Origin of the sequence: Paludibacter propionicigenes WB4 (assembly GCF_000183135.1) — a bacterium.
GTDB lineage: Bacteria > Bacteroidota > Bacteroidia > Bacteroidales > Paludibacteraceae > Paludibacter > Paludibacter propionicigenes.
This window is the reverse complement of sequence record NC_014734.1, coordinates 3,575,317-3,632,987: the sequence shown is the minus strand read 5'-3', so window position 1 is coordinate 3,632,987 and position 57,671 is coordinate 3,575,317. Positions and strand designations below refer to the sequence as shown.

Below are 57,671 nucleotides of genomic sequence, written 5' to 3'. Positions count from 1 at the left end.
CGAACGGTGTAATTATTATTACAACCAAAAAAGGAGAAAAAGGAGCCAAGCCCCGTGTTTCGTATGATGGAAATGTTTCAATGAGCGTTGTTGGCAAGACGTTGGATGTTATGAACGGAAATCAGTTTCGTGATTACGCCAACAAACTTTATGCTGGACAAACAGGAACTCTTTCTAAACTAGGCACTGAAAGTACAGACTGGCAACGTCAGATTTACCAAACAGCCATCAACCACGATCACAATATCAGTATCATGGGTGGTTTGAAAAACATGCCCTATCGTGCTTCGTTCGGATATACCAATCAGGATGGTATTATAAAAACATCAAATTTTGAACGTTACACAGGTTCTGTAAACCTTAACCCATCATTCTTCGACGATCATTTGAAAGTTTCGTTGAATGCTAAAGGTATGTATGTAAACAACAGATATGCAGATACCGGTGTAATTGGTGCAGCTGCTTCTATGGATCCTACTCAACCCGTAACTTCAACTCAGGAACCCTACAAAACAACATTTGCGGGATACTGGCAATGGATAACAACCGGAACAACATGGAATTCTTTATCAGTGGCAAACCCACTTGCTACACTTAACCTGAAGAAAGATATTGCACACTCGAAAGACTTTATTGGAAATGCCGAATTTGATTACAAAGTACATTTCCTACCCGAACTACGTGCACATCTATCGTTAGGAACAGAAATATCTGATGGTAAACAAAACTTGTTTATCCCTACCACCAATGCCAGCGATGGACAAGTTGGACGGACAGGATACGAAAAGATCTACAAATACAACAGATCATTATCATACTATATGAACTATGCCAAAGAAATTGGTGTACAAAAGTTTGATGTAATGGCAGGATATGAATGGCAACATTTTTACAGAAGTCTAAATAGCCACTATTCAGCATTGGATCTTACTACCAATACAACTAACAATGTATTTAAGACAGAAAGTTACTTAGTTTCTTTCTTTGGTAGAGCTAATTACACACTATTAGAGAGATATTTGTTAACCGCAACGATTCGTAATGATCGCTCTTCACGCTTTGCAAAAGAAAACCGAAGCAGTTTATTCCCTTCACTAGCCTTTGCATGGAAAATAAATGAAGAAGGTTTTATGAAAAATAACACTATCTTCTCTGATTTAAAGCTTCGTTTAGGCTACGGAGAAACCGGCCAACAAAATTTAGGTTCTGATATTGGTGATTATCCTTATATTCCAGTATATGTAACCAATATTGAAGGAGCAACATATCCGATTGATGGTAATTATATTCAGACTTACAGACCAAACCCTTACAATAAAAAATTGAAATGGGAAACAACTACAACCTACAACGCAGGTATAGATTGGGGGTTACTAAACAATCGGATTACAGGATCTATTGATGGATATTATCGTGCAACAGACAATCTGATTAGTAGAGTGAATGTTGCTGCAGGTACCAACTTTAGTAATATTGTTACCCAAAATATCGGATCTCTCGAAAATAAAGGTATTGAATTTACTCTAACCGGTAAAGCCATATCCACAAAAGATTTGACCTGGGACATTAGCTATAATGCGACCTACAATTATAATAAAATTACAAAGCTGACCGGTACGGGTGCCAGCACTCCTGTAGCCGACAGAAATATTTCTTCCGGAACCGGAAATTATGTTGAAGTTCATCAAGTTGGATTCCCTGCTTACTCATTCTTTGTCTACGAACAGGTTTACGACAGAAATCACAACCCAATTGAAGGGTTATATGTAGACAGAAACGGTGATGGAAAAATAAATGATGCAGACCGTTATTATTATCATAATCCGGCACCCGATGTTACCATGGGGCTATCGTCAAAATTGGTTTATAAAGAATTTGATTTTGGAGTTACATTAAGAGCCAGTTTAGGTAACTACGTGTACAACGATGTTGCAGCCAACAAAGCTAATGTTGGAGCCAGCGGAGTTTGGTCAACTTCAGGTTTCTTTGTAAACAAACCAATTTCGGCTATGGAAACAAATTTCGTAGGAAGAACAAACTGGTACTTCTCTGATTTTTATGTACAGAATGCATCGTTTGTTCGTGTTGACAATATAACTGTTGGATACACATTTAAGAACCTGTTCCATGCTATCTCAAGCGGACGTTTATCTGCCACTGTACAAAATCCATTTGTATTTACAAAATACAAAGGATTAGACCCTGAAGTCTTCACCGGAGTAGACAACAACATCTACCCACGCCCTATTATGGCAGTGATTGGATTAAGCCTTAATTTTTAATTAACCTGTAAAAAATTGTAAATCATGAATGTAAAACATAATAAAATAACAAACACGATTTTGTCCGTTATAATTGCAATCGGTCTGTCATCGTGTGTGAATGACTTGAATGTTACACCTATTGATCCAAGTACCATTCGAACTTTTGATCAGGATGCCGTATTTGCTAAGGTATATGCATCGTTGGCACTTACGGGACAACAGGGTCCTGCCGGTAAAGGCGACTTAGCAGGAGTAGATGAAGGAACATCTTCTTTTATCAGGTTAATATGGAACTTAAATGAACTTTCAACCGATGAGGCTATTTGTTCGTGGGGTGACCCGGGTATTCCCGAACTAAATTTCAATAAATGGACAGCATCGCACGACCAGGTAAACGGTATCTATGCCCGTTTTTACTTTGGAGTATCACTTTGCAACCTGTTCTTAGAACAAACTGCAAGTGCAACCGATACTAAAACAGTAAAACAACGTGCTGAAGTACGTTTCTTACGCGCATTGAATTATTATTATTTGATGGATTTGTTTGGAAACGTGCCATTTACTGAAGTTGTTTCTCTTGATCCTCCAAAACAAATGAGACGTGCCGACTTATTTGCATGGTTAGAAAAGGAACTGAAAGCAATTGAACCTGATTTAGCAGCACCGCGCACCAATACATACTATCGTGTAGATCAAGCTGCCGAGTGGTTGTTATTAGCCCGCATGTATTTGAATGCCGAAGTTTATACCGGTACTGCTAACTGGAGCGCAGCAAAGACTTATGCAAAGAAAGTGATGGATTCGGGCTACAAGCTGAATCCAAGCTACGCACAACTTTTTATGGCCGACAATGCAGGTGCTTTTGATGCTTCAACAAACACAGCTCCTCAGGAAATTATCTTGCCGATAGCATGTGATGGCGTAAAAACTCAAAGTTATGGAAATTCGCTTTTCATGATTGCCTCTTTCCATACGTCGGGAATGCCCGCATGGGGAACCTCAGAAGGTTGGGGTGGTAATCGTGCACGTGCCGCATTGGCTCGCAAGTTCTTTCCTAATGGAATTCCTGTAGGAACTGATCTAACTAAACTGACAGCCTTTGCCGGAGATAAAAGAGCAATGTTTTGGGGCTGGGATATAGCCGACAGCAAATCGACTGATCCGATGACGATATTGAACTATTCGGTCTTCAAACAAGGATTATCGGTTACCAAGTTTTCAAACGTTCGGTCAGATGGTAAAGTGTCGAATGATTTAAAATTCACTGATACCGATGTACCTCTCTTCCGTTTGGCAGAAGCTTATCTTACTTATGCAGAAGCATCATTTCGTTTAGGAGATGCTCCAACAGCTCTTACTACAATTAATCAGTTGCGCGACAGAACAAGCGGAAGTGCTCCTGCTTTATCGAGTATTACTTTAGATAAAATTTTAGATGAATGGTCTCGCGAATTCTACTTCGAAGGTCGTCGTCGTACAGACCTTATTCGCTTTGGATACTATGGTGGAAGCGACTACACATGGGATTGGAAAGGCGGTACAGCTGCCGGAACAAAATTCAGCAGTATTTATAATCTATACCCTATCCCTGCAACAGATTTAAATGTAAATCCGAACCTGAAACAAAATCCGGGTTTCTAATAGTTGTAAAATTCTAATTAATAAAAAAGTAATCATATGAAAAGATATAATATATTATTTATTGTTTTGCTCACCCTGATTGGGTTTACATCTTGCGAAGACAAAATAACCACTGTTATCAACAGTCAGGCGCTTGATGGAAGTCTTAGCTTCAAACTCAATCAACCTCGTTATGCAAATTATGTACTGGATGTTGCTAATTCATCTAAGGATTTGGATTCACTTACTTGCGTACAACCTGCTTACGGATTTACCGCTGCTGTTACTTACTCTACTCAAGTATGTGGTAATGCTAACTTTGCAGCAGGAACATATCAAACTTTGCCTACAACAGTTAATGGGGAAAAAGTTGGCGTAAGCACGAAAGAAATGAATAAAGCTCTTATTGCATTTAATGGTGGTGCCTTTTCAGAACCTTTGTCGTTCAAAACTGTTTATGTCAGACTTAAAGCTTATGTTAGTGACGCAAGTTACTCTGCTATAAAAGACAGTTTAATAGTAAAACCTTTGTATTCAAATGTAATTTCACTGAAAATCAAGCCTTATATTGAACCATTGGATTATTATTATAATGTAACTTTACGTCCTTGGTATATTGTTGGTTTAGGTGGAAAATGGGATAATTCAGTAGCCGGTTTGGGAAGTTCGTTAATTCCATTAAGCGTAATTAATGGTAAATCCTATGATCCAGGAACAGGTGATGGTACATTTGCGACTACTGTGTACATTAAATCTTCAGATTCCTTTAAATTAATTCGTGATGTTAGTGCATGGTCACCTTCATGGGCAATGACTGGCGGAGCGCTGAAATATAATGGAAATGATAACATAACAGTAGCTGCTGATGGTTGGTATACATTAACGTTGAACTCGATTGATAATAAACTCACTATTGCAGCAACTACAGCACCAACAAGCAACTATGCTAAAATTGGATTAGTAGGCGACTTTGATAACTGGGGTGGCAATAATGAGGAATTTTTCACAGCAAATACAAATGCCGGTGGTCATTTATGGTACACTACTTACACATTCGCAGCTGACAATGCAAGTGATGGAGGCTGCAAATTTAGAGCCAATTCTGCGTGGACAGATGATTGGGGAGCACCCAGTCCAGATCATCGTGACGATAGATATAGACTAGCTGGTATTGGTGGATATAAAGGTAAAAATATCTCATTTAAGAAAGGTAGCTATACTATCATATTTAACGACATTGATGGAAGTTATTATTTTATTAAAAAATAACAAAAATTAATTCTGTTTTTCACCATTAAAACTAATTGAAAATGAAAAAAACAATCAACTATATATTAGCATTTATCATTGGATGTATGGCGTTTACCTCATGCGAAGATCCATATGCAAATCAAACTGTGGCTAAACCTGGAAGCTATGACCAAATATCACTTCAAGATACAACAGGTTTTGCAGCAGCGCTTAAAACAGGTGTAAGCCCACTAACTATTCAAGTTGATAAATTAGGCTCTCAATTATCTTTGCTGACTTGCTCATCAGTACTTAATCTTGTTGATACTGCAGCAAGAAGTCAGTATATGATTCAATTCTCAAAGGTTGCTGATTTTTCAAAATCTATTACTATTCCTATTACCTTCAATGGTAAAGCAGGTTCTGATGTGTCTGTAGGCTGCAAGCAATTTAATGATTCTATTAAAACTTTCAATAAGAATGCAATTCAACAAACGGTTTACATTCGTTTATTGTCTTTCATTGTAAAAGGAGGTTTAAAAAGCGGTTACACTTCAAAAACTGCGACATTGCTGGTTACCCCTTACAATTATGCTCCAACTGCGGTAAATGATGTAGCAAATTTGAATATGAACACTACAACAACCATTAGTGTGTTAGCCAATGACACTGACCCTGAAGGAGATGAATTAACAGTAACCGCAGTGACCGCAGGACAACACGGTACTACAACAATTTCGGCAGATGGAAAAAAAGTGCTGTATACACCGAATGCAGGATATTCCGGTACTGATTACTTTAGCTATACCATCAGTGATGGGAACGGTAATACAAGTACAGCTAATGTAGATTTGGTGAAACCGCTTTATCCTGACTATGTCTATATGATTGGACAAGAGTTTGGTGGTTGGGATTGGAGTAATTCTGGTGTTGCAGAAATGACTCCGGTTAATGGTAATCCTGGTAAATTTTGGGCAATACGATATTTTGCAAATGCGACCGATGGCTTTAAATGGAATACAGCCAAAGCATGGGGGGGAGACTTCAATTCATTAGGAACCAATGCCGGATTTACAACTCACGATGGCAATGCTTACGTTGCTGCTGCAGGCTTCTACATTGTTTTAGTAGACTATACAACCAACAAAATAACCATTGAACCTGCTCAGGTTTATGGTATTGGCGATTGTTTCGGAGGTTGGAATGCTGGACAATATCCATTTGTTGCTGATGGCAATGTTATGAAACTCACTACTACCAACAGCGGTGAATTAAGAATTTATGCAAATTCGTCTGCCGCAGGCGTAGGTGGTGATTGGTGGCGCATGGAGTTTGTTATTTTGGATGGCAAAATTGCCTATCGTGGCAATGGTGGCGACCAAACCAGAGCAACAGTCGCAGCCGGAAAAGTTGTATCACTAAACTTTAACAACGGAACCGGTACAATTCAGTAGCTATCTAACCCTGTAAAGAAGTAATTCACGTCATTATCTTTAATGATATTGATGGCAGCTATTATTCTATAAAACAGTAATAATGATAAACTAGAATAAAATAGAAAAGTCTGGACTAACTTAAGTTCAGACTTTTCTTTCAAACAAAGGTAAGTTGCTTTAGCTTAATATTCTAACTGGTATTTAATTATCAAAACAGGTATATGAAACGAGCATTTAAACAGGTATTCAAACCAAAGACCATGTTCATTGCGAGTTCCATGCGACAACTATCTAAAAATAAAAATGAACGCATGAAAAAAATTACTCTTATCGCGCTGTCTCTGTTCTTGTTTCTAACAGGTCAGGCTCAGATTATAACTACCACTCCTGCTTTTGTAACCCAGAATAACGGAGCCATAGATATCATTTACGATGCCACACTAGGCACAGCCGGCTTAAAAGATTATACCGGTTCGGACGGTGTGTATGCACATACAGGTGTCATTACATCGGCCAGTACGAGCAGTTCGGACTGGAAGCATGCACCTACCTGGGGAGATAATTCAGCCAAATACAAAATGACATCACTGGGTAATAATAAATGGAAACTATCTATTACCCCCGATATGGCTACCTATTATGGCTTGTCAGCCGGCGAAGTGGTTTCTAAAATGGCATTCGTATTCAGAAACGGTTTAGCAACGAAAGAAGGAAAAGACACCGGTGGAACTGATATTTTTGTAAATGTGTATCAGGCCGGACTGAACGTTGCATTTACCAATCCTACTAACAGCCAGAGCGTAACTGCCGGCTCGTCAATCAATATCCAGCTTGCCTCATCGGTAGCAGCCAACTTGAATCTGTTGATTAACGGTGTCAGTGTTCAGACTGCAACCGCAGCTACATCACTGAGCTATTCATACAACTTTGCAACTGCCAACGATTATAGAATAATTGCACAGGCAAGTCTCAACGGAACAACTGTTTCCGATACCATTCAGATTTGTGTCCCCGCTCCGGTGGTATCACAAGCACGCCCAGCCGGCATTAAAGATGGCATTACGTACACGGACAACTCCACAGCTACTTTGGTAATGTATGCTCCCGGTAAAACAAACGTATTCTTGTTGGGCGATTTCAATGACTGGACACAGCTGAATGCTTACCAGTTGAAACAAGATGGAAACTACTGGTGGATAACACTTACCAGACTCACCCCGGGTAAATTGTATGGTTTTCAGTATTTAGTTGATGGCACTTTGAAAGTAAGTGATCCCTATACCGAAATGGTATTAGACCCTTGGAATGACCAATATATAAATGCAAATTCGACAATCTATCCTAATTTACCAACCTACCCGACAGGAAAGACCACTGGATTGGTAGCTACTTTACAAACGACCAAAACTGCCTACAATTGGGAAGTTCCGACATTCACTATACCAGCGCGTGAAAATATGGTTATCTATGAACTGTTACTTCGCGACTTCACAAAAGAAAAATCCCTAGATGCAGCCATTACCAAACTGGATTATCTGAAAAACCTCGGAATCACAGCCGTTGAACTTATGCCGATTACAGAATTCGACGGAAATAACAGCTGGGGATATAATCCGAACCACTATTTTGCACCGGATAAAGCTTACGGAAATGCCAACACCTATAAAAAATTCATTGACGAATGTCATAAGCGCGGCATGGCTGTATTGTTGGATATGGTATTTAATCAGGCTTCCGGTTTATCTCCTTTTGCCTTGCTGTATTGGGATGGAACAAATAACAGACCGGCAGCAAATAATCCGTGGATGAATCCTGTGGCACCGCATCCTTACAGTGTGCTCAATGATTTCAATCATAGCTTTAGCGGAACTAAAGAGTACTTTAAACGTGTACTGCAATACTGGATTACGGAATATAAAGTAGATGGTTACCGAATGGATTTGACCAAAGGCTTCACTCAGAATTCTAGTACCGAAAGCACTGCCGGCAATTACGATCAATCGCGTATTGACAACCTAAGTGCTTATTATGATGCTGCTAAGGCGGTAAAAAGCGATGTTATGTTTATTCTTGAACATTTCTGCAATAATGATGAAGAAACCGCATTGGCTAACAAAGGCATGTACCTGTGGCGCAATGTAAACCCTCAATTTTCACAGTCGGCAGAAGGATACCAATCCGGCAGTGATTTCAGCAGCATGAATGCCACGCCGCGCAACTGGGTAGGCTATGCCGAGAGTCATGATGAAGAACGTAATTTCTACAATGCCAAAATATCAGGTATCGGCAACATTACCACCGATTCTATTGTAAGAATAAAACGTGTGCCATTGAATATTGCCTTCGCTACTCTTATTCCCGGACCTAAAATGATCTACGAATTCGGCGAAATGGGATTCGATTATTCTATTAATTCTAACGGTGGACGCACGAACCCTAAGCCTTCGGCCTGGGACTGGTTGAGCTTAGCTCACAGAAAAGCGGCATCGGATGCCTGTGCTAAAATAATATCGCTTCGAAAAACATATCCCGCAGCATTCACAACAGGAACATTCACTTTGAGTATCGGACTTAACGACTGGAATACCGGACGACGCATTGCTTTGACCAGTTCCGATCTGAATATGATTGTTCTGGGTAACTTCAATGCATCAGCCACCATAACTGCAACGCCCAATTTCCCTAAAACCGGAATTTGGTATAACGTATTGACAGGAGAACAATTGAATGTCACCAACACAGCTATGACAATGAGCATGCAAGCCGGCGATTTATTGATTTTTACGGACAAAGCCCCGAATGTGGTAAACGGAATTGATGATCATAAAGCTTTAAACTACAGCGTATCACCCACCATTACGGAAGACAAAGTATATATCACGTCTCCTGACGGAGTAAACAGTGTAAAGGTTTATAATGTAGAAGGTTCACTTATCAAAACTGCAACCAATGTGACCGAGGTGGATGTTCGGAATTTTGTCAAAGGGATTTACCTTATGGAAGTGAAAACTACCGAAGGAAAAAGCCTGCACAAGATTATTAAACAGTAAATATCCTTTACCCATAAAACAACAAGAGCTTGCCGCTGATAGTGACAAGCTCTTGTTGTTTTTATTCCGTCGATTACTTCTTTCTTAATTGCTCCAATGCAGTTTTCACTGTTTTATCGTCTTTGTAAAGCATCGGGTAGAAACCTTCATCGCCAATACTATTTCGGGAAATATAACTCTTCAACTGCATCAGCAAGAATCTTTTGGAGCTGTTTATCTGTCTGGCATCGGGGTTTACACCTTTGCTTTTGGCAAATGCCACAAACTGCGGCAATAAATTCTGAGTATCGAGGTATTTATCCATTTGCTGCCAGTTCTTTTGGCTTTTCAGTTTAGCGCGATTCTGGTCGGTGTACTGAAATGCAAATTGATACAAATAGCCGTAATTAATCACCTTGTTCAGATAAGGAGTGTATTCGGAGGTATCCCTCGGTACAAAAATATCGGGCATAATGCCACCACCGCCATAAACCGTTCTGCCTCCAAAAGTTTTATACTTCGGCGATTTGGCAGCATGAATGCTATCTTTACTGTCAATCTCACCGTGCATATAACGTTTCACAATGTCCATTTCGTAGTCTTGTGCTTTACCCTTTTCATAGGGTTTCTGAATACTGCGTCCGGATGGTGTGTAGTATCGGGCTACAGTGAGGCGAATGGCCGAACCGTCCGATAAATTCATTTGTTGCTGAACAAGTCCTTTTCCGAAAGAGCGTCGACCGATAATCAGTCCACGGTCATTATCCTGTATGGCTCCCGAAAAGATTTCACTGGCCGAAGCCGAGAATTCATCAATCAAAACCACCATCGGCAGGTTAATACAACTTCCTTTTCCATCCGATTTGGCCTCAGCACGCGGGTACGCTTTACCCTTCGAATAAACAATCATTCTTCCGGCCGGCAAAAACTCATTCACCATATTAACAGCCTGATCCATAAAACCACCACTGTTTTCGCGCAAATCGATAATATATTTACGGGCACCCTGGCTGCGCAGTTTAGCAATAGCATCCAGAAACTCGGAAAAAGTTGTCATTGCAAATTTGCTTACCTTGATAAATCCGACGCCGGGTTCAATCATATAAGCTATATCCACAGAGTTTACCGGAATTTCACCGCGGGTGATAGAATAATGCAATATTTCGCGTGTTCCATGACGGCGAATTCCGAGTTTTACTTTTGTTCCGGCCTTTCCCTTGAGTTTACGCATAACCTTTTCGTTGGTTATTTTCTTACCCACAAAAGCAGAATCATCTACCTGCACAATGCGGTCGCCGGCTAAAAGTCCCACTTTTTGAGAAGGACCTCCACTCACAATGGCCACTATCATCACCGTATCATTCTGTATATTAAACTGAACCCCAATACCACTGAAACTTCCTTCGAGCTCGCTGTTCACGTTTGCCAGATCGGCAGCAGGGATATAAACCGAGTGCGGATCAAGCTTTCCGGCTACGTCCGTCATCAACTCCTCGGTCATTTCTTTCATGTTCATTGTATCAACATACTGCGAATTTATGATTGATAGCAATTCATCCACTTTATTGTGTGATGACATTGAAAAGCCTGACCTATTAGCCCTGTTAGCAATGATGTTACCAAGCAAAAGCCCTCCAAAAACGGAAATAAATATAATCAAAACCAGAAATAAATTCTTCTTATTCATACGATAAATACTTGTTTTTGTCTTTTCTCCGAAATCTTTGTCAATCAACTTCTTCAACAGAATATCATTTCACAAAGACTTCACAAACTATTAATTTTCAACTATAATTTAAACTCTCAATCCTTGCACGGCTTACTTTTCTTCCTCCAGAAAAAGAACTTCTATATTGGCACGTTCAAGTAGTTCCACGCCATCCATTATGCGGTACTTCTCTCCATACACTACCCGCTTAATACCGGCCTGTATAATGAGTTTGGCACATTCAATGCAAGGCGACGCCGTCACATACAGGGTAGCATTATCGCTGCTGTTGTGCGATCGGGCTATTTTACTGATGGCATTGGCCTCGGCATGTAAAACATAAGGTTTGGATACATTGTTTTCGTCCTCGCACTTATTTTCAAATCCGGATGGCGTTCCGTTGTACCCATCGGATATAATCATTTGATTTTTCACCAGCAACGCTCCTACCTTTCGTCTTTCGCAGTAGGAATTTTCAGCCCATATCCGGGCCATGCGCATATATCGGTTATCCAGTAATCGTTGTTTCTCAGTCATTTTATTTACTTCGTGTTATTTGCTCATTGCATTCGCGATACTTGCTCACTACGTTCGCGATATTTGCTTCGCGACATTAATTGATAGTTGCTTCGCGTTATTTGTTGTTATTATTCGTTCTTCAATAATTGAATGTTTACTCGTTAACTCGTCAACTTGTATACTAAATAGTTAACCTACGGCCATATTAGCTGCGCGACATTAATTGATATTTGCTTCGCGTTATTTGTTGTTATTATTCGTTTTTGAATAGTTGTTGTTTACTTGTTTACTCGTTAACTTGTATACTAAATAGTTAGCCTGCGGCGTTATTAGCTGTGCGATACTTGCTCACTGCGTTCGCGATATTTGCTTCGCGTTATTTGTTGTTATTGTTCGTTCTTAAATATATTGAAAGTATACTCGTTAACTCGTCAACTTGTATACTAAATAGTTAGCCTGCGGCGATATTAGCTGCGCGACATTACTACCTACTATCAACTACTTACTACTTACTACTTACCGCTTAATAATTCCTTTGCCAATTCAGTTAGATTGATTCCTGAAAAATTTCCGGACGACATAAATAGCAGGGCGGTGTTATCGTATTGCTGTTCACGGAGTGCCGCTTGTAGCGCCTGCGCATCGGTAAACACCGTCAGTTTATCGCCTCCGAAGGCTTGTTTTACCTGTTCGGGAGTTATTTCAGCCAGTCGTTTCTGTTCCACCACTTCAGGATTGTAGTAAACAAAAGCCACATCGGCTTCGGCCATACTATCGGCATACTGCGGCAAAAATTCGTCGGTAAGACTGCTGAATGTATGCAATTCCATACAAGCTATCAGTTTCTTGTCGGGAAATTGTTGTCGCACAGCTTTTACCGTTGCCCGGAGCTTTGACGGGGAATGGGCAAAATCAACAAACGCCACCGAAGCAGCTGTTTCGGCCACTTTCTGTAAACGCCCTGCAGCCCCCGAGAACTCCGAAATGACAGAGTAAAAATGCTCGTCGGTAACACCTATTTGCTTGCAGGCCAAACGGGCAGCCTCTATATTTTGCAAATTATGCTGACCGAATATTTTAAGCGGCACATCGCCGTATTTTGTAATCAGATAGGTAACACCGTTTCTGACTTCGTGCTTAGGAGTTGTATAACCAAACGGCACTATATCCCGACGCAAATTGCCGGCTATCTCGTTCAGGTTTTTATCATCCTCAAAATAGACCAACCTACCCTGTACTTCCATCAGATCAACAAATTTCCGAAACTGCTCCACGTATTTTTCGAAGGTTGGAAAAACATTAATATGATCCCAGGCAATGCCCGTGAGCACCGCTATATGTGGTTTGTACAGGTGAAACTTCGGACGAGGGTCAATGGGTGAAGTGAGATATTCATCGCCTTCGAATACAGCTATTCTCGACTCGTATGACAGGCGCACCATATTATCAAAACCATCGATTTGCGCACCAACCATGTAGTCGGTATCTATGCGGAGCTGTTTCTGCACAAACAAAATGATGGCGGTGGTAGTCGTTTTTCCGTGGCTTCCGCCTACTACAATACGCGTTTTACTGCGGGTTTGCTGAAAAAGATATTCGGGCAACGAGTATATCTTAAGCCCCAGTTCTTTGGCCCGGATCAATTCAGGATTGTCCTCGGTGGCATGCATTCCCAGAATCACGGCATGCAGGCCCTTGTGAATCCGATCGGGAAACCAACCCATCTGCTCGGGCAGTAAGCCGTGCTCTTTCAATCGACTGTATGAAGGTTCAAAAATCTCATCGTCAGAGCCAGTTACCTGAAAATTATTTTTCTTGCAGATTGCAATAGCCAGATTGTGCATGGCAGCTCCACCAATGGCGATAAAATGAACTCGTTGCATACGATTGAAAGATAAATGAATTTGCTTATTTTTGTCAGAAATTCTATCGGAAGACAAATGTAGTAAAAAGTTCGTCAAGTTTAGAAGATCATAAAGTTTGTAAAGTAAAAACAGACGATGTTTACATTTTTTTACTTTATACCTTCGTATCTGACACAATTTATCACTGCTTAACTCGTAAAAAAATGAAATTATACAAAATTGAAGCCGGCAACTTTCATGTGGATGGTGGCGCTGTGTTTGGCGTAGTGCCTAAGAAAGTCTGGAAAAAACGTTACCCCTGCGATGACGAAAACTATTGCAGCCTGTCCATGCGCTGTTTGCTTATTGACACCGGACTGAAGCGCATATTGATTGACACAGGCACCGGTGACAAACAACTAAACTATCTGAAGTATTACGGGTTCAAAGAAGTGATCAGTTTCGACACGGAACTGGCCCGGTTGGGCTACACTTGCGCCGATATTACCGACGTGGTGTTTACGCATCTGCACTTCGACCACTGCGGCGGAACCACGCGCTACAATGCGGACAAATCGGCTGTGGAACTGGTTTTCCCCAATGCCACTCACTGGGTGGGCGCGACGCAATGGAACAACTTTCTGAACCCCAACGTCCGCGAAGGAGACTCCTACTTCCCCGAAAACATGCTACCCGTGCAGGAAGCCGGCAAACTGGAACTGGTAACCGAAAACCGGTTTATCTGCCCGGAAGTGGAAATCCGCATTTTCAACGGGCACACCGTGGGGCAACTGGTGAGCTACATCCACTACGGCAGCCAAACGCTTGTATACGTGGGCGATGTTATTCCTCTGGCAGCCAATGTGCCGCTGGCTTGGATTTCGGCTTACGACACCGACCCGCTTACCGCTATGGAAGAAAAGAAAACCCTGCTGGACGAAGCTGCTGCCCGCCACCAGATTCTGTTCTTTGAGCACGACACCTACACCGAGTGCTGCACCATCGAAGCTCAATACCACAAACATAAAGTAGGAAAAACACTGAGGCTGGAAGAAATATCCAACTAGAGAACAACCAATTGTTTTATTTAACAACAAATAATTGTTTTATATCAAAACAATTTGTACTTTTGTGGTGTTTAAGAAGTGAGTAAATACTGCGTACTACTCTATGTTTCTTCTAATTATATTAATTGAATAAGTCCTATGAATAATACCCTGTCGCAAAAACAAATCGGACAAAGAATAACCGAACTCCGCAAAACAAAAGGACTCTCGCAGGAAGAACTGGCCAAAAGTATAGGATTTTCCCGTCCATCGCTGGCACAGGTTGAACTTGGCAACAGAAATATAGGCATACTCGAAATGCAAAAGTTAGCCACCGTGTTAGGATTTTCGCTGGATGATATTATGTCCGAAAATTTCAACAGTAAACATGAACTGAAGCACGAAACGGCCATGCCGAAAGAAATATCCGAGCGTATTTCAGTACCAACCCTGCAATTGGATAAATTTAAAAATGTACTGCTCTACATTCTCGAAAAATGTGCCGGGAAGCCCAACGTGGGAGAAACAGTGCTTTATAAATTGCTTTATTTTTCCGACTTTAATTACTACGAGCTTTACGAAGAACATTTAACCGGAGCGAAGTACCGCAAACTTCCTTACGGTCCGGTGCCTCAAAAACTGGAATCTATTATTCACCAAATGATAGAACAGGATAAAATCAAACGGTTTAAGTCAGAATATCACGGATTTCCGCAGACACGCTATATCCCGTTGGTAAAGGCCGATCTTACAAATTTAAAGGCTAGCGAAAAAGAAATTATCGACCGGGTGATAGAACAAATGAGCGATTGGTCGGCATCAGCAATAAGCAATTATTCGCATAAAGATATGCCATGGCTTGCATCGAACGATGGTGAAGAGATTAATTACGAACTGGTTTTCTACAGAGATACCCCCTACTCGGTACGAAACTATAACGAAGACATACAGGAGCCATGATATTCGAGGAGTTAAGCGAATTTAAAAAGGATCTGAAAAGTCTGCTGAAAAAATACAGAACACTCAACGATGACTTAGCCATTGTGAAGCGTGTGCTTACTGTGACCCCCGACGAAAGACCTCCGTTTAGCTTCCGAATAGATAATCTTGGTACTTCAACCTGCATTATTAAAGTAAAGAAAATAGCCTGTAAATCGATGAAAGGACGCGGGGTGAATTCCGGACTCCGATTGATATACGCACATTACCCGCAGGAGAGCAAAATCGTATTGGTGGAACTGTATCACAAAAACGACAAAGAAAACGAAGACCGCGACAGAATTATGTTGCACTTCTCCTAAAAACCGGAATTGAAAATCAACAAAGTCAAATCCGCTCTATTTTCTCCGTGTATTAATAATCAGTGCAGCAATGGCTCCCGGCACCCAGCCCGCCAGCGTAAGCAGCAGCACCAGCAACACCGACCCGCAACCTTTATCCAATATCGATAAGGGTGGAAACAAAATGCATAAAAGTACTCGCCAAATTGACATAAGATTTCTTATAAATAGACAAACGATTGTGGTGCAAAATCTATATTATAGTCCACAAGACGTCTGGGTTCTTTGTATTTTTTTGTTTCTCTTATTTTAATTGCATGACCAACATCTTTCAATGCAAAATACTCATCAAAAAAAGCTTTAGTAATACCTGAAAACTCTCTGGTCATCGCCCATAAGTCTTCTGTCTTTTCTGAAATCACACTATCAATAGTAAATTCACCAATCACTCGTTGCACCGGTGATGAAGCATAAACAATTACAGTATTTACAGTTGAATCTTTGAAAATTGTTTTTCTGAATTCATATTTTTTCGTTCCATCGAATATCTTGTTTGCATATTCAGGCTTTATCGACAATAAGATTTTCATACACTCCCCCTAAATTAATTATTTGATTAAATTGTTCATCCGTGACTCTAAAGAATCCCCAGTAATTCGGATTTAATCCAACAGTATCAATAAGAGTTCCATTTGTAACTCGTCTCCTGAAAGCAGCATTATAGGTCATTTTAATAACAAATAAATTACCACTTCTTCTGTACCATTGCCTTAAATCAGCTTCTGCAAAGATACTATTTCTGCGGCAATATTCTACGTAGTGATCTTCGTTCTCAAAGCTTCTCCGCGTCAAAACTTCTTGTACCACACAGATAGATGTAATTACACTTCTGAACCTTGCGGATCCTTTACCATCAGTTGTCCGATAGATTAACACAATATCATTTGCATGAAGATTTATCACATCTCCCATATAACAGATATATGTTTTATGGATACTGTTAGTCGGAGAAATATCTGTAATAATATCGTAGTGTTCATTATTCAAAATTGAGTCGGGAAATAATCGGGTGTGAAACGCGGGATAAATTGATAACGCAAATTTATTGCGCCCCCGAACGTCAATCAATGGGTAATCCTTCAGAATATTATCTCTGATTAATCGCATATTTTTCACTAATACATGTTCTGCTCCATTGGCTGTAACCTTGATCCCATATTTTTCAAATCCATATCTACACAACAACTCAATTAACGCTTCATGTTCATCAAAGACAGTTACATATACAGAATCGGCATTGTTTACAACTGCAAAGTCAAATATCTTTTTCACCAGTCGTTCTCCAAGCCGTGTTCCATGAGCATTTACTTTCAATGTGCCAACTTTCACTTTTATTCCTTCTGGCAAATTTGGCTCGACATCTGTTACAACATCATTTTCAATTTTTAAATACAAGAAGGCATCCAAGCCACCACGACGGTTTGGCAAAATATAAGCCGATTCCCCTTCGGCAGCTTTGCGCGCAAACCAATCATTAAACTCAGCATAACTCTCACGCAGTGAATCGAAAAATGTGTCAAGCAGATTAATTTCTGCAAAAAGTGTGTATCTCATAATATATTGATAAGGTTCTGAATTGAGTATATAGCACTGAATATCTATCAAATAAACGTAACAGATATTCTCCTACATAGAATTGAATAATCTAAAATCAAGAGAGAATTTATATCTTCCCTAGTCTTCTCAATTCCCAAAAGCACCTTGCAGTGGCATGGATATCTGCTGCGGCATTATGTGCTTCTTCAAAATCTGTTTTGAAAAGTTTGTAATGCAATTCTGATAATTTAGGCCATTTGTATCCATACGGACCATTAATAGCACAAAAATTAGTCGTACTTTGCATTGTACATATTTTTCTTTTAGGAGCTATGCTATCAGGCATATTATTCCTCAAGAATTCAGCTCCAACAATTTTCTCGTCAAAGCTCATATTGTGCGCAACAAGATATTGAGCCTCATTAATCATAGATTGAAAGTCTCTCAAAACTGTTTGAATTGGTTTACCTTCTTGGTTAGCTCTTTCTGTTGTAATTCCGTGAATTCGGGATGCTTCAGTTGGTATAGTAAAGCCTTCCGGTTTAATAATAAAGTCACCTCCAGCAATTTTATTTCCATTGCTATCAAAGAATAAATAGGCTAACTGAACCAATCGTGGCCAATTATTCAAGTCACTAACCGGAGCTTTCCAGTCCCGAGGTAATCCCGTTGTCTCAGTATCAAAAAATAAATACATAGTGCTAAATTTTATTGGTTATTACTAATTTATTAATTCTGTTTCATTTAATTGTTGCCACTTCTTTCGTTTCTCTCCCTGCTTCCCTCCTATTCCCATTCGCTGTATTGTACCGTAAAACAATAACTATTAGCATCGATTACAAATCCGCACTAGCAGGCAGTTTATTTCCGGTCAATCAAAGCAACTTTTATTCCAAGTCCAATTAATGTTAGTCCGCAAATTTTGTTTATATAAGTCGACACCTTTCTGTTGCTTTTCAATTTCGCGAAAATGCTTGAGGCGAAAACCGCTAAAATCAAACACCAAATTGTTCCGGTTGTTATAAATGTTGTCCCAAGTAGCAGAAATGGAAAAACTGTATTTCTAAATGTCGGGTCGATAAATTGAGGAAGAAATGCAATGAAGAAAAGTGCAACTTTAGGGTTTAAAATGTTCGTAATGAAACCGTCTCTGTAAATCTTCAAATAGTTGACTGATTTAGTCTCTATTATTCCGTCAGTATTAAGTTGAGTTCTATTTGTCAGCATTTTATAGCCCATGTAGAAAAGATATGCAGCTCCAAGATATTTAATTAAGTTGAAGATCAATATTGACTTAGCAATAATTATGGAAAGTCCAAATGCTGCAAGAATAGTATGACCAACGCTTCCGGTCGCAATTCCTAAAGTAGAAATAATTCCGGCTTTTTTCCCTTGTCCAATACTTTTTGTCAAAATGAAAATGGTGTCATTGCCCGGTGTTAAGTTCAACAATATACCAGCCAATAAAAATGTCTCGAAATGTACTATTCCTGTCATATATTTTATTTTTTCCAAGTTATTTATTCTTTACTCGTATCCAGTAGATACCAACCCCTAAAAACTGAGTCTATGGGCATTGGCGGTTACTCCCCGCGCCAATTTAGCTTGCGCTGACCTGTGGTTCAATCGCTGTCTTGTTCGATATAACAATAATGATTTGCCTTTTCAAAGCAACGCTGAAGGTGCAAACTTGCGAGAGCGAGGCGTCTGTTATCAACCGTTTTTTCTCAAACCTAGGGATGAAACATCTTTGTTGATACAGCTATTCTATTCCAAAAATTCATTTGATTAATGGCTATTATTATTTGAGCAATTTGATTGTCAGTAAAATAATTTTGAATGTTTTGAAATGTTCTGTCACTCACTCCGTGCTCAAAAATCTTAGTTATTTCTTCAACCATAGCCAGAACTGCTTTTTCTTCGTCTGTAAAAAGCGGACTTTCTTCCCATGCAGATAAAGCATAAAGTCTTTGTTCTGTTTCACCCTCCTTTCTTGCGTCTTTCGTGTGCATTTCAATACAAAAAGCACATTTGTTTATTTGAGATACTCGGACTTTTATAAGTTCTCGAAGTTGTATGCTTAAATCTGTTGCAGATAAGTATTTTTCCATGGCATACAATACTTCATACGCTTTTGGTTCAAGTCGTTTTATATTGATCCGTTGTTTCATTGTCATAAAGTAAGTTTTTCGTAATTATAAAATTCGGTCCTTTTGAAACCTAATTTTTCATATAGCTGCTGTGCTTTTTCATTACCGTATGCCGTAGATAGGATTACTTTTTTTCTATTGGTTTCTTTACTGAATGTTAGAACATGGTCAATCAATGTTTGAGCAACGCCATGTTTACGGTATTTGTCATTCACAAACAAGTCATTTAAAATCCAAATCCCCTGCATTCCGATTGATGTGAACGAAGGATAAAGTTGGGTGAAACCTAAAAACTTGTCATTGTCGGTAGCAATAAAAATTACACTGTCTTTTTTGTCGAACCGTTGTTTCAAAAAGTGAATAGATTTTATATATTCAAAATCCTGTCCATAAAAAACTCTATAATCAGCAAAAAGTTTTGCTAATTCATTAATATCATCTATTGTAGCTCGTCTGATTATCATTCTTATTGTTTTTTAATAATTGCTAGCACCCATATATGCGTAATTGCACATACTTCTCTTATACATTGATAATTCAATTCCACCTCCCTCACCCCGATTTAGCTTGCGCTTACATCCTATTCATACTCGATGTGTTGTTCGGAAGAACAATAAATTTTAGCGCGAATTGCAAATACGCGCTAGCGGAGAGTTCAGCCATTTTGATAAACTTATATCTTCAAGAATCCCAACTTATACACCATAGGTTGCAGTTTTTCTGTTAACGCTTTATATACAGTTTCAAATGATTTAAAACTAATCGGTGGAAAATCTCCACTGGCATTACGAGCTTGTAATGCTTTTCGTATCTGATACCAACCAACATCCGGACGATCTAGTTTCAACTCATCCCGAACAGTACGTACATCGGTATGGGCAAAGTAAGCCTGCCAAAGTATTCTACCGGCATCAAATACAGCAATAGCTTCGGATGAAAATTCTTTATCCTCCATATACTGCACCATAAAGTCAGATTCAAACCTATCGGGCGCACCCACTTCTTCTTCGGTATACGGAATAAAATGATTGACAATACTCCACTTCTTGCCGTTCCATTCCAAGTCATTAGCTCCCGCAGTGAGGTTACTGCCATTAAACAGCATCCACACCAAACAGTCCGTTTTAAATTCTTCGGTTAGTTCTTTGGTGGGTTGCAAAAACTGGTCACGGTCATTAATCCATGTTGGTTTAATTATTCTGCGAACAGTAAATATAATAGCACCTTGCCAAAGATTGTCCGGATTTAAGTAAAATCCATCGCCTTGCCCATATGGAGATGAAAACAAAACCGTTTGTTGGCCAGAATGTTGTAAATCATTTTTTCCACAATACATATATGCAATAGCATTATTTGACCACGAATCTACACGAGGTTTTGATGTAGCTGTTGTTATTGCATTCTTTAATGGCACCATCGGCTGATTATTCCTTTTGGGGCGATTAAGCCATACATTTAAAAAGATACTATTGGGTAAATTAAAAAAAGTTTTTTCCCCAATCGGACAAACATATTTATCTAAAACTTCGGTAGTAACTTCAGAAAACTCAATTTGATTCTTTGAGTTTTGGTTTGTTTTCCAAACTAAAAAACCTATTGGAAAATTACCTGCTAATCCATCAAATGATTTACTATGAACAATAAAACCTCCAATGTATAGAGCATTCCAAACCGCTCTAAATTTCTCAAAATTGGGAGCATTAACGTATTTCAGTTTACTAAACATAGCTAAAGTTGCTGTTGGCATTTCTCGAGCAATTCGAGCAACAAATTGGGTAAAAAGCTCATTACTAGCTTTTCCATAATCAGTCATTGCTGTGGCCGCAAATTTTGTTTTGGAAACACCCGCTTTATTTCCACTATCTGCACCAGTGCCAACTTCAGCATACGGTGGATTAATCAGCACCAAAATCTTTTTTCCATCTGCGATGGCTTTACGCAGGCTTTCTGGTACTTTATTGGTCAGTGAGTAATCAATCCGACCATCGTCGGTAATATCATCGTTTAAGTAATCGTACTGAAAGCGTTGAGCAGCAACACAGGTTTTGGTAGCTTTCATCACATCCACATCGGCCTGGTCGAGAGTACTCATATAGATATTTCGGGGATTGCTGTGTTTCACTTCCAGATTACCTACTCCACAACACATATCCCAAACAACATATTCCTTCTGCCAGTTTTTACCTAACGTTTCGGTGAGTTTATCATAAGCTTTATCCACCACTTCCAATGGTGTATAATATGCTCCTTTAAAACTGCGTTCGTCAAGTGGTATCAGACTATCTCGCCGTTCCAGCAGGTAATTGCGGTATTCGGCTTTAGGTGGACGATGATAGATAGCCCAAAACTGTCGATAGCCTTCTCGATTGCCCAATTCATAGTTTTTCCCCCTCAAACAGAATACCGGAGCTGTATTTTTAAACATCAGTTCTGCAGATAGCCCATCGTGTGTGGCAGCTGTACCATCGTGCATAATGTCAGCAAAAAACAATAAAGCGTAATCTTCGACTACTACCCCTTTTATCTCCTGCCCTACCATTTTTACCCATTTATCAAAAACCTGCTTCAGATTATCGGGTGTAATTTGGGTGCGGATAATATCGCCGTTTTTAATAGCACTTTTGATAGTGGAAATAAATTCAACCTCGTGGGTTTCGATGCGAAACGAAACAAAGTGCGTACCAATATGAGCTGAAATAGCTTCTAAGGCTTCCTGCGTATAACTGCTGGCAGACTTACCCCACTTAATCGTTTTTTTAGCAAGGAAAGGAATCACATCCTCGCTTTTCATGATGGCTGCCTTCTGAGTATCGATGACACAGAGAAAAGGGGGAATTTTCTCTCCTTTGTTTAATGCTTCCTGCACATAATGCATCAGCTGTGTAAACATGGCATAGCTAGAGTTTTTACTTCCATCCTTTGCTTCGAACCAGATTTCTTTGGTCTGAATATCAATCAAGTTTTTGGAGTACCCTTTCAGACCGAGCGCTTTGATATACGCATCTTTTACATCTTCTTCGCTTTTGGCATGCTGTAGCTTTTCATAAAGGCTCATACTCTTTCTGTATTTAGAAAGCGTGAGCTTTGTCTCATCCATACCCAAGCCCCCTGAGAAAGGTACACAGAAATGACAAGCCAAAAACTCACGCTGTTAGACGTAAGCATTTTGCTAAATCATTCTATTTCTGTGGTTCGCTATTGGAAATTTCTCAGGTCTCTTGGGTATGCGAACAATTACTGAAATACGATTTTAATTAAATGTTATAAAATTACTTTTACTATTTATTCATTAAACATCATTATTGCAAAATTCCACGTTTAATGGATAAATGAAGATAAACTCATTCAATCCTACAGGAGAATCTAATTCCTACCTCAGCAATAAACTCAAAATCGTTCATCCACCGAATACCCATATTATCACAAACATTCGGTATTTTAATGCGATTTGAATTAGCAGCAGTTATTTTCTCTTCTTTTGTTACTACAACAGCCGACTCCGACATGGCGTGAGCAATAACCCACGGATCGGCCAGTGAGCGACCTTTCACGTTATCAACTAAGCCTTTGTGAATAGGGTTCGCTTGGTAAATTTGTCTGAGATAATATGTCACCGGTTCAGTAATACTTCTAATCTGTATTTTACTCGTCTTCAACCATTGGGATAATTCATCTTCGGTTTTTGTAATTTCATCCCTTACTGCTGCCGGAATAAAGATCAACCCCTGTTCTCCTAAATCGTTAAGTCTGTCCCAATAGTCAGGGCATAAAGCGGGAGAATAATACTTTTGCCAGGCTTGTATAAGCACATTGGCATCCAAACAGTAAAGCGGTGCTATCATGCTCATGCGAATAATTGTGCTTCTAATTTTGAGAACTTATTTACCTGTACATTCAACAACTGACTTGCCATAGTTGGCTCAATAAATCCACCTTTGAAAGAATCAATTACAGTTTGTGTGAAAAGTCTGCCATTGCGGTTTAACTGCAACATATAGTAGTTAGGACCGCCTGAGGTTTCTTTATCTTTTTGTTTTAGCTTCTTTTCGGCTTCTCGTAGCAAAAAAGCGGCAAACTCTGCATCTGCTTCTTGTTTGAGTTTATGATAATGTGAATCAGAAATTTTATTCAAATTAAACGAACGAACCAACAACGCAAATGAACTTACTCCTAGTAGTCTTGCTGTTCTGAAAAGTACGTTGGCATTACTAAAAGTTGTAGCATCTAATCCATCAAAAAACTCGGCTGGCATTAAAGCATTTGCCGCAACTTCATTGCAGAACAATTCCACCGGATGATGTTTTTGATTATTTCTTATTTCTGGTTCTACATCATTTGATATGCCTGTTTCGGCAATCCAGATATGGGCAAGCTCATGAACAAGAGTAAAGAGCTGAGGAGCATTCCAATCAACCGAATTCACAAATACAAAGGGGGCATAAGGATCTGAGATAGCAAAACCTTGCAACTCCTCTGAATCCAATGTCAGGTATGAATTTATAAAACTTGTTCTTGATACAAATATACCATTAGCTTCGGCAGCATTAATCCATTCTTTAATAGGATTGACTGTTCGATAATGTAGTGGATTAATACCAAGCGTATTTAATATATCACGTGCAACAATAGCCGGATTATCATTCATGCTAAAGCGACCGACAAACGAAAGTTTGTCTTCATTGTTTTCTTTATTCACATCACTAATCCATGCCTGTTTTTGTTGTACCTCGCGGATAATGAAGATGGAGGAAGTTGTAAGCTGTTTTGAACCTGTACTTCTGAAGTCCTGCAAGGGCTGAAAATCTCGTGGAACTTCAGGCAAAAAGAATAAAGCAAAAGGACGTTTATAGGCTTTAGCCAGCGTCTGAGCCTGATGAATAGTCGGTTGATCTTTTCCCTCTTCCCATTCCTTAAGCTTTTCCACCGACACCGAAACTTTGGATGCAGCAATTTCTTCGGTCATTCTGGCCGATTCTCTTGCCCATTGAAGTACGTTGGGTGTTATATATGCCTTGTCAGCCATAACGCTTTGATAATGTTTGTTTCAGGTTCGTGTTGCAAAAATAAGATATTAATCTTAATATGCTGTGAGAATTGGCATTTTTCTATTTCTGCGATTCATAAATTATTTTTTGTCCACAAGTTTCAATAGAACCTTTACCTCTTTGGAAACAACTTGAAAGTAAATCCAAGTCATTAGTGTACTCAAGCGCTTTACTTAAAAGTGTTTTTTCTTTGTCACTCCAAGATTCGTAAGCTCTTGGGTGAATAATCCTGGCATTTAAAATATATTCAGTAAGATTCTCTGTTTTTTCTATACCAAGTTCGTTGACTTTTTCTTTTAATTGTTTTATTGCATTCTCAGAAAGTCTATTGAATTTCTCTTTTCTAAAGAAATCAATCTCACTATATAAATCGTCTTTAGAGTTTCGGGGCACTTTATTTTCTGCAAAATACTCAGTAAAAAAGTCTAACAATTGACCTTCTGTATATTGATCTCTATACTTCCCATAGAGTTGGTTAGTAATTAGAAAGTTATTCTTAAATTTCCTTGTACCCAAGAAAAGACCAGTCAATTTGTGAGAGGTCGGGTTTTGATTTTGTTGTTTATAAAGTTGTATGGCTGATTTAATGTCTTTTTCACTGATTTCTATTTCTGTTATTATATTCGTTGTATTGCTATTTATTAAATCAATAGCTGATTGTAATGCTCTAATTACAACACGTTCATTTATTATGCTCTCATTTATCGTTTCGCCAGTAATAGGAGAACAACCTGAAGCTAAAGCTTCCAATATTTCTATAGTCTTAATTCTATCCATATTTAGTGCTTTGTTTTTTTACATTTCACAGCTGTCACAGTATTTCACCCTGTGACAAGGCCTTTAAACCAATACATCATTCCATAACCTGCATTTACCAACTACGCAACGCAATTCGCGCAGTAGCGAGAAGAAGATATGATACTAGTCCAAATCAATCCAATCAATAACAGCACCATTGCACTCTGGTGCGTTAGGACAGCAAATATATTCTTCACCGTCTTCGTCCACAAAAACTTTGTAATCTTTTACTGTAATAATACCGTCGCAATGAATACAGCGTTTTTTGTCAGTTAGTTTTGGTATGTCGCTGAATGGATAATTTTCTTCGAGATACTTCTGCTTGTCAATAATTAATAATTCTTTCATGATTTTTGATTTTAAGTATGTGGTTACTATTTGCACGGATTACAAATCTGCGCTAGCGGGAGGGTATTACTCTACAATCAGTCTGCAATTCAAGTTTAAGAAAAGTCGTACTGAACGATTTTGTTTTCTTTCAATGTGTCGATAATGGTTTTAAGTACATCTTTGTCTGAGAAGTAATAGATTGGGGAAGTTATTTCTCGTCCAAAACTCATTACGTTAATATATAGATTGCCAGTTCTAATTATAAAAGTTACTTGTCTATCGTTACTAAAGTCAGGATTTATTTGAAAGATTATTATTTCATCTTCTTCTTTTTGAATTCTCCAGTCAGAATCAGTTGTCAGGTTATGAATAAATTGTTTGGCTGTTGTTTGGTCTTTGACAGTCAACACGGTTATTTTCTTCATTTTGTCAATTGCAAAGAATGTCAATGAGCAGATTATTATGTAAATTGAAATCCAGAAAATTCTAATTGGCGTTATGTCATGATTACTATCACTCAGTATGTCCATTATAATAAAAAAAAGAAATGCCGTCGCAAAGAATCCGTACATGAGAAAATCTGAATAGCGGCTAAACCACGACATCGGATAAACTTTCCCCTTTTCTATCGATTTTTCTATGTCTATTTTTAGCTTCATTGCTGTTGTATTTAAATTATTAATTACCTATGTATCTCTTATACATTAAACTATATGATTAACGCCCACAAATATACAAATAACTTTTACATAACTTAAGTTATTGGACGTAAAAATTTAATACGCACTATATTTCTTCTCTCCGCCTACTACTTTCATTCTCAGTACTTCTTTACAGTTGTGCTTGGTGCTGTAGCTTACGTGTACCCAGGCGGGTTGGCGTTTGTTGCCGCTTTCCCATATCAGTTGGTCGAAGGGCAGATGCGCAACGGAGTTGGTCCCTTCGGCGAGGGTGAAGTTCTTTGACAGCCGATCACCAAGCACTGAAGAGGAATTGGAAATTATCCGCTAGTCGATAATCTCCATTTTCTTTAGCAGAAAAGAGGCATTCAGCTTTTGACTAACCCCTTTTTTTAGCTTATAGTCGAAATAAAGCTGGTCATCGACCAACTCCACCTCAAAGCATCGGTTGACTGCAATTCCCGGATATTTCTGCTCCAGATCTCCTATAATCAAATCGTGGGTAGCTACTATCACCGGAACATTGAGATGGATCAGCTTTTCCAGAAATCCGAGCGAACCCGTTTGTTTATCTTTCGTATTGGTGCCACGCAATATCTCATCCAGAATCACCAGTGTTTTGGGGTGCTTTTGGGTATGCTCAATAATCTCTTTTAATCGGAGCAGTTCCGCATAAAAATAAGATTCATTGTTTATGAGCGAATCCTGAATTTTGAGGCAGGAAAAGATATCGCACGGAGTGAACGTAAACGATTCGGCCACTACCGGTGCTCCGTTCATGCCCAATATCAGATTAACTCCTACAGTTCGCAAAAACGTACTTTTGCCTGCCATATTAGCTCCGGTAATAATTAAAACCGATGGCATACCTGACATGCTGAAAGTATTGTTGACCCTGACACGCTGATTTAGTAACGGATGACCCATCTCCTGCGCTTCAACACAAAAACCATCGGAGGAGATAGCAGGATAAGCAACATGCTCCGCATTATTAAAAGCAAAAGTGGCAAAACTAATCAAGGTTTCCATTTCATGAAACGCCCCAAACCAGACCGATGTATTACTGTTGAACCGAAGCTTCCAGTGCGAGAAAGAATAAAAAAGATGTATGTCAAATAATATGAATGCATTTAGCAGGAAAGACAGCAGTTTATTCTGCCGGATTTCAAACACAGCCAAAATACGGTGCAAAGCCCCCAGCGTTTGACTTGCCGTGCTGTCATTCAGCGTCAGTGATTTTTTGAGAGACTGTAAATGAGCCGACTGAAAAGATTGCTCTTCCGTAAGTGCAAAAGCGGCAATATAATTCTCCAAATGATTGGCAATACTGATTAATTGAGAGTGTATTTTTAAAATCTTCTTGCTGTGAAACGTCACAAAAGCAAGTGAAATGGTGACCGTTAAACCCGGGAGTGTCCACGGCACATCGGCAAAGGCCGACAAAAGTGTGCAAACAATATTGACGGCTCCCAACACTATGGCAACGATTCTGATAGCAGTGAAATCTTTTGCCGTTTCATCCATCCAACCCTGCAAAACAGATTCAGTTACGTCGCCCTGAATAAACCTGGAAATGGACAGAAAATTCTGGACAAATTCATTGTTCTCACATAATTCATGGATTGCACCTTGTTTCTCTTTAATCAACTCCGGATCTTTATCGGGGTTGCTAAGTTTTTGCGCTAAAATGTCGCTTCCTTTTTGCGTATAGCACCTGCTGATGTATTGATACAACGACCCTTTACCAAACAAATCAAAATCTGCGGAAAGAGACGGATTGAGCGTTGCGTATTTTTCGCCGGCGTTACGGTCGGAGAAATTATAGTCGAGGTACAGCAACTCATCCCTGTTTATCTGAATCTTTGATGAAAGTCGGGCAATGGTGCCTTCGAGTCTGTTGTATCTGACGATATACAGAACAAAGAAACTCAGTGATACAATCGCCACAATCAGCGGAAGAACAATATAATCAGTCTTAAAAAGCAAGTACAACGAACCTGCAAAACTCGTGAACAAACAAAATCGCACCAACGAATACATCCTGCTTCTTTTCTTAAGTCGCTTGTATTCATCCTCCAGTGTGGTTATTCTATTTTGGTAATATGCAATTGGTGAGCAAGAAGTCATGATAGTAATTTTGTATCGTTATTGTTCATTCTTCGGTTAACTTATAATACAGAACAAACATATACGCTCAACTGAGCATACACTTTCTGCACAAATTTCATTAACGTCAGCAAATATACGAATTCATTTCGCGCAACTTAACTTATACAATAGTTTTTTCCTCACAAAGATTGAATAGACATAAAGTGAGGAAATAAAACTGAAAAGAGGAAATCAGCATCACCCTGATTTCCTCTTTCTGTTTTTATAAATATCCGTTTTATCAGCTATTCTGTATCTAGGAAAACTATCTTTCGGTGCGCTGCACCTACTTTTTCTTTTCTATGTTATTCTACAAAGATTTTGGTTCTCTGCACCTGAATAACTAATGAGGCTCAAAGGGATTTACTTATACTGCAAAATATGCTTCCAGTTCTTTGAGCGTATCTTCGTTGGTTTGCAGGTCGCGCACCACTTTGCCTTTTTCCAGCACCACGGTGCGTTTACACACCTCAGTCACGTGATTCAAATCATGACTGGAGATAAGCATGGTCATATTCAGGCGGGTTTGCAAATCAATCAGGAAGCGTTTCAGGCGAATTTGCGACGAAGGATCGAGGGCAGTAAACGGTTCGTCCAGAATCAGTATTTTCGGGTCACCGATAAGTGCAGCAGCAATGCCTATCTTCTTCTGGTTACCTTTGGAGTAATCGCGAATAAGTTTTTTAGTACCTAAAATTTCGTCGTTGAAAAACTCTTTCATTCCATCAAGAAACAAAGTGATATCCCCTTCTGACTTATGATGCAGCTTTCCTACAAAAGTAAAATATTCTTCGGTGGTAAGGAAATCAATCAGGAAACCTTCGTCCAAAAACGATCCGGTAATGGTTTTCCAGGCATCGTTACGCATGACCCGCTGTCCTTCAATTTTCACTTCGCCGGTAGTAGGTTCAATCAAGTCCAGAATCAACCGGAAAAAAGTAGTTTTACCGGCACCGTTGTTACCCACCAAACCAAAACTTTCGCCCTGAGCAATTGTCAGTCCCGGAATATCCAATACGGTCACCCCGTTATAAGCTTTTTGTAAATCGGTTACTTGTATCATATCCTTTGTAATTATAAATAATCAATTGTAAATTATAAATGAAAACTCCCTCTATCAGCTGTTCACGGTCAACCAATAACGACCGAGGCCATGCGTATAATTAACCAATATCAGATTTGGTTTTTAATTTCATTCGTAGAAACAGTACGTAACTAAAAACTGCAATAATAATTAATAATAAGGCCGACCCCATTTTTATACAATAGGGAAACGACAAAAACTTGTCCCCTGAAGCCATAGCAGTTAATATTAGGGAAATAAAAGGGAAAATTTTGATTGTCTTATTCATATTTATTTGATTTTTGATATTTTGTCATTAATACGGACAGTTCGTCAATGATTTTTACCTTACAAGTCAGTATGTTTTCATTTTCTACTATACCCCGAAACTAACTACAAACTCTGAACTTATTCCGCTTCCCTAAATCCTTCGGCCAGTTTATACTTCCGGCGGTTGAACTGATTAACGCACAAGGTCAGCAGTTGCTTGCGCAGCAGAATGCCCACAAGTCCCATTATCGTCAATGTCCACAAGGCAGCGCCCACCGACAGAAAATTGGACATAATACCCACAATAGCCATCGGTACAAACATGATAGGCAACACGATTAAGAAACTCTTATAGGTAGTTCCCTGATAGTTCATCACATTGGGTTTGGAGAGGTCAACACGTTTGGTATTAAAAGTGGTGAGGAACATCAACAGAAAGATATTCACACCTACATTAAATATAAATGCGGCTACGTGCAGGTACACTATCTTCATCCCGAACAGGAAATAAGGCGTAGTGAGTACAAAACACAGCACATTGAATGCAATCATCAGGTAGTAATTGGCACTCATATAAGTTCGTACAGGGATATTGCGGGTCATCAAACAGTCGAAATGCGAACTGTCCCAGCTGATAAACCACTGACCAAACATCAACATAAGCAACCCGGTCATAAACATAGCCACGAAAAAGAGCATACTATAACTATCAGCATATACTTTCTGGGTATAGAACATTAAACCGTAAAGCAGAAAGATACCGGACATGTACAACAGACTCTTGGTACGTTTATGGCGTAAAATCAGTTTTATTTCCATTCCGATAAGTTCACCGATAATGCCAAAACGATTCAGGAACGACAAATCGGTAGCGACCGTTTTATTACGTTCCAGTTTTTGGTTGAATTTTTCGGCATAATAATTCACAGAGAAGAACCATCTGTTCAGCAAATAGGCAACTGCCACCATCAACAACGCTACCAACAATCCGTAGGGTTTAAAGACAATAAAACCATAAAACAGTCCCGAATAGTGGAAAAGCGAAAAGATTTTAAAGTACTCGAGCGCTATTACAGAAACCAGTATAAGCAGCACAATCACACCCGACAGCACACCGGAACCGAATTTGCGTTTTAGAAAAGCAGCAGTAAGCGAATCGAACCAGACAAGGAAGATAAAACTCAGCACAAACCGTAAAGCTACCGTTGCACTGTAGTACCCTACCACCGATTTGACGGCAAACGGAACCACCACCAGCAACATGAAATAATTAGCCGGACTGGCAAGTGGTTTCAGTATCAGAAAATTAATAAGTGACGACCGCTTAATTGGCAAAACCTGATAAGAAGCCAGATTCAACGTATTGAGCTGTTGCAAAAAAAATCGCAAAGCCAAGCCAATTATCATAATATACAACATTGCCCCGTTGAACAATTCCGTAGGATTGAGCTTGTCATCAGCCTTTTCGAGTATCTCATTCAACGAAAAACCCAAAAACAAAAAAGACGCTGCCATGTACAGGCCAAAAAGTCCCATCATGATACTTACAGCCAAATTCTTGTAGAAGCCCTGAGCTCTGAAGCCCTTCTTCCAGTCTTGCGTAATTAAATTCTGTATCAGCATGTGTTTATACTATTTGTTATATTTTAAGTTGCAAAGATATGAAATAGTTATTGAACAACAACTATATTTTATCGAGAATCAATAAACTATTTTTCTTCTTCCTTAAACCAGCCGGCATACATGGCGTAATTATGTGCTATTTTGCGGTTCATTTCGTTTGTTTGTGCCGGTTCCACATTCTTCACAAACTTAGCTGGAACACCCGCCCACAAAGTATAAGGTGGAATTTTTGTATTGCTCAGCACCAAAGCACCGGCAGCTACAATAGCTCCTTCGCCCACTTCGGCATAATCCAGCAAAATGGCACCCATACCTATCAAAGCGTAATTATCTATTTTCGCACCGTGTACCGTCACGTTATGCCCTATCGAAACATAGTCGCCTATCTCCACCGTCGATTTTTCGTAGAGCGTGTGCAGCACCGATCCATCCTGAATATTGACGTGGTTTCCTATTCTGATAGAATTTACATCGCCGCGTAACACAGCGTTAAACCACACACTGCAACCATCACCCATAATCACATCGCCCACCACGGTAGCGTTCTCAGCCAGAAAGCAGTCTTTTCCTATTTGCGGATCAAATCCCCGCACAGATTTTATTAATGCCATAGTCTATTTTTAATTACTATTTATCAGTTAAACTTATATTTCCGTACAAAGATACAAGATTTGAGAGAATATTTAAACTTGAATTGTATTGTCGGTATAATTAAGTGCAACAACCTAATTTCACTAAAATACAGCAATATTATTAGTATCACATAAGGCTAAAAAAATACCATTCTTTTCTTGTTTAATAATTACTTTTGCAAGTCTGTAATTCCGGCTCTTCAGGCTGCAAACAATAAATTAAACTATATCTGATATCATGTTACACAACTCTCAATATATCTTTAAAATAACTCTCCTATTTGCTCTTGTTTTATCTTATTCCTGTCAAAGCAAAGAGAACGAACCTGTCACTCCACCAGTAACAGCGCTGGATTCCATTACTCCCGGAGTAGATCCGGCTACAGCCAATACTATTGGGTTTTTTCTTGATGGTTGGCAACCTAAAACGTTCACCCCTCCATCGTACGATCAAGTAACAGTATCAACAAGTCAGCCTTCTGTCGTTACAGTCGATGCAACCTCAATCATTACCAAAATTCCATTATCTGTATTCGGTCACAATGCTAATATGTGGATGGGTCCGGTAGCCGACAATGCAAATTTCCTTACAGCTATTAATAATTTACAACCTCACATTATACGCTTTCCGGGTGGTAGTGCAAGCGATGCATATTTCTGGAACGCCAAACAGGGAATTAATCCGGCAGATGCTCCGTACAAGATATTCAACGCAGACGGAGTGGCAACAGACCCCGGCTATAATTATGGAATGACCGATGCAAACTGGCAATGTTCGCTAGATAATTATTACAAAATGATAAGCAAAACCAACAACAAAGGTATTATCACTGTCAATTATGGTTATGCCCGGTACGGAACAGGTAAAAATCCGGTTGCAACAGCAGCTCATCTTGCTGCCGACTGGGTTAGATACGATAATAATCGTACTCAACTATGGGAAATTGGAAACGAAAATTTCGGAAATTGGGAATGGGGTTACCGAATAAACACTGCTACAAACCAAGACAATCAGCCCGAGCTATTAACCGGAGCTTTATATGCTCAACACTTTCAGGTTTTTGCAGATTCAATGCGCAAAGCGGCTAAAGAAGTCGGAAACAACATTCGGATTGGAGCCGTTACGGTTGAATCTCCTGCAACAGAGTCATGGCAAACAGTTTGTCTCAAAACATGGAACACAGGTATGATGACAGGTATTAATAACAAAGCCGATTTCTATGTTGTACATAGTTATTTTACACCATACAACGAAAATTCAAGCAGCTCGGTTATTCTCTCGGCCGCAGTATCAGTTCCAAGAACTATAATAAACTACGTAACGCAAACCTTACAATCAAACGGTGCGAGTGTCAAACCCATTGTTATGGATGAGTGGAATATGTTTGCACAAGGCTCTAAACAACAAGTATCGAACATCGGTGGGCTTTTTGCAGTGTTAGTTATGGGTGAAGCAATAACCAACAAATTTGGCATGGCTACCCGTTGGGATTTACTCAATGGTTGGAGCAATGGAGATGACATGGGACTTTTTAGTGCAGGAGACGAACCTGGCATTGACAAATGGAATCCGCGCCCGGCCTTCTACTACTTGTATTTCTTACAAAAAATGTTAGGCGACAGAATGGTTACAGCCACCGGCACTTCCAATGTTAAAGCTTATGCATCAACGTATTCATCGGGTCAGGTAAATGCCAATCTGGTTAATTCTGGTACAACAGCTGTTAACGTACAATTAGATATAAAAAATTTCAATAAGGGGAGTCGTTATTACTGGTACTCTTTTCAGGGGGGAACAGATAATGCGGAGTTTTCACGTCAGGTAATCATTAACGGTGCCGGTCCAAGTGTTGTAGCGGGCGGTCCAGGCAATTATAGCAGTCTTAAAGCACGCTCGGCAACAATTACTAATGGTATATTTGTAACAGTACCTGCAAGAGGTGCCGTCATGATGGTAATTGATAAGAAATAAATCGGCATTTAAATTCAAATGCAAGAGGAAAAGACTCCCGTACACTTTCTAAAAAGAATCAATACATTTTTAGAGCAAGGACAAAAAAGAGAACCGGCTGAATTTCTTTATTGAAATTCAGCCGGTTTCAGTATTTATATCCGAAAGGACGTATTAGTCTTTCAGTTTTGCTACGATAAACTCACGGTTCATACGGGCAATGTGCGAGATAGAAACGTTTTTAGGACATTCTGCTTCACAAGCTCCTGTATTGGTACAGTTACCAAAGCCCAGTTCATCCATTTTGGCTACCATAGCTTTAGCACGTGCAGCAGCCTCTACTCTTCCCTGTGGAAGCAATGCCAACTGACTTACCTTAGCTGCTACGAACAACATAGCCGAACCGTTTTTACAAGCAGCAGCACAAGCTCCACAACCGATACATGAAGCAGCATCCATAGCCTCATCAGCATCAATTTTCGAAATAGGAATTGCATTACCATCAGGGACTCCACCTGTATTTACATTTACGTATCCACCGGCCTGAATAATTTTATCGTAAGCGCTACGATCTACCATCAAGTCTTTGATAACTGGAAATGCAGCCGAACGCCAAGGTTCAATTGTGATAGTTTGTCCATCGCTGAAGTTACGCATATGCAGCTGGCAGGTTGTAATTTCGCCATCAGGTCCGTGAGGATGACCGTTGATGTACATACTACACATACCGCAGATACCCTCGCGGCAGTCGTGATCAAAAGCAACCGGCTCTTTACGTTCAGACACTAATTGCTCGTTAAGCACATCCATCATTTCAAGGAATGAGCTATCAGTAGAAACATTGTTTATTTTATAGGTCTCAAATTTGCCTTTGGCTTTTGGACCAGCTTGACGCCAAACTTTCAGCGTTAAATTTATCGTTTTGTCCATATCTTTTTAGTTACAAGTTACAAGTTACAAGTTACGAAAACCGAACAGTAACCGTTGTTAGTATATTAGTTGATTGATTTTTCATCACGGATTCTAATAGATTTAATAAGCGAAGAAGTCATTTTAATAATTTCAAAAATCAAGCTTTGCATTTGTTCTGATTTCTCAATTTGCATGAAGCCTAATTCTTGTGAAATAATTATTTGCGTTTCCAATTCAGAAGCTGAACCCAAAGCAATATATAGGAAATGAATCAACTCCTTATCGGAATTTCGTCCACAACCCTCAGCTATGTTTGAAGGAATTGAAACTGCAGCTCTTCTCATTTGCGATACCAATCCGAACTGTTCGTTAGAAGGAAATAATTGGGTGATTTCATAAATAGATTTCACCAATTCAATTCCTTTTTGCCAAACTTTCAAATCTTTATGACTGGTCATATTCTTATCTTATATCTATCTCAAGATTACTTATTACTCGAGAACACGTTTGTCCTTCCGTCTCGTAACTCGTAACTTGAAACCCGTAACTAATTATGCTTTATAATTACGTTGTTGACGGTGGATAAATTCATAATCCAACGCTTCTTTCAACAATTCAGGCTCATTACCTTCGCCGGTAAATTTCCAGCAAGAAGCAAATGAGAATTCCTCGTCGTTACGCAATGCTTCACCTTCGGGAGTTTGATACTCTTCACGGAAGTGACCACCACACGATTCCTCGCGCATCAACGCGTCACGTGCCATCAATTCGCCAATTTCGATAAAGTCAGCCAATCGAAGTGCTTTTTCCAACTCATTATTCAAATCAGAGTCTTTACCGGGAATGAAAACATTGGTCCAGAATTCTTTACGAACTTCTTTAATTTTTTCCAATGCTGTTTCTAAGCCGGCTTTATTACGACCCATTCCTACAAAGTCCCACATGATCAAACCAAGTTCACGGTGGATAGAATCAACCGATTTCTTACCCTGAATACTCATCAATTTCTTGATTTTTTCTTCTACTGCTTTTTCAGCTTCAGTAAATTCAGGTAAATCTGTACTCATACGAGGTACCTGAATCTGATCTGCCAGATAATTCTGGATAGTATATGGCAATACGAAATATCCATCTGCCAATCCCTGCATCAACGCCGAAGCACCTAAGCGGTTCGCTCCGTGGTCAGAAAAGTTAGCTTCACCAATACAGAACAATCCTTTTACAGAAGTTTGTAGTTCATAATCAACCCAGATACCACCCATAGTGTAGTGAATAGCAGGATAAATCATCATTGGTGTTTTATACGGATTTTCATCAACAATTTTTTCGTACATCTGGAACAAGTTACCATAGCGTGCGCGAACTACATTTTCGCCCAGACGCTCGATAGCTGCCGAGAAGTCAAGATAAACGGCCAAACCGGTGTTACCTACTCCAAATCCTGCATCGCAACGTTCTTTAGCTGCACGTGAAGCCACGTCGCGTGGAACCAAGTTACCAAAAGCAGGATAACGACGTTCCAAATAATAATCACGTTCGTCTTCTTTCAGGTCGGTAGCTTTTTTCTTTCCGGCGCGGATAGCTTCTGCATCTTCTTTTTTCTTAGGCACCCAGATACGACCATCGTTACGAAGAGATTCTGACATCAAAGTCAGTTTCGATTGAAATTCTCCGTGAACAGGAATACAGGTAGGGTGAATCTGAGCGTAAGCAGGGTTAGAGAAATAAGCCCCTTTTTTATACATCTGAATAGCAGCCGAACCGTTAGAAGCCATAGCGTTGGTAGAAAGGAAGAACGTATTACCGTATCCACCGGTTCCTACTACAACTGCATGAGCAAAGAAACGCTCAATTTTTCCACTTACCAGATTGCGTGCAATGATACCGCGGGCGCGACCATCAATTACAACTACATCCAACATTTCGTAGCGAGAGTACAATTTCACAGAACCTTTACCGATCTGACGGCTTAAAGCAGAATAAGCGCCTAACAACAATTGTTGTCCGGTTTGTCCTTTAGCATAGAAAGTACGCGATACCTGAGCACCACCAAACGAACGGTTGTCTAACAAACCACCGTATTCGCGTGCGAAAGGTACACCCTGAGCCACACATTGGTCGATAATACCATTCGACACTTCGGCCAAACGATACACGTTGGCTTCGCGAGCGCGGTAGTCACCACCTTTGATGGTATCGTAAAAAAGACGGTAAACAGAGTCACCATCATTTTGATAGTTTTTTGCAGCATTGATACCACCCTGTGCAGCAATTGAGTGTGCACGACGAGGTGAATCCTGAATACAAAAGTTCAATACATTAAATCCTAGCTCTGCAAGCGATGCAGCAGCTGATGCTCCGGCCAGACCGGTACCTACTACAATGATATCCAAACGGCGTTTGTTAGCAGGGTTCACCAGTTTCTGGTGAGCTTTATAATTACTCCATTTTTCGGCTAATGGTCCCGCTGGGATTTTAGCATCTATTTTAGCTCCTTCTACCGAAGTAGATTCTTGATTCTTTGCCATATTCTAAATTTACTATTTTTTTGATTTACTAATCGGCTTGCCAAAAGGCTTGCCAAGAATTTACCATTTTAAATGCTGCAAGAACCGCATCCTAACAGATAATACACAGGGATTGACATAAACATCAAAATCACTATCGTTGATACAATGTTAGCAATACATTTTACACGCGGTAACCATTTTTTATTGTTCAAACCGGTAGTTTGCAATGCACTCCAGATACCATGTGTAAGGTGCAACCACAATGCGGCTAACCAAACGATGTAAATTCCACAATAAATCTTAGAACTAAACAATTGTGATACGTAAGCAGCACCATTAGCAGGTTCAAAATCTCCGATTTTCATTCCTGATATTTCAGCAAACTGCATTTTGAACCAAAAGTTGTACATGTGCAAAGCCAAAAATCCGAAAACAATAGCTCCTAACAGTAACATGTTGCGAGATGACCACGAAACACCTTTTTGACTGCTTGTCTCTGCATATCGCTCAGATCCGCGCGCACGCATATTTTGATATGACAAAAGCAGTGCATACAAAATATGAATAACAAAACCCGCAGCCAACACTGAAGTACCTAAAAGGGCGTACCAGTTAGCTCCTAAAAAAGCACAAATCGCATTATATCCCGCAGGCGAAATAATCACCACGATATTCATGCAACTGTGAAACAGTAAAAACAACACGAGGAATACCCCCGTAATACTCATAATAAGCTTTCGCCCAATAGAGGAATCAATTAACCACATAGATTTTTGTTTTAGTTTGAAATTTATTTAGTAGTTTGTAATTTTAAAATATACTCATTCAACAAGTTACGGCAATCAAAAGCATTCTTGCAGAGTACCACAAAATTAGTATTTTGATTTTGATACTGCAAGTTATTACGGAAAAAATTCTTTAATTAGGACAACTCTTTATTTATCAATGTATTACTCCACAACTTCTGCAATTAACGAAGCTGAACTGGCACTTAAAACCCGAACCTGAATAGTCTCCCCGATACGTCTGCCTAAGCGGGGGAAAATTACCACTTTATTTTGAGAAGTGCGTCCGAAAAGCTGTTCTTTTGATCTTTTAGAAAAACCTTCAACCAATACCTCAAATGTTTTACCCACATCGCGCTGATTTCCCTGATTGGTAAGTTCACGCTGAAGGTCAATAATTTCTGCCAGACGACGGAGTTTTTCTTCTTCGGAGATATTGTCAGGCAGGTTTTTGGCTGCAAATGTTCCAGGACGCTCAGAGTATTTAAACATAAAGGCCAGATCAAAATTCACCTCACGTAACAAGGATAGTGTTTCCTGATGATCCTCTTCCGTCTCGCCATGAAATCCACAGAATACATCGGTACTGATTGAAGCTTCCGGCAAAATTCTACGAATAGCCGCTATTCTTTCCAAATACCACTCACGGGTGTATTTTCGGTTCATTAGCTTCAATATCTTATTGCTTCCCGATTGCACCGGCAGATGTATCGATTTACACAGGTTAGGATATTGAGCAATCACTTCGAGTGTACGGTCGCTCATATCTTTAGGATGCGAAGTAGAAAATCTGAATCGCATCTCAGGAGCTGCCTCGGCCACTATAGCCAGCAAATCGGGGAATTCAATCACTTCGCCGTCTTTTTCCATACGATACGAATTTACATTCTGCCCAAGAAGCGTTACCTCTTTATAGTTCTTCGCTTGCAAATCTTTCAACTCGGTCAGAATACTCTCCACGTCGCGACTACGCTCCCGACCACGTGTATATGGCACAATGCAATATGAACAAAAGTTATTGCAACCACGCATAATAGAGATAAACCCTGAAATAGACTTGCTGATACGAGTTGGCAGTACGTCACTGTATGTTTCTGTCGTTGACAAATCAACATTTATGGCTTTGTTACCCTGCTCCACGCTTCCAATCAGGTTTGGAATATCCATGTATGCATCCGGTCCTACCACTATATTGACCCCATACTCATTTATCAGCTCATCTTTCACACGCTCAGCCATACAACCTACTACTCCCACTATGAGCTTTTTGTTTTTACGCTTAAGCGTCTCAAAGTATTTGAGCCTGTTTATCACCCTCTGCTCTGCATTATCTCTTATTGAGCAGGTATTCACAAAAATAGCGTCTGCTTCGGTAATTTTGTCCGTCAAAGCAAAACCATCCATTTGCATAATCGATGCCACTACCTCGCTATCGGCCACGTTCATCTGGCACCCGTAGGTTTCAATAAAAAGTTTCTTGTCATTCAAAGCGGATTTAAAGTCCGTTGAAGTGACAGATTGTTCGTTTGTATTCATTTTTTAGAGATTTTTTTAGTCGTACAAAAGTACATTATATAATCAAAATACGAAAATTCTAGAATTTTGATTATTTAACACATAAGACAGACAACACTTATATTCCTAATATTCAAATAAATATAAAGCTCAAAATGGCGGACAATAAAAAAAAATCATTTTTATTGAAAAAATATCATCAAATAATTTGCACGTTTCAAAAATTATTCTCAATTTTGCAGAGTAAACAAACAGATAAATTTTTCATAGTTAAGGTTTAGGTTAAAATGTGCAATGGGTGGCTGTGAAGTTACCCATTGTTTTTTATATAAAACCTCTACCGAAGATCCATCCGCCAAAGTATTTTTTTGAAAACGCAATATAAAGAAACACGTTGCAAATAACCGAAAAACAGATACTTTAATAACTCAACAAGAACATATTCCACATAAAAATGCTATTAAACACAAATATATTGGCTTTAAACTAAAAAAAAACGAGTATTTTTGTACTATAAATAATTAAAAACACAACAGAATCAGAGTTCCGGCGAGTATAGTCGGAATTCTTTTTGTTTTATACTTAAAAAAAACCTAAAAGAAAACAAAGCTATGGCAATAAATTATATGACAGCCGAAGGTTATAGAAAACTAGTTGAAGAGCTCAACGAACTGGAAAGTGTACAACGCCCAGCTATCTCAAAACAAATTGGAGAAGCTCGTGACAAAGGCGATTTGTCCGAAAATGCCGAATACGATGCAGCTAAAGAAGCGCAGGGCATGCTCGAAATGAGAATTTCCAACCTTAAAGACATGATTGCCTCGGCACGTATGATTGATGAATCGAAAATAAACACCAACGAAGTGCAGATTCTGACACGCGTAAAAATTAAAAATACAAAAACAAATCAACTCATGTCTTATATGATTGTATCGGAAAGTGAAGCCAATTTCAAAGAAGGCAAACTATCGGTTACAACTCCTATTGCCAAAGGTTTACTGGGGAAAAAAGTTGGTGAAAGAGCCACCGTATCTGTTCCATCGGGCATGCTTGAATTTGAAGTAATGGAAATTTCACTTTAAGTTACAAGGCTAACTCAGTTTCTGATTTTCTTTTCACTATTTATATATGGCAACAATCTTTACAAAAATCGTAAACGGAGAAATTCCCTGTTATAAAATTGCAGAAGATGACCGTTTCTTCGCTTTTCTGGATATTAACCCTATGACAAAAGGACATACGTTGGTTATTCCTAAAACAGAGAAAGATTATATTTTTGATTTGGATGAAGCAACCTACAGCGCCTTGATGCTTTTTGCAAAAAAGGTGGCTCATGCAATTGAAAAAGCAATTCCGTGTAAGCGAATCGGAGTAGCAGTAATCGGACTGGAAGTTCCTCACGCCCATGTTCACCTAATCCCGATAAATCAGGAGTCGGATATGAACTTCAAAAATCCGAAATTGAAACTCAGTGTTGAAGAAATGAATGAAATTGCTGAGCACATTCGTCAGAAAATAGGATAACCAACACAAAATAATGAAAGACCGACTTCTATGAATCTGAAGCCGGTCTTTGTTTTTTTATGTATTTCTATATAGTCGCAAACGTTTGCGAAAAATATAGCAACATACTAAACTGTCATGCTATTGAATCTGGCGCAAATCGATTAAATTTGTGATTAATTTATATATAACTCGCAGTACTTTATGAAAAAAATCCTCATTATTTCATGCTGTTTAATGCTATCTTTATTCAATACTTGGTCTGAAACATCAGTATCAATAGGGAACTTAAAGACGTTTAAACAAGAAAAAAACACGATTAACATTGAAGCCGACAACGCCACAGTACAAATTTCCGCATTCAGGGACGATATCATAAGAGTAAGAGCCTACAGGGAAAAACCACTGAGGACATTTTCGTATGCAGTGGAGAAACAGGCAACAGGCAAATTTGAGTCGGTAACAGACGATGCAACTAAACTGGTATTGAAAACCGGCAGTCTGAAAATTGAGATAACCAAATCGCCCATTCGCATTAGTTTCTACAGCCCCGAAGGCAAATTGCTCAATGCAGATGATTCCCGATTTGGAATGACCTGGCTCGGCAATGATGTCACTTGTTTCAAGAAGATACTTTCCAACGAAAAATTCATTGGGCTAGGCGAAAAAACCGGACCGCTCAACAAACGGAGTCTGGCTTATGAAAATTGGAACTCCGATGTTCCGGCTTATGCGTTGGACAAAGATCCGCTTTATGCATCCATTCCATTTTACATGGGAATTCACAACGGAATAAGCTATGGAATCTTCTTTGATAACTCCTATAAAAGCACTTTCAGCTTCGGTGCATCCACAGATGATGAAATGTCTCATTTTGGGGCTGTTGGTGGTGAGATGGACTATTATTTCTTTGCTGGAAGCAGCGTTCGCAATGTTATTGAGCAGTATACATGGCTCACCGGTCGCCCTAAACTTCCACCACTCTGGAGTCTGGGTTATCAACAGTGTCGGTACAGTTACTACCCTGATAAGGAGTTGCTGAATGTTGCACAAACCTTTCGCGAAAAGAAATTTCCTTGCGATGTACTTTACCTGGACATTCATTATATGGATAATTATAAAGTATTCACATGGAATCCTGAGCGCTATCCGCAGCCCAAAGAAATGATCGACAAACTGAAAAACATGAGTTTCCATTTGGCTGTAATTATCGATCCGGGTTTGAAAGTTGAAAAGGGATATTCTGCTTACGACGAAGGGGTAAAAAACAATTATTTCCTTTCCTATCCAAACGGACAACCCTATATCGGAAGCGTATGGCCCGGCAGGTCGCATTTTCCTGATTTCACACGACCTGAAGTTCGTAGTTGGTGGGGTCAGAAATTCACGACGCTAACCAACAAAGGAGTTGAAGGCTTCTGGAACGATATGAATGAACCCGCAACCTGGGGGCAAAAAATTCCGGACATGGTTGAATTTGGTTTTGAAGGAAACAAAACAACCATGAAAGAAGGACACAATATATTCGGAATGCAAATGGTAAGGGCTACTTACGAAGGCACAAGAAACCTAATGGAAGGACGTCGGCCGCTGACAATTACAAGAGCGACATATTCCGGCGGCCAACGTTATTCTACCATCTGGACAGGTGATAACTTTGCTTCAGACGACCACATGTTATTAGGTGCAAGACTTGTTGCAAATCTGGGTCTGGCTGGGTTTTCTTTTGCCGGTCCCGATGTAGGCGGCTTCATAGGTGAGCCAACCAAAGAACTAATGGTTCGTTGGATGTCACTGGGTGCATTTACACCTTTTTATCGCAATCATAGCGCCGTAGATGTCAACTATCGTGAACCCTGGATATTGCCCAAAGATTATCAGGACATTGTACGCAACTATCTCAACCTGCGTTATCAGTTGATGCCGTATATATATTCAAATGCCTTGTTAGCTTCAAGAACAGGATTACCACTGGTACGAACACTAGCTATCGACTATACAAAGGATGAGAATGTCTTCCTGAAAGATTTTGAAAATCAATACATGTTCGGAGATGGATTGTTGGTTTGTCCTGCTCGCAGTACTGACAGTTACACTCGGGTATACTTGCCGGAAGGACGCTGGTATCGCTTCTCCAACGATGAGGCTTTCGATGGCGGTAAAGACTACCATGTCGCATCTCCGCTGAGCGATTTACCGGTATTTGCCCGCGAAGGAGCAATTATTCCTATGCAGAACACGGTGCAAAACACAACTGAAAGTGCCGGAGACACATTAAAGTTACATGTATTTGCCGGAGTTAAACCGACACAATTACTCTACTACGAAGACGATGGAACTACATACGAGTATGAAAAAATGGCTTCGTATGAACGAACGATAAATTTTGATCCGACAAAAAACGAACTCAATATTTCCGAAAAGAAAGGTAGTCTCAATGGAAGATTCAAAAAAGTATGTCTGATACTGCATGGTTTTGACACCATCAACTCCCTCCGTTCATCAGTCGGTGAGCTAAAAGTCTCAAGCGTTAGAAAAACGCAAAGTGCAGTGCTCGACTGGAGTGATTCGGCAATCAACCTGAAATGGAAATTTCAGAAGAGCAAATAAGTAGTAATTGATACAAAAAAAAGGATGCAAATTAACTGCATCCTTTTTTTGTATTTAAAACTTTCCTGTTATTTCCATCTCAGAGGTCGCTTGCGGTTAGCAAATCTACCAAAAGTAAGAATATAAAGGCTTACCAACGGTAAGAAAATATCGAAAAACGGGAGTGTGAGAATATACTTTCTTTCTCCAAAATGTTTTGAAGAGCCGTTTATCACACAAAGTTGCAAAATGAATCTGGCCAGAAAAAGAACACCCGCAGCAATCTGAAGGATTAAACCACCAAACACCAACGTAAGGATAAATGCCAGATAGAATAATCCGCGAGACAAAGGTTCAAGACTCAGTCTAAACTTGCTTGAGCTTTTATAATACGATGAGACAGAGAGATGTCTCAACTTCTGGTAAAACCAATCTCTGTACGTCTTGCTGGGCTCAGACCAGGTAATACTATCAGGAGAAACTTCAATCCGTGTATTTTTTTTATCACAGGCTTTATTCACCATCAAATCATCATCACCTGAACTCAAATGAAGCGTAGATGCAAATCCTTTATGAGCAAAGAAAGTCTCTTTGCGATAGGCCAGATTTCGACCGACACCCATGTACGGTTTGCGTGCCGCAGCCATACCCAGGTATTGCAATCCGATAAAAAGTGTATCGTAGGTAATCAATCTGTTCAATAAGCCTTTCTTGTTGAAATATGCTCCGTACCCCAATACAAATTCGGTTTCAGGACTAAAGTTTCTAACCATGCGGGCTATCCAGAATTTATCTTCAGGCATACAATCGGCATCGGTAAATAGCAACAAGTCATTCTTAGCAGCCTTGATACCCAATGTCAATCCAAGTTTTTTTGTACTTAGATTATTGGCTCCTACAGGCACAAACGTAGTTCTCAGATTTGGATATTCCACACTCAAATCGTTGAGCAAAATATCCGATTGGTCTGTAGAACCATCGTTGATAACAATCACTTCAAAATCAGGATATTCCTGCTGAAGAACAAAAGGAAGAAACTTACGAAGGTTATCCGATTCATCTTTAGCACAAATAACAACCGAGACCGGAGGTTGTTCTGTCTGAAATATAACTTTGTCTTTACTTATTCTGTTTTTCCATCTCAAAACACCATTCATATAGCGTAAATAAAAATAGAGCTGATATATGAATGCCAGAAACAACAAGCCAAAGGCTATCAATTCAATCAAAGAAAAATAAAATCCGTAAAATTCCATTATTTTCAGTTATCAGTAAGCAATTACCGGTTATATTCGGTCGAAGGAAGTTTTATTATTCAATAAGTCAAAAAATCAGGCAAGCAGTTCGTCAGACGTATAAGCTTTCGGTAGTTTACGCAGATTATATTGCGAAGCCATAATCTCGCCATAAGCTCCTGCCGAACGCAAAGCGATTAAATCACCGCGCTTAGTTTGATTCAGTTCAAAGCCTTTAGCAAATGTATCCGACGACTCACAAATAGGTCCAACCACATCGTACGGCTCTACAGCAAGATCGGAGCTCAAATTTTCAATATGATGATAAGCCTGATACAAAGCCGGTCTGATTAAATCGGTAAATCCGGCATCGAGTATCGCAAATTTCTTGGAACTACCCTGTTTAACGTACAGCACTTTCGAAATCAGACTTCCGCATTGCGCTACAACAGCACGTCCTAATTCAAAATGCAGAGTTTGATTTGGGAGTAATTGCAAATGATCACGGAATACTTTGAAGTAAGCATCAAAGTCCGGAATAGGGAAATGGTTCGGATGTTCGTAATTAATACCAAGACCTCCGCCAACATTGATATGCTCAAGAACCACATTGCGTGACTGGAAATATTCCTGCAGTTCGTTTACACGAACACATAATCCCTGAAACGAAGTCAAATCGGTAATTTGCGAACCAATATGGAAATGGATTCCAATAAGTTTTACGTTGGACAGCGTAGGGAACAAATCAACCACCTGATCCAATTCCGACATATTAATTCCAAACTTATTTTCGCTCAGTCCGGTAGTGATATAATGGTGTGTATGAGCACTTACATTCGGGTTAATACGCAATGCCACTTTGGCCACTTTATTTTTAGCAGCTGCCAGTTCATTGATTACTTCCAACTCCGGAATAGATTCCACGTTGAAGCAAAAAATATCATTATCCAGCCCCAGATTAATTTCCCAGTCGGCTTTTCCTACACCTGCAAACACCACCTTTGAAGGTGAAATTCCGGCATCAATAGCCGCCTGCACTTCGCCACCACTCACGCAATCGGCACCAAGTCCGGCATCTTTTATCGCTGCTAAAACGCTTGGATTTACATTGGCTTTCATGGCGTAATGCACATGAAAATCACTTTTCTTACTTTGGATATTTATTTCTTCCAGCGTTTTACGAAGTACTTCCAGATCATAATAATAAAATGGAGTTTCTATTTTGCTGAATTTCTCTATCGGATATTTAGCTTTTATCATAAAAAAGTTACGAGTATTTAGTTACAAGTTACAGGTATGTTGTTGAGAACAGACCTGAAACAAGACTTGAATTCAATAGTTGAAAACAATTTATCATCAATTAAACAATGCCGCGCTTAAAGCGTTCAAAGCACGTTTTTTATCTTCACCTTTGATCAGGAATGAGATATTATAATTACTACCACCGTAAGAAATCATACGAACAGGTATTTCGCTCATTGCACTCACCACTTTAGCCTGAAAACCAACGTTTTCATAAGGCATATCACCCACTACGCAAATGATAACCATATCTTTATCAACCGTTACCGTTCCGAATTTCTTCAAATCGTTTACGATTTCATCCAGACGCTTTGCATTATCAATAGATACTGAAACACCTACTTCCGAAGTCGTAATCATATCGATAGAAGTCTGATAAGATTCAAAGATTTCAAACACTTTGCGTAAAAAACCATGAGCCAACAACATGCGTCCGGATTTTATTTTGATAGCGGTAATGCCATCTTTTGCTGCAACTGCCTCAATTTTACCTTTTTTACTTTGAGTAGAAATCAATGTTCCCGGAGCTTTAGGCTCCATAGTATTTAACAAACGAACCGGGATATTATTCAGCTTAGCAGGAAGAATACAGGTTGGGTGAAGAATTTTAGCTCCAAAGTAAGCCAACTCCGCAGCTTCTTCGAAGTGTAGTACCGGAACCGGTTTAGTACCTTCCACAAATCTGGGGTCGTTATTGTGCATACCGTCAATATCCGTCCAAATCTGAATTTCATCGGCTTTTACCGCAGCACCAATCAGCGAAGCGGTATAGTCGCTACCACCACGTTGCAAATTATCAATCTCGCCATAGAAATTACGACAGATAAAGCCCTGAGTGATGTAAATGGTATTTCCTGGTTGCTCAGCCAACTGAATTGCCAAATGTTCTGCTATGTAGTTGGTGTCAGGCTCAGAATTTTTATCGATACGCATGTACTCCAAAGCCGGAAGCAATGCGCTCTTCTCTCCTGTTTCATTCAAATAAAGTTGGAATATGGTAGTAGAAAGTAATTCGCCCTGAGCCAGAATCGCTTTTTCCTCGAACAATGTAAAAACAGATTTCGAGAATGAGCGAAGATATTCGAAAAGCGATTTTACAACAGACACGGCTTCTTTTTTAGCCTCAGCAGTTGAAAACAATTCCTCAACTACATCAAAGTATTTTTGTTCCAATGCATTGATACGCTCTAATGCACCTGAAGTATTGTTTTTATAAAAATAATCCGAGATTTCCACCAGGCTGTTTGTTGTTCCGGACATAGCCGACAACACTACTATTTTTTGATCCCCATCGCATATCAGCTTGGCAACATCTCTCATACGAGCGGCAGAACCTACGGACGTTCCACCGAATTTTAATACTTTCATTTCTTTCGTGTTAATAGTAATTGTACAAAATAAAATTAGCCACAAAAGTAATATTTTTTTCTCAATAATTTTCCATTTGTTATTTCGATAATTTCAGCTACATTTGCAAAAAAAAGGATTCGATTCATGGGAAAAAGGATAGTTTTGGTATTCTTGTCATTTTTCTGCATAAGTATGTGTACTTATGGCATCGATGCCTGGATTAGAATCAATCAGATGGGCTATCTGCCCCATGCTCTAAAAAAGGCTGTATTCATTAGCGAATCAGCCCAAGACATCAAACAATTTTCAATCTACGATGCGCTGACCAATCAGGAATTGGCAACATTTAATACCGTTGTTTCCAAAGAAGAATTCGAAAATTTCAAAAGCACTTATGTTCTTAATTTCTCTTCTTTCAAACAGCAAGGTGCTTTCTACATCAAGGCAGGCACGGCATATTCTCCGACTATTTACATAAATAACAACATTTATCAGGGAACAGCCGATTTTATATTAAACTTTCTCCGGTTGCAACGAAATGGTTACAATCCCGACTTGTACTCCGAGGTTCATCAGTACAACACCTACGATGCTGAAGATATTATTCCTGCAAAAAAAGAAACATCAGAGACTTCTTACGATCAGGACTTTTTAAAATCTCTCAAAGCTAAAAACAGCAGATACCGGAATATCCATCTGCCGGTTACAACCCCAGAACCCGTCAAACCCAAATCGCTGGATGTCAGAGGTGGATGGTTGGAATCAACAGATTTTCTTCAGTACGGAGCAACTTCATCTACAGCTGTATTACAATTGCTGTTTGCTTATCAGCTCAATCCTACGGCTTTTTCTGATAAATATGATGCATACGGTTACAATAAACCGAATGACATCCCCGATATTCTTGATGAAGCAAAATGGGGACTGGACTGGCTAATGAAGATGTATCCCACCAAAGATGTTTTGTATCATCAAATAGCCAATGACTTTAAGCACGAAAAATTCGGGACTTCGAAAGTTGAGACGGCCGATGCTGAGTCTGATGAAGCCATAAGCCGTCCGGTGTATACTGCGACAGGTAGACCGCAGGGATTATTCGGATATAAAAACAATTCTACGGGCATTGCATCCATTGCCGGAAAATACTCCTCAGCTTTCAGTCTGGGAGCTGAGCTTTTGAGCGTATACTATCCCACTTTTGCCGACAGCCTGAAAGCGAAAGCTGTGGAAGCTTATCAGTATGGCAAAGAAAATCCCGGGGTGTGTCAGTCCGTGCCGGGCAGATCGCCTTACTATTTCGAAGAAGAAAACTGGAAAGATGATATGGAGCTGGCTGCAGCGCAACTTTACCGACTAACGTACGATGGGAGTTACCTCAGAGAAGCAGCCGAATTCGGCAGGATTGAGCCAATATCACCCTGGATGTGCACCGACACCACCACCTATCATCAATGGTATCCGTACCTGAATCTGGGGCATTACGTGATAGCCAATGTAGAAAATCCGGGCTACCGGAAAGAGTTTTTGCAGAACCTCCTCAGCGGCATACAGCGCGTAAACAATGCAGCTGCCGACAACCCGTTCAACATAGCCGTACCAATGGTGTTGGGGTCAAACAATATGGTTACGGCCATTGCCAGCCAGTGTCGTTTGTACCGGGCACTGACTAACGATTCAACTTACCTGAGTCTGGAAACGTCACTAATAGATTGGCTATTCGGATGCAATCCGTGGGGAACCAGCATGGTTATAGGTCTGCCGCAACTGGGCGTGTATCCATCCGATCCACATTCCACTCTGGCGCATAACAGCCATGTACCGCTTTCGGGTGCGTTGGTCAATGGTCCGGTGAACGCAAGTACATTTAAGACACTTATAGGAGATAAGCTCTCTAAAGATGACATGTATGATCAGGTGCAGTCGGATTGGGCGGTGTACCACGATGATAATGCCGACTATGCCACCAATGAGCCTACCATAGACGGAACTGCGGCCTTAGCCTACCTACTTTCCAGTAAACAGATGGAAGCAAGTCCGGACATTGTTGCTGAAACCAACAAATATAAATTCGGGGCAATAACCAATACGGATATGAGCAAAAAGCAAATATCACTTGTTTTTGCCGGAAGCGAGTTTTCCGATGGAGCAAGAACGATATTAAACACCCTAAAAAGTTTGAAAATAAAAGCTTCGTTCTTCTTTACCGGCGATTTTTATCGAAATAAAAACAACAAGCAATACATTGAAGAAATTCAGAAAGAAGGATATTATCTGGGAGCAAATTCCGACAAGAACCTACTTTACTGTTCCTTCCTGAAAAGAGATTCGTTATTTGTTACCAAAAATGAATTTCTGAACGATTTAAAGAATAATTACCTGGAAATGGAAAAATTCGGCATAACCAAAAGCAAAGCTCCGTTCTTCCTGCCTCCTAGTGAATGGTACAACAATACCATCAGCCAGTGGTGTAATGAATTCGGGTTACAGCTTATCAGTCCGACCCCAAAAACAATGTCGAACTACGATGTCAGTACGCCTGATATGCGCGATAATTACCTTTCGAGCACAGAAATCTACAATAATATCATGGAGCTGGAGTCGTCGCAAGGACTAAACGGGAATATTCTGGTTTTCCACATGGGAGCCGACAACAAAAGGAAAGATAAATTCTATACAAAGTTACACATGCTTCTTTCAACCATTGCGAAAAGCGGGTATGAATTTGTGGATTTATTCACTGCCACCAATATGTTCAGCAACAGTGCCGTTACAGTTGATAAAAAACAAAAAAGGAAGAACTAAAATGCTCTTCCTTTTTCTAAAAATTTACCGGTGGGTGGGAGACGGGTCTCGAACCCGCGACCTTCTGAACCACAATCAGACGCTCTAACCAACTGAGCTACAACCACCATGTTTAACGGGTGCAAAGATAATACAGCTAATGATTATTTGCAACTATTTACCCGAAAAAAACGCGGATTTTTTGCAATAGGCTAATTGCCAACATTTAAAAACTAAAACAAAATGAAATATTACATTGCCAACCCCGAATTAGACCAACAAATTAAGGAAATAAGAGCTAAAATTCGCCTGTCGATGAATGGAATTGTGGCAGACAAAATGACTCAAAACGGAATTTCCTACAAAAAAAACTACGGTGTAGACATTCCCCGCATTAAAGAAATAGCCAAACTCTACACCCAAAATCATGATTTGGCACAACGCCTGTGGAATCTTCAAATCAGGGAAACAATGATTATGGCAACGCTGCTGGAACCGGTAGAGAAATTTACCGAAGAATTGGCACAACAATGGGTTGAAACATTCAGCCAAATTGAAATAGTAGAGCAAACCTGCATGAACCTATTCAGCAAACTAAGCTTTGCCGCTTCGTTGTCGCTAAAGTGGATTGAGTCTGATAGACCCTGGGTACAAATCAGTGGATTTATTTTGGCTGCCCGCATAGCCAACAGATTTAATGAAAATGAAATAGGCACAATAACTCAACAGGCCTCAACCCTATCGGACACCAACGAGCTGCATCTCTATAAAGCAATTGCGCTGTGCCTGAGCCGATGTGCCCGAAAAGACAAACATACAGCAACTTACATTCTGAAAGAAATTGACTCTTTTTCTAACAGTTCGTCAACAGCCCAACGCTACATCCATAAAGAAGTGAAACAAGAAATATTATTTTTAAACATTTTATAGCAAAGAAACAAGCTAAAAGTTGTACTTTTGTTGGTCACATTTTTATTAAATGGAAGAAGAAGTTTCATACGAATCAATAAAAGAGCTTTTTACAGAATACCTTAAAAAGCATAATCACCGGAAAACATCCGAACGTTATGCTATTCTGGAGCAAATTTATTCATGCGAAGGTCATTTTAATGCTGATGCCTTGTTTAATACCATGAGGGCAGAATATCGGGTTAGCCGGGCTACGGTTTACAATACCCTTGATTTATTGCAGGAATGCAAGTTGATTATTAAGCATCAGTTGGGCGGTCAGTTTGCCCAATACGAAAAGACCTTTGGAAGCAGTACACATCATCACCTGATTTGTACCAACTGCGGGAATGTAAAAGAGTTTTCGGACGAGCAATTGCGAATGTCTATTCAAAAACGGAAGTTTCCGCGTTTCCACACTTCTCATTATTCGCTTTATATTTACGGACTTTGTCACAAGTGTAAAGTAGCTCTCAGAAACTTATAATAATGTACGATATCGAAAGTTTACAAAATAATATAGATTTAAAATAAATGAAAGTTGATGTTTTATTAGGTCTCCAATGGGGAGATGAAGGTAAAGGAAAAGTAGTTGACGTTCTTACTCCCAATTACGATCTTATTACACGTTTTCAGGGCGGCCCCAATGCCGGTCACACACTGGAGTTTGAAGGTAAAAAGTTTGTATTGCGCTCCATCCCTTCAGGAATTTTTCAGGGCGACAAAGTAAATGTTATCGGCAACGGTGTAGTGCTCGATCCGGCTTTGTTTAAAGCAGAAGTAGAAGCACTGGAACAATCGGGTCATCCACTCGCAGAGCGTTTAAAAATATCGAAGAAAGCACATTTAATTTTGCCAACTCACCGCCTGCTGGATGCAGCTTACGAATCGGCTAAAGGAAGTGGCAAAATCGGAACTACCGGAAAAGGAATAGGCCCTACCTATACTGACAAAGTGAGCCGCAACGGTGTACGTGTAGGCGATATCCTTCACAACTTCGAAGAAAAATATAACACGGCTATAACCCGCCACAAAGAAATACTGAAACAATACGATTTTGAATACGATTTACCTGCACTGGAAAAAGCCTGGTTTGAAGGAATCGAATGTATCAAACGTTTTGAGCTGATTGACAGCGAACATTTTGTAAACGATGCGTTGAAAACCGGAAAGAAAGTATTGGCCGAAGGCGCTCAGGGCACCATGCTCGATATTGATTTCGGGTCATATCCATTCGTTACATCTTCTAACACAATTTGTGCTGGTGCCTGTACCGGACTGGGTATTGCTCCGCGCAGCATAGGCGATGTATTCGGTATTTTCAAAGCATATTGTACTCGTGTGGGTAGCGGTCCGTTCCCTACCGAACTGTTCGACGAAACCGGCGACAACATGCGCAAGATAGGTTACGAATTCGGTTCGGTTACCGGACGTCCACGCCGTTGTGGCTGGGTGGATCTGGTAGCTTTAAAATACGCGGTAATGATCAACGGCGTCACACAACTTATCATGATGAAAAGTGATGTTATGGACGGGTTTGATACCATCAAAGCCTGTGTAGCTTATAAAATAGATGGAACAGAAGTGGAACAATTTCCTTACGACCTCAACGATGGGGCTGAGCCTGTTTACGTTGAGCTTCCGGGATGGAAAACCGACATGACAAAAATGCAAAGTGAGGATGAATTTCCCGAAGAGTTTAATGCATACATCAGTTTTCTGGAAGAAGAACTGGAAGTGCCTATCAAAATTGTATCGGTAGGACCAGACAGAGATCAGACAATTATTCGCTATCAGGAGTAGTTCTTATTCAATACAACCGATATAAACGTTCCGCACACTTGCAAACAAGGTGCGGAACGTTTGCATTTATAGCAACTGTAATTTAATGTGAGTTCAAGATAAAGCTCTCGAACTTCAGCCACTTTATTTCTCTCAAGTCCGAAGGACTTGAATGTAAATAACCACGGGTGTAACCCGTGGATAAGACTAAACGTGAATATGAACCCCGAACGGGGTTCAATCTGTAAATCCATGATATTGAACCCTATTCAGAGTTCTGATTATTTTATACACATACCACGGGTTACACCCGCGGTTATTAAAATTGAATCCTTTCAGGATTTTAAAACTCAGCCTTATCGTTCGTAACTTGTTTGCTTATATCGAACTCACGTCAATTTATCAATCTATCCGAACATTTCCCTGCATTCGGAAGTTAGTTTCTTATATCTCAAACAAAAAACACTGACACATTGTCGCGTGGCAAGGATTTTGTAGAAAAATAAAGACAAACATTTAAATTAGAATCGTATGTATGGAATTTATATCATCTTCGGAGTATTTGCTTTAATTAGCTGGCTAATTTCGAGCAATCTAAAATCAAAATTTGAGCGCTACTCAAAAATTCCGATTCCACGCGGAATGACAGGAAAAGACGTAGCGATGAAAATGCTGCGCGATAATGGCATTTACGATGTTCAGGTAGTTTCTACAAACGGTCACTTGACCGACCATTACGATCCCCTGTCCAAAACCGTAAACCTGAGCGAAAACGTGTACGCTTCGTGCAGTGTGGCTGCTGCAGCCATTGCAGCTCATGAATGCGGACACGCCGTGCAACATGCCACTGCTTATGCACCGCTTACCATGCGCTCGAAACTTGTTCCGGTGGTCAATTTCGCATCCAGCTGGATGCAGTGGGTACTGTTGGCCGGAATCTTGTTGATAAACACATTGGGTCCGAATCTTTTATTTGCCGGCATTTGTTTGTTTGCTACCACCACCCTGTTTAGCTTTGTTACGCTGCCGGTAGAAATCAATGCCAGTGCACGTGCGTTGGCTTGGCTTAACACAGCAGGCATTACCAACTACGACACACACGACCAGGCTAAAGATGCCCTCAAAACAGCCGCCTACACCTATGTGGTAGCAGCTTTGGGTTCATTGGCTACGCTGGTGTACTACATCATGATTTTCATGGGTGGAAACAGAAGATAAACAAAGAGTAATCCCTGGTCGGTAGTAATCGGCACAAGAATAATAGCAAAATGAGGAATAAGAAATTATTTCCTCATTTTGCATTATTTGCCCTCGTGTATTCTTTTCAGAACTCGAATAATTTGTTACCTTTGCAGCCACAAAAAAGGCTCCGTAGTTCAGCTGTATAGAACGTCAGATTCCGGTTCTGAAGGTCTCGGGTTAGAATCCCGACGGGGTCACTTATATTGCATTTAATCCGCTATAAATAAATATTATAGCGGATTTTATTTTAAAATACTGGCAAAAATACTGGCAAAAATTCAATTACCAACTCTGTTTTTTGTCCGATCCATTAGAACTATAGCAACAAAGTTAGTTCAGGCTACTACTAATAAGCGTACTTTCTAAATCACGTCATCAGTCTCTAAGGTTTCTATTATTCAAATTGCAGGAAAGAGGGTTAGACAATTTTCATGAATCTTCAACCTCTATAGCTTCCTTGTGATAGGTATAGCATTTCTTGTATCTCCATGTTATTTTTCAATCTTTCTTCTGTAAAATATTCAATTCCTATGATATTTTGGTTATCAGTGCAATTTGATCTGTTATTGTCATTCCAAGCAAATATTGTTTCAAATTCCGTGTATACTTCGTCCACTACATTCAATTTACATTAATTTCCTCATCCGATATTCTCAGAGTTGTCATTTCAAAATTCATTAAACAGTTTTTACACTACTTCTTTTTTTATACTTGTTACCACCTAGTCTTTTGTTCCTTTTTTATCTTATTTAATTGGGCAAACTTCTGTGACATGTCAAGGTTAATTACTTCATATGTCAGATACTCCTTAGCAAAGTATCTGATACCTATTGACAAAGATGTTTCTTCTCCCGGAACTGTTCATTTCCAAAGACTATTTATTATTCCCGTAATACAGTCCCCAATCTCTGAGAACGATTGATACAGAGTTTAGAGATTTACCCTTCTCAGTCAGGCTATATTCAACAGTAGGAGGTACAGTAGTGAATACTTGTCGAACGATTAGTCCATTATTCTCCAGAAGTTTTAATTCATTAGATAAAATACGTGCGCTAATTCTGCCTTCCAGTATTTTTATTAGCTCATTAAATCTTAGTGTGACTTCTTTCATCAAAGCTAGTACTATTGAAAACGTCCATTTGCCTTGAATTATTTCCAAGGTGCTCTTAATAGAATGCATGAATTTATGCGGATCCAAATTGAGATGAGGGTATTCTGCTTCTATTTGTAGATGTTCCTTGTTTAAGACAGCTAGCGTTTGGTCATAGATTTGCTTTAAGGCTTCAATATGATATGGATTAAGATGCTGACTGATTTTTGCTTGTTCTTTTAATATAAATTCGATTTTGTCGGCGGGTAAATGATAATTACTATCTAATGTGTGATTCTGGATAATCATAAGCTTTTTTCCATCTGATAGTAATGAAACATTAGTTGACCTAAGTACTATATTGTTATTCCCAACAAGTTTTATCAATATCTTCTGATTTATGACCTTATTACCCGAAAGTAGATGATCTATAATAGCATTATGATTTGAACTATCATCCAATAATTCACCTGAACTATAATTAAATAAATGAGGCTTGGACGTTGCCTTACTATCATCTAACAGTGCCTGATTTACATCTATAAACTCACCATCAAAAGTGCAAATGGCTGTTGGTATTGTTAGATTATGAATAAAATCGTACATGGTTATTCAAGGTTTGTGATAATTAACGATTATTTAAAACAACTTATATCCATAATTCTTATCGCCTATATTTCGGCAAATTAAACTAAAAAATCATTTTTTTCTCTGCGCAAACAGCGCAAAAGTTTCTCTGCAAACAGCAACATATAAAAAACTACGTGGCACTAACTTAATGTTATGTATAAATATTTTTAATCCTTTTCTCTTCCCTATCTTTCGTAAACTCAATACTATATTCCTTGGGTGTAAGCCCTGTTACGGACTTAAATGCCCTATAGAATGTTACCGAGGAGTTGAAACCGGTTTGGGTGTATATATCAGAGATATTAAACGATGCCTTATCCATGATTTTTTGCTCTATAATTTCCTTAGCATCATTCACCCTGTAGCGATTAATGAAATTTCTGAAATTATCTTCGCTATTCTCGCTTATGGCATGGTAAAGGTATTTTTTATTGGTGCCAAGCACTTTTATCACCGCTTCTATGTCTAAGTCGGGGTTCAAATGTAGTTTTTTAGTATTAAACAGCTCATGCAGCTCATTGTAGAGCGAAATCTGTGCTGATCTCGGTGTGCCTTTTTCTTGGGTTAAAGGTTCCGATTCCTTGCCGGACGTGTCTGTTTCGCTCTCCGTTTCCTTATTTTGTTTCCATTCTACCCAGTCTTGCATTTCTTTCATTTGCGCATCGATTGCTTTTTCTTTCAGGTACAGTTCTCGCCGGAACTTGCGAGTTCTCAGGCTATATTTAATCGCCACGATGACAATAATAATTGCCAGCGCTCTGGCTATGATAGATATTATTACTATTTTACGGTTCTGCGCTATCTGCGCCTTTTGAAGTTCTATAGTATGGTCTTTCTCCATTACATTGTATTTTACCATCTGTTCATGCAGCATTCCTTTTTCTTTCTCGCTGTCAACAGCTTTTCGCCTGTTTACAAATGACTCGTGGTAGGCAAGCGCGTCGGCATAAAGCCCGGCGCCTTTACTAGCCATGTACATCATGCTGTCCAGGCGTATGTTTAATACGGGGTAGGGGGTTTTCTTTAGAATTTCGATAGCTTTCCGTCCGTACATCAGTGCTTCTTTGTAGTTTTTGTTTCGGAGTTCAAAGTCGAGAAAGGCGCAGTAATCCATAGCCAGGTAGCGCATATTGCCGATTTTACGGGAAAGCTCAAAAGAAAGCATCCGATTTCTTTTCCATTCTGTTTTATTGTTGGTGTGCATATAACAGTCCGACAATACACCGTACACGAGC

47 protein-coding genes and 2 tRNA genes (2 of these 49 only partly in view) are annotated in these 57,671 nt (G+C 39.6%); 18 read left to right on the top strand and 31 right to left on the bottom strand.

The annotated features are described in order from the left end of the window. From PALPR_RS14995 to PALPR_RS14975, 5 genes are all read left to right on the top strand, one after another. Window positions 1-2,282 carry the 3' portion of a SusC/RagA family TonB-linked outer membrane protein gene (locus tag PALPR_RS14995; RefSeq protein ID WP_013446511.1) on the top strand. 700 nt of this gene lie to the left of the window's left edge, so only the last 2,282 of its 2,982 coding nucleotides appear in the window; its start codon lies off the left edge, out of view; it ends in the stop codon at window positions 2,280-2,282. A 24-nt stretch (window positions 2,283-2,306) separates the two neighbouring features. Further along, window positions 2,307-3,905, top strand: a complete 1,599-nt coding sequence (locus tag PALPR_RS14990) for a RagB/SusD family nutrient uptake outer membrane protein (RefSeq protein WP_013446510.1) — start codon at window positions 2,307-2,309, stop codon at window positions 3,903-3,905. Window positions 3,906-3,971: 66 nt separating this feature from the next. Next, window positions 3,972-5,153 (top strand): SusE domain-containing protein, encoded by a 1,182-nt coding sequence (locus PALPR_RS14985; RefSeq protein WP_171805053.1) that lies wholly within the window; start codon window positions 3,972-3,974, stop codon window positions 5,151-5,153. A gap of 41 nt (window positions 5,154-5,194) precedes the next feature. Then, the gene (locus tag PALPR_RS15610) at window positions 5,195-6,568 is read left to right on the top strand and encodes a SusF/SusE family carbohydrate-binding protein (protein WP_013446508.1); all 1,374 of its coding nucleotides are present in this window, start codon (window positions 5,195-5,197) and stop codon (window positions 6,566-6,568) included. Window positions 6,569-6,771: 203 nt separating this feature from the next. Then, window positions 6,772-9,600, top strand: coding sequence for an alpha-amylase family glycosyl hydrolase (locus tag PALPR_RS14975; RefSeq protein WP_013446507.1), 2,829 nt, complete (start codon window positions 6,772-6,774; stop codon window positions 9,598-9,600). 73 nt (window positions 9,601-9,673) lie between these two features. Here PALPR_RS14975 and PALPR_RS14970 read toward each other — a convergent pair whose 3' ends face one another. The 3 genes from PALPR_RS14970 to PALPR_RS14960 form a co-directional block, all read right to left on the bottom strand. Continuing rightward, entirely contained in the window at window positions 9,674-11,266 is a 1,593-nt protein-coding gene (locus PALPR_RS14970; protein ID WP_013446506.1) for a S41 family peptidase, read from the bottom strand. A gap of 132 nt (window positions 11,267-11,398) precedes the next feature. Beyond that, entirely contained in the window at window positions 11,399-11,824 is a 426-nt protein-coding gene (locus tag PALPR_RS14965) for a dCMP deaminase family protein (protein WP_013446505.1), read from the bottom strand. Window positions 11,825-12,318: 494 nt separating this feature from the next. Beyond that, entirely contained in the window at window positions 12,319-13,689 is a 1,371-nt protein-coding gene (locus PALPR_RS14960) for a UDP-N-acetylmuramate--L-alanine ligase (RefSeq protein ID WP_013446504.1), read from the bottom strand. 185 nt (window positions 13,690-13,874) lie between these two features. Here PALPR_RS14960 and PALPR_RS14955 point away from each other — a divergent pair, with 185 nt between their 5' ends. The 3 genes from PALPR_RS14955 (at window position 13,875) to PALPR_RS14945 (ending at window position 15,997) form a co-directional block, all read left to right on the top strand. After that, on the top strand, window positions 13,875-14,717 hold the full coding sequence (locus PALPR_RS14955) for an MBL fold metallo-hydrolase (protein WP_013446503.1): 843 nt from the start codon (window positions 13,875-13,877) through the stop codon (window positions 14,715-14,717). A 138-nt stretch (window positions 14,718-14,855) separates the two neighbouring features. Further along, a complete protein-coding gene (locus PALPR_RS14950) occupies window positions 14,856-15,656 on the top strand; it encodes a type II toxin-antitoxin system antitoxin SocA domain-containing protein (RefSeq protein ID WP_013446502.1) in 801 nt (266 codons plus the stop codon). Continuing rightward, on the top strand, window positions 15,653-15,997 hold the full coding sequence (locus PALPR_RS14945; RefSeq protein WP_013446501.1) for a hypothetical protein: 345 nt from the start codon (window positions 15,653-15,655) through the stop codon (window positions 15,995-15,997). The genes PALPR_RS14950 and PALPR_RS14945 overlap by 4 nt, the downstream gene beginning before the upstream one ends. 36 nt (window positions 15,998-16,033) lie before the next feature. Here PALPR_RS14945 and PALPR_RS15740 read toward each other — a convergent pair whose 3' ends face one another. From PALPR_RS15740 to PALPR_RS14860, 17 genes are all read right to left on the bottom strand, one after another. Further along, the gene (locus PALPR_RS15740; RefSeq protein WP_083807210.1) at window positions 16,034-16,189 is read right to left on the bottom strand and encodes a YqaE/Pmp3 family membrane protein; all 156 of its coding nucleotides are present in this window, start codon (window positions 16,187-16,189) and stop codon (window positions 16,034-16,036) included. 8 nt (window positions 16,190-16,197) lie between these two features. Next, the gene (locus PALPR_RS14940) at window positions 16,198-16,566 is read right to left on the bottom strand and encodes an ASCH domain-containing protein (protein ID WP_013446499.1); all 369 of its coding nucleotides are present in this window, start codon (window positions 16,564-16,566) and stop codon (window positions 16,198-16,200) included. Next, window positions 16,538-17,590 (bottom strand): hypothetical protein, encoded by a 1,053-nt coding sequence (locus tag PALPR_RS14935; RefSeq protein ID WP_013446498.1) that lies wholly within the window; start codon window positions 17,588-17,590, stop codon window positions 16,538-16,540. The genes PALPR_RS14940 and PALPR_RS14935 overlap by 29 nt, the downstream gene beginning before the upstream one ends. Before the next feature lie 109 nt (window positions 17,591-17,699). Beyond that, window positions 17,700-18,269, bottom strand: coding sequence for a 3'-5' exonuclease (locus PALPR_RS14930; RefSeq protein WP_013446497.1), 570 nt, complete (start codon window positions 18,267-18,269; stop codon window positions 17,700-17,702). 164 nt (window positions 18,270-18,433) lie between these two features. Next, window positions 18,434-19,069 carry a LysE family translocator gene (locus PALPR_RS14925; protein WP_013446496.1) on the bottom strand — a complete coding sequence of 212 codons (636 nt, stop codon included), beginning with the start codon at window positions 19,067-19,069 and terminating at the stop codon, window positions 18,434-18,436. A gap of 236 nt (window positions 19,070-19,305) precedes the next feature. Continuing rightward, on the bottom strand, window positions 19,306-19,749 hold the full coding sequence (locus PALPR_RS14920) for a carboxymuconolactone decarboxylase family protein (protein ID WP_013446495.1): 444 nt from the start codon (window positions 19,747-19,749) through the stop codon (window positions 19,306-19,308). Next, on the bottom strand, window positions 19,746-20,186 hold the full coding sequence (locus tag PALPR_RS14915; protein ID WP_013446494.1) for a GNAT family N-acetyltransferase: 441 nt from the start codon (window positions 20,184-20,186) through the stop codon (window positions 19,746-19,748). The genes PALPR_RS14920 and PALPR_RS14915 overlap by 4 nt, the downstream gene beginning before the upstream one ends. 209 nt (window positions 20,187-20,395) lie before the next feature. Continuing rightward, a complete protein-coding gene (locus PALPR_RS14910) occupies window positions 20,396-22,819 on the bottom strand; it encodes a hypothetical protein (protein ID WP_216086313.1) in 2,424 nt (807 codons plus the stop codon). A gap of 244 nt (window positions 22,820-23,063) precedes the next feature. After that, entirely contained in the window at window positions 23,064-23,570 is a 507-nt protein-coding gene (locus PALPR_RS14905) for a DUF4411 family protein (protein WP_013446492.1), read from the bottom strand. Continuing rightward, on the bottom strand, window positions 23,567-24,745 hold the full coding sequence (locus PALPR_RS14900; RefSeq protein WP_013446491.1) for an XRE family transcriptional regulator: 1,179 nt from the start codon (window positions 24,743-24,745) through the stop codon (window positions 23,567-23,569). Before PALPR_RS14900 ends, PALPR_RS14905 begins: the two co-directional genes overlap by 4 nt. Before the next feature lie 82 nt (window positions 24,746-24,827). After that, a complete protein-coding gene (locus PALPR_RS14895; protein ID WP_041620462.1) occupies window positions 24,828-25,544 on the bottom strand; it encodes a hypothetical protein in 717 nt (238 codons plus the stop codon). Window positions 25,545-25,688: 144 nt separating this feature from the next. Then, window positions 25,689-25,913 (bottom strand): hypothetical protein, encoded by a 225-nt coding sequence (locus PALPR_RS14890; protein ID WP_013446490.1) that lies wholly within the window; start codon window positions 25,911-25,913, stop codon window positions 25,689-25,691. 95 nt (window positions 25,914-26,008) lie between these two features. Further along, window positions 26,009-26,554 carry a hypothetical protein gene (locus tag PALPR_RS14885; protein WP_013446489.1) on the bottom strand — a complete coding sequence of 182 codons (546 nt, stop codon included), beginning with the start codon at window positions 26,552-26,554 and terminating at the stop codon, window positions 26,009-26,011. A 348-nt stretch (window positions 26,555-26,902) separates the two neighbouring features. Continuing rightward, window positions 26,903-28,702, bottom strand: a complete 1,800-nt coding sequence (locus PALPR_RS14880) for a MutS-related protein (RefSeq protein WP_013446488.1) — start codon at window positions 28,700-28,702, stop codon at window positions 26,903-26,905. A gap of 388 nt (window positions 28,703-29,090) precedes the next feature. Further along, window positions 29,091-29,786 (bottom strand): ABC transporter ATP-binding protein, encoded by a 696-nt coding sequence (locus PALPR_RS14875; RefSeq protein WP_013446487.1) that lies wholly within the window; start codon window positions 29,784-29,786, stop codon window positions 29,091-29,093. 408 nt (window positions 29,787-30,194) lie between these two features. After that, window positions 30,195-31,679 (bottom strand): DUF5687 family protein, encoded by a 1,485-nt coding sequence (locus tag PALPR_RS14865; RefSeq protein WP_013446485.1) that lies wholly within the window; start codon window positions 31,677-31,679, stop codon window positions 30,195-30,197. 86 nt (window positions 31,680-31,765) lie between these two features. Next, on the bottom strand, window positions 31,766-32,290 hold the full coding sequence (locus tag PALPR_RS14860) for a gamma carbonic anhydrase family protein (RefSeq protein WP_013446484.1): 525 nt from the start codon (window positions 32,288-32,290) through the stop codon (window positions 31,766-31,768). A 259-nt stretch (window positions 32,291-32,549) separates the two neighbouring features. Here PALPR_RS14860 and PALPR_RS14855 point away from each other — a divergent pair, with 259 nt between their 5' ends. Then, complete coding sequence (locus PALPR_RS14855; protein ID WP_013446483.1) at window positions 32,550-34,283, top strand: hypothetical protein; 1,734 nt, start codon at window positions 32,550-32,552, stop codon at window positions 34,281-34,283. 153 nt (window positions 34,284-34,436) lie between these two features. Here the strand turns inward: PALPR_RS14855 and PALPR_RS14850 are convergent, their stop codons facing one another. The 5 genes from PALPR_RS14850 to miaB all read right to left on the bottom strand — a co-directional run bounded on the left by PALPR_RS14850 (window position 34,437) and on the right by miaB (window position 40,005). Further along, window positions 34,437-35,192, bottom strand: coding sequence for a succinate dehydrogenase/fumarate reductase iron-sulfur subunit (locus PALPR_RS14850; RefSeq protein ID WP_013446481.1), 756 nt, complete (start codon window positions 35,190-35,192; stop codon window positions 34,437-34,439). Between the two features lie 65 nt (window positions 35,193-35,257). Continuing rightward, window positions 35,258-35,632 carry a four helix bundle protein gene (locus PALPR_RS14845; RefSeq protein WP_013446480.1) on the bottom strand — a complete coding sequence of 125 codons (375 nt, stop codon included), beginning with the start codon at window positions 35,630-35,632 and terminating at the stop codon, window positions 35,258-35,260. Window positions 35,633-35,725: 93 nt separating this feature from the next. Further along, entirely contained in the window at window positions 35,726-37,702 is a 1,977-nt protein-coding gene (locus tag PALPR_RS14840; RefSeq protein WP_013446479.1) for a fumarate reductase/succinate dehydrogenase flavoprotein subunit, read from the bottom strand. Window positions 37,703-37,770: 68 nt separating this feature from the next. After that, window positions 37,771-38,451 (bottom strand): succinate dehydrogenase cytochrome b subunit, encoded by a 681-nt coding sequence (locus tag PALPR_RS14835; protein ID WP_013446478.1) that lies wholly within the window; start codon window positions 38,449-38,451, stop codon window positions 37,771-37,773. 183 nt (window positions 38,452-38,634) lie between these two features. Continuing rightward, on the bottom strand, window positions 38,635-40,005 hold the full coding sequence (gene miaB / locus PALPR_RS14830; RefSeq protein ID WP_013446477.1) for a tRNA (N6-isopentenyl adenosine(37)-C2)-methylthiotransferase MiaB: 1,371 nt from the start codon (window positions 40,003-40,005) through the stop codon (window positions 38,635-38,637). A 590-nt stretch (window positions 40,006-40,595) separates the two neighbouring features. Between miaB and greA the strand changes: the two genes are divergently transcribed. The 3 genes from greA to PALPR_RS14815 all read left to right on the top strand — a co-directional run bounded on the left by greA (window position 40,596) and on the right by PALPR_RS14815 (window position 44,097). Beyond that, the gene (gene greA, locus PALPR_RS14825; protein WP_041620459.1) at window positions 40,596-41,066 is read left to right on the top strand and encodes a transcription elongation factor GreA; all 471 of its coding nucleotides are present in this window, start codon (window positions 40,596-40,598) and stop codon (window positions 41,064-41,066) included. Window positions 41,067-41,112: 46 nt separating this feature from the next. Then, window positions 41,113-41,508 carry an HIT family protein gene (locus PALPR_RS14820; protein ID WP_013446475.1) on the top strand — a complete coding sequence of 132 codons (396 nt, stop codon included), beginning with the start codon at window positions 41,113-41,115 and terminating at the stop codon, window positions 41,506-41,508. 183 nt (window positions 41,509-41,691) lie between these two features. Further along, window positions 41,692-44,097, top strand: a complete 2,406-nt coding sequence (locus tag PALPR_RS14815; protein ID WP_013446474.1) for a glycoside hydrolase family 31 protein — start codon at window positions 41,692-41,694, stop codon at window positions 44,095-44,097. A 68-nt stretch (window positions 44,098-44,165) separates the two neighbouring features. On the opposite strand, the gene PALPR_RS14810 is transcribed toward PALPR_RS14815, so the two are convergent. The 3 genes from PALPR_RS14810 to PALPR_RS14800 form a co-directional block, all read right to left on the bottom strand. Then, window positions 44,166-45,332, bottom strand: a complete 1,167-nt coding sequence (locus PALPR_RS14810) for a glycosyltransferase (RefSeq protein ID WP_013446473.1) — start codon at window positions 45,330-45,332, stop codon at window positions 44,166-44,168. Window positions 45,333-45,407: 75 nt separating this feature from the next. After that, window positions 45,408-46,568: a diaminopimelate decarboxylase gene (gene lysA, locus PALPR_RS14805; RefSeq protein WP_083807224.1), complete on the bottom strand. Its 1,161-nt coding sequence runs from the start codon at window positions 46,566-46,568 to the stop codon at window positions 45,408-45,410. 99 nt (window positions 46,569-46,667) lie between these two features. Next, window positions 46,668-47,981: an aspartate kinase gene (locus PALPR_RS14800; protein ID WP_013446471.1), complete on the bottom strand. Its 1,314-nt coding sequence runs from the start codon at window positions 47,979-47,981 to the stop codon at window positions 46,668-46,670. Window positions 47,982-48,107: 126 nt separating this feature from the next. Here PALPR_RS14800 and PALPR_RS14795 point away from each other — a divergent pair, with 126 nt between their 5' ends. Continuing rightward, a complete protein-coding gene (locus PALPR_RS14795; RefSeq protein ID WP_013446470.1) occupies window positions 48,108-50,765 on the top strand; it encodes a bifunctional glycoside hydrolase family 9 protein/polysaccharide deacetylase in 2,658 nt (885 codons plus the stop codon). 32 nt (window positions 50,766-50,797) lie between these two features. On the opposite strand, the gene PALPR_RS14790 is transcribed toward PALPR_RS14795, so the two are convergent. Then, window positions 50,798-50,873, bottom strand: a tRNA-His gene (locus PALPR_RS14790). 114 nt (window positions 50,874-50,987) lie between these two features. Between PALPR_RS14790 and PALPR_RS15605 the strand changes: the two genes are divergently transcribed. From PALPR_RS15605 to PALPR_RS14765, 5 genes are all read left to right on the top strand, one after another. Beyond that, complete coding sequence (locus PALPR_RS15605) at window positions 50,988-51,674, top strand: DNA alkylation repair protein (protein WP_013446469.1); 687 nt, start codon at window positions 50,988-50,990, stop codon at window positions 51,672-51,674. 49 nt (window positions 51,675-51,723) lie between these two features. Beyond that, window positions 51,724-52,179, top strand: coding sequence for a Fur family transcriptional regulator (locus tag PALPR_RS14780; RefSeq protein WP_013446468.1), 456 nt, complete (start codon window positions 51,724-51,726; stop codon window positions 52,177-52,179). Window positions 52,180-52,226: 47 nt separating this feature from the next. Further along, window positions 52,227-53,495: an adenylosuccinate synthase gene (locus PALPR_RS14775; RefSeq protein ID WP_013446467.1), complete on the top strand. Its 1,269-nt coding sequence runs from the start codon at window positions 52,227-52,229 to the stop codon at window positions 53,493-53,495. Between the two features lie 510 nt (window positions 53,496-54,005). After that, window positions 54,006-54,692 carry a zinc metallopeptidase gene (locus PALPR_RS14770; RefSeq protein WP_013446466.1) on the top strand — a complete coding sequence of 229 codons (687 nt, stop codon included), beginning with the start codon at window positions 54,006-54,008 and terminating at the stop codon, window positions 54,690-54,692. Between the two features lie 147 nt (window positions 54,693-54,839). Continuing rightward, window positions 54,840-54,913: transfer RNA gene (locus tag PALPR_RS14765), tRNA-Arg, on the top strand. A gap of 677 nt (window positions 54,914-55,590) precedes the next feature. Here the strand turns inward: PALPR_RS14765 and PALPR_RS16020 are convergent. Next, the gene (locus PALPR_RS16020) at window positions 55,591-56,412 is read right to left on the bottom strand and encodes a winged helix-turn-helix transcriptional regulator (protein WP_013446465.1); all 822 of its coding nucleotides are present in this window, start codon (window positions 56,410-56,412) and stop codon (window positions 55,591-55,593) included. Window positions 56,413-56,587: 175 nt separating this feature from the next. After that, window positions 56,588-57,671, bottom strand: partial view of a helix-turn-helix domain-containing protein gene (locus tag PALPR_RS14755; protein WP_013446464.1) — the 3' portion only. The gene runs 680 nt beyond the window's last position; 1,084 of the gene's 1,764 nt are visible here — the last part of the coding sequence; its start codon lies beyond the right edge, outside the window — the gene reads right to left on this strand; the stop codon is at window positions 56,588-56,590.

What these genes read in the sequence shown, in the direction of transcription:
- PALPR_RS14780 (WP_013446468.1), top strand. Translation starts at nt 51,724, where the DNA reads ATGGAAGAAGAAGTTTCATACGAATCAATAAAAGAGCTTTTTACAGAA.
- PALPR_RS14915 (WP_013446494.1), bottom strand. Translation starts at nt 20,186, where the DNA reads ATGATAATCAGACGAGCTACAATAGATGATATTAATGAATTAGCAAAA.
- PALPR_RS14865 (WP_013446485.1), bottom strand. Translation starts at nt 31,679, where the DNA reads ATGCTGATACAGAATTTAATTACGCAAGACTGGAAGAAGGGCTTCAGA.
- PALPR_RS14810 (WP_013446473.1), bottom strand. Translation starts at nt 45,332, where the DNA reads ATGGAATTTTACGGATTTTATTTTTCTTTGATTGAATTGATAGCCTTT.
- PALPR_RS14770 (WP_013446466.1), top strand. Translation starts at nt 54,006, where the DNA reads ATGTATGGAATTTATATCATCTTCGGAGTATTTGCTTTAATTAGCTGG.
- PALPR_RS14800 (WP_013446471.1), bottom strand. Translation starts at nt 47,981, where the DNA reads ATGAAAGTATTAAAATTCGGTGGAACGTCCGTAGGTTCTGCCGCTCGT.
- PALPR_RS14890 (WP_013446490.1), bottom strand. Translation starts at nt 25,913, where the DNA reads ATGAAAGAATTATTAATTATTGACAAGCAGAAGTATCTCGAAGAAAAT.
- PALPR_RS15605 (WP_013446469.1), top strand. Translation starts at nt 50,988, where the DNA reads ATGAAATATTACATTGCCAACCCCGAATTAGACCAACAAATTAAGGAA.
- PALPR_RS14840 (WP_013446479.1), bottom strand. Translation starts at nt 37,702, where the DNA reads ATGGCAAAGAATCAAGAATCTACTTCGGTAGAAGGAGCTAAAATAGAT.
- PALPR_RS14895 (WP_041620462.1), bottom strand. Translation starts at nt 25,544, where the DNA reads ATGGATAGAATTAAGACTATAGAAATATTGGAAGCTTTAGCTTCAGGT.
- PALPR_RS14975 (WP_013446507.1), top strand. Translation starts at nt 6,772, where the DNA reads ATGAAACGAGCATTTAAACAGGTATTCAAACCAAAGACCATGTTCATT.
- PALPR_RS14925 (WP_013446496.1), bottom strand. Translation starts at nt 19,069, where the DNA reads ATGACAGGAATAGTACATTTCGAGACATTTTTATTGGCTGGTATATTG.
- PALPR_RS14880 (WP_013446488.1), bottom strand. Translation starts at nt 28,702, where the DNA reads ATGACTTCTTGCTCACCAATTGCATATTACCAAAATAGAATAACCACA.
- greA (WP_041620459.1), top strand. Translation starts at nt 40,596, where the DNA reads ATGGCAATAAATTATATGACAGCCGAAGGTTATAGAAAACTAGTTGAA.
- PALPR_RS14835 (WP_013446478.1), bottom strand. Translation starts at nt 38,451, where the DNA reads ATGTGGTTAATTGATTCCTCTATTGGGCGAAAGCTTATTATGAGTATT.
- PALPR_RS14935 (WP_013446498.1), bottom strand. Translation starts at nt 17,590, where the DNA reads ATGAGATACACACTTTTTGCAGAAATTAATCTGCTTGACACATTTTTC.
- PALPR_RS16020 (WP_013446465.1), bottom strand. Translation starts at nt 56,412, where the DNA reads ATGTACGATTTTATTCATAATCTAACAATACCAACAGCCATTTGCACT.
- PALPR_RS14945 (WP_013446501.1), top strand. Translation starts at nt 15,653, where the DNA reads ATGATATTCGAGGAGTTAAGCGAATTTAAAAAGGATCTGAAAAGTCTG.
- PALPR_RS14965 (WP_013446505.1), bottom strand. Translation starts at nt 11,824, where the DNA reads ATGACTGAGAAACAACGATTACTGGATAACCGATATATGCGCATGGCC.
- miaB (WP_013446477.1), bottom strand. Translation starts at nt 40,005, where the DNA reads ATGAATACAAACGAACAATCTGTCACTTCAACGGACTTTAAATCCGCT.
- PALPR_RS14815 (WP_013446474.1), top strand. Translation starts at nt 41,692, where the DNA reads ATGAAAAAAATCCTCATTATTTCATGCTGTTTAATGCTATCTTTATTC.
- PALPR_RS14905 (WP_013446492.1), bottom strand. Translation starts at nt 23,570, where the DNA reads ATGAGCATGATAGCACCGCTTTACTGTTTGGATGCCAATGTGCTTATA.
- PALPR_RS14920 (WP_013446495.1), bottom strand. Translation starts at nt 19,749, where the DNA reads ATGACAATGAAACAACGGATCAATATAAAACGACTTGAACCAAAAGCG.
- PALPR_RS14910 (WP_216086313.1), bottom strand. Translation starts at nt 22,819, where the DNA reads ATGGATGAGACAAAGCTCACGCTTTCTAAATACAGAAAGAGTATGAGC.
- PALPR_RS14940 (WP_013446499.1), bottom strand. Translation starts at nt 16,566, where the DNA reads ATGAAAATCTTATTGTCGATAAAGCCTGAATATGCAAACAAGATATTC.
- PALPR_RS15610 (WP_013446508.1), top strand. Translation starts at nt 5,195, where the DNA reads ATGAAAAAAACAATCAACTATATATTAGCATTTATCATTGGATGTATG.
- PALPR_RS14930 (WP_013446497.1), bottom strand. Translation starts at nt 18,269, where the DNA reads ATGTATTTATTTTTTGATACTGAGACAACGGGATTACCTCGGGACTGG.
- PALPR_RS14970 (WP_013446506.1), bottom strand. Translation starts at nt 11,266, where the DNA reads ATGAATAAGAAGAATTTATTTCTGGTTTTGATTATATTTATTTCCGTT.
- PALPR_RS14845 (WP_013446480.1), bottom strand. Translation starts at nt 35,632, where the DNA reads ATGACCAGTCATAAAGATTTGAAAGTTTGGCAAAAAGGAATTGAATTG.
- PALPR_RS14900 (WP_013446491.1), bottom strand. Translation starts at nt 24,745, where the DNA reads ATGGCTGACAAGGCATATATAACACCCAACGTACTTCAATGGGCAAGA.
- PALPR_RS14775 (WP_013446467.1), top strand. Translation starts at nt 52,227, where the DNA reads ATGAAAGTTGATGTTTTATTAGGTCTCCAATGGGGAGATGAAGGTAAA.
- PALPR_RS14885 (WP_013446489.1), bottom strand. Translation starts at nt 26,554, where the DNA reads ATGAAGCTAAAAATAGACATAGAAAAATCGATAGAAAAGGGGAAAGTT.
- PALPR_RS14820 (WP_013446475.1), top strand. Translation starts at nt 41,113, where the DNA reads ATGGCAACAATCTTTACAAAAATCGTAAACGGAGAAATTCCCTGTTAT.
- PALPR_RS15740 (WP_083807210.1), bottom strand. Translation starts at nt 16,189, where the DNA reads ATGTCAATTTGGCGAGTACTTTTATGCATTTTGTTTCCACCCTTATCG.
- PALPR_RS14855 (WP_013446483.1), top strand. Translation starts at nt 32,550, where the DNA reads ATGTTACACAACTCTCAATATATCTTTAAAATAACTCTCCTATTTGCT.
- PALPR_RS14795 (WP_013446470.1), top strand. Translation starts at nt 48,108, where the DNA reads ATGGGAAAAAGGATAGTTTTGGTATTCTTGTCATTTTTCTGCATAAGT.
- PALPR_RS14860 (WP_013446484.1), bottom strand. Translation starts at nt 32,290, where the DNA reads ATGGCATTAATAAAATCTGTGCGGGGATTTGATCCGCAAATAGGAAAA.
- PALPR_RS14850 (WP_013446481.1), bottom strand. Translation starts at nt 35,192, where the DNA reads ATGGACAAAACGATAAATTTAACGCTGAAAGTTTGGCGTCAAGCTGGT.
- PALPR_RS14960 (WP_013446504.1), bottom strand. Translation starts at nt 13,689, where the DNA reads ATGCAACGAGTTCATTTTATCGCCATTGGTGGAGCTGCCATGCACAAT.
- PALPR_RS14990 (WP_013446510.1), top strand. Translation starts at nt 2,307, where the DNA reads ATGAATGTAAAACATAATAAAATAACAAACACGATTTTGTCCGTTATA.
- PALPR_RS14875 (WP_013446487.1), bottom strand. Translation starts at nt 29,786, where the DNA reads ATGATACAAGTAACCGATTTACAAAAAGCTTATAACGGGGTGACCGTA.
- PALPR_RS14955 (WP_013446503.1), top strand. Translation starts at nt 13,875, where the DNA reads ATGAAATTATACAAAATTGAAGCCGGCAACTTTCATGTGGATGGTGGC.
- PALPR_RS14950 (WP_013446502.1), top strand. Translation starts at nt 14,856, where the DNA reads ATGAATAATACCCTGTCGCAAAAACAAATCGGACAAAGAATAACCGAA.